This is a genomic window from Methylomonas koyamae (assembly GCF_001644025.1).
Lineage (GTDB): Bacteria > Pseudomonadota > Gammaproteobacteria > Methylococcales > Methylomonadaceae > Methylomonas > Methylomonas koyamae_A.
Genome location: NZ_LUUK01000002.1, coordinates 1 through 46,603, shown reverse-complemented (window position 1 = coordinate 46,603; position 46,603 = coordinate 1). Strand labels below are relative to the sequence as shown.

47 protein-coding genes are annotated in these 46,603 nt (G+C 56.3%); 23 read left to right on the top strand and 24 right to left on the bottom strand.

From position 1 onward, the window contains the following. Nucleotides 1-163: 163 nt before the first annotated feature. From A1355_RS00250 to A1355_RS00235, 4 genes are all read left to right on the top strand, one after another. Complete coding sequence (locus tag A1355_RS00250; RefSeq protein ID WP_157197679.1) at nucleotides 164-1,678, top strand: hypothetical protein; 1,515 nt, start codon at nucleotides 164-166, stop codon at nucleotides 1,676-1,678. A 63-nt stretch (nucleotides 1,679-1,741) separates the two neighbouring features. Then, nucleotides 1,742-1,933, top strand: a complete 192-nt coding sequence (locus A1355_RS00245; RefSeq protein ID WP_064023898.1) for a hypothetical protein — start codon at nucleotides 1,742-1,744, stop codon at nucleotides 1,931-1,933. 26 nt (nucleotides 1,934-1,959) lie between these two features. Next, the gene (locus A1355_RS00240) at nucleotides 1,960-3,216 is read left to right on the top strand and encodes a right-handed parallel beta-helix repeat-containing protein (RefSeq protein WP_064023897.1); all 1,257 of its coding nucleotides are present in this window, start codon (nucleotides 1,960-1,962) and stop codon (nucleotides 3,214-3,216) included. 6 nt (nucleotides 3,217-3,222) lie between these two features. Further along, complete coding sequence (locus A1355_RS00235) at nucleotides 3,223-3,744, top strand: AAA family ATPase (RefSeq protein ID WP_064023896.1); 522 nt, start codon at nucleotides 3,223-3,225, stop codon at nucleotides 3,742-3,744. 336 nt (nucleotides 3,745-4,080) lie between these two features. Here the strand turns inward: A1355_RS00235 and A1355_RS00230 are convergent, their stop codons facing one another. Beyond that, nucleotides 4,081-5,082, bottom strand: a complete 1,002-nt coding sequence (locus A1355_RS00230) for a helix-turn-helix domain-containing protein (RefSeq protein WP_064023895.1) — start codon at nucleotides 5,080-5,082, stop codon at nucleotides 4,081-4,083. Between the two features lie 394 nt (nucleotides 5,083-5,476). Here A1355_RS00230 and A1355_RS00225 point away from each other — a divergent pair, with 394 nt between their 5' ends. Together A1355_RS00225 and A1355_RS00220 are read left to right on the top strand one after the other, a co-directional pair. Continuing rightward, nucleotides 5,477-6,022 (top strand): flavodoxin, encoded by a 546-nt coding sequence (locus A1355_RS00225; protein ID WP_064023894.1) that lies wholly within the window; start codon nucleotides 5,477-5,479, stop codon nucleotides 6,020-6,022. Between the two features lie 129 nt (nucleotides 6,023-6,151). Beyond that, nucleotides 6,152-6,835 carry an FHA domain-containing protein gene (locus A1355_RS00220; RefSeq protein ID WP_064023893.1) on the top strand — a complete coding sequence of 228 codons (684 nt, stop codon included), beginning with the start codon at nucleotides 6,152-6,154 and terminating at the stop codon, nucleotides 6,833-6,835. 7 nt (nucleotides 6,836-6,842) lie between these two features. Here the strand turns inward: A1355_RS00220 and A1355_RS00215 are convergent, their stop codons facing one another. Further along, complete coding sequence (locus A1355_RS00215) at nucleotides 6,843-7,670, bottom strand: PP2C family protein-serine/threonine phosphatase (protein ID WP_197471664.1); 828 nt, start codon at nucleotides 7,668-7,670, stop codon at nucleotides 6,843-6,845. Nucleotides 7,671-7,896: 226 nt separating this feature from the next. Between A1355_RS00215 and A1355_RS00210 the strand changes: the two genes are divergently transcribed. The 4 genes from A1355_RS00210 to A1355_RS00195 all read left to right on the top strand — a co-directional run bounded on the left by A1355_RS00210 (nucleotide 7,897) and on the right by A1355_RS00195 (nucleotide 9,945). After that, on the top strand, nucleotides 7,897-8,379 hold the full coding sequence (locus A1355_RS00210; protein WP_064023891.1) for a VOC family protein: 483 nt from the start codon (nucleotides 7,897-7,899) through the stop codon (nucleotides 8,377-8,379). A 7-nt stretch (nucleotides 8,380-8,386) separates the two neighbouring features. Continuing rightward, nucleotides 8,387-8,860 carry a VOC family protein gene (locus A1355_RS00205; RefSeq protein WP_064023890.1) on the top strand — a complete coding sequence of 158 codons (474 nt, stop codon included), beginning with the start codon at nucleotides 8,387-8,389 and terminating at the stop codon, nucleotides 8,858-8,860. Nucleotides 8,861-8,946: 86 nt separating this feature from the next. Continuing rightward, complete coding sequence (locus A1355_RS00200; RefSeq protein ID WP_064023889.1) at nucleotides 8,947-9,447, top strand: SRPBCC family protein; 501 nt, start codon at nucleotides 8,947-8,949, stop codon at nucleotides 9,445-9,447. A gap of 96 nt (nucleotides 9,448-9,543) precedes the next feature. Further along, nucleotides 9,544-9,945: a VOC family protein gene (locus A1355_RS00195; RefSeq protein WP_064023888.1), complete on the top strand. Its 402-nt coding sequence runs from the start codon at nucleotides 9,544-9,546 to the stop codon at nucleotides 9,943-9,945. A gap of 242 nt (nucleotides 9,946-10,187) precedes the next feature. Here A1355_RS00195 and A1355_RS00190 read toward each other — a convergent pair whose 3' ends face one another. Continuing rightward, nucleotides 10,188-10,982, bottom strand: a complete 795-nt coding sequence (locus A1355_RS00190) for a hypothetical protein (RefSeq protein WP_157197678.1) — start codon at nucleotides 10,980-10,982, stop codon at nucleotides 10,188-10,190. A gap of 620 nt (nucleotides 10,983-11,602) precedes the next feature. Here A1355_RS00190 and A1355_RS00185 point away from each other — a divergent pair. Next, nucleotides 11,603-12,139, top strand: coding sequence for a J domain-containing protein (locus tag A1355_RS00185; protein ID WP_064023886.1), 537 nt, complete (start codon nucleotides 11,603-11,605; stop codon nucleotides 12,137-12,139). A 148-nt stretch (nucleotides 12,140-12,287) separates the two neighbouring features. Here the strand turns inward: A1355_RS00185 and A1355_RS00180 are convergent, their stop codons facing one another. Then, nucleotides 12,288-12,857 carry a hypothetical protein gene (locus A1355_RS00180; RefSeq protein WP_064023885.1) on the bottom strand — a complete coding sequence of 190 codons (570 nt, stop codon included), beginning with the start codon at nucleotides 12,855-12,857 and terminating at the stop codon, nucleotides 12,288-12,290. Between the two features lie 354 nt (nucleotides 12,858-13,211). Here A1355_RS00180 and A1355_RS00175 point away from each other — a divergent pair, with 354 nt between their 5' ends. Next, nucleotides 13,212-14,066 (top strand): ribonuclease T2 family protein, encoded by an 855-nt coding sequence (locus A1355_RS00175; RefSeq protein WP_064023884.1) that lies wholly within the window; start codon nucleotides 13,212-13,214, stop codon nucleotides 14,064-14,066. Nucleotides 14,067-14,280: 214 nt separating this feature from the next. Next, a complete protein-coding gene (locus tag A1355_RS00170) occupies nucleotides 14,281-15,261 on the top strand; it encodes a dienelactone hydrolase family protein (RefSeq protein WP_157197677.1) in 981 nt (326 codons plus the stop codon). Nucleotides 15,262-15,604: 343 nt separating this feature from the next. On the opposite strand, the gene A1355_RS00165 is transcribed toward A1355_RS00170, so the two are convergent. The 8 genes from A1355_RS00165 to A1355_RS00135 form a co-directional block, all read right to left on the bottom strand. Then, nucleotides 15,605-16,147: a flavin reductase family protein gene (locus A1355_RS00165; protein WP_064023882.1), complete on the bottom strand. Its 543-nt coding sequence runs from the start codon at nucleotides 16,145-16,147 to the stop codon at nucleotides 15,605-15,607. Between the two features lie 268 nt (nucleotides 16,148-16,415). After that, complete coding sequence (locus tag A1355_RS00160) at nucleotides 16,416-16,985, bottom strand: hypothetical protein (protein ID WP_064023881.1); 570 nt, start codon at nucleotides 16,983-16,985, stop codon at nucleotides 16,416-16,418. A gap of 196 nt (nucleotides 16,986-17,181) precedes the next feature. After that, nucleotides 17,182-18,114, bottom strand: a complete 933-nt coding sequence (locus A1355_RS00155; RefSeq protein WP_082885265.1) for a DUF4238 domain-containing protein — start codon at nucleotides 18,112-18,114, stop codon at nucleotides 17,182-17,184. Between the two features lie 192 nt (nucleotides 18,115-18,306). Next, entirely contained in the window at nucleotides 18,307-18,714 is a 408-nt protein-coding gene (locus A1355_RS24195; protein WP_197471663.1) for a hypothetical protein, read from the bottom strand. A gap of 534 nt (nucleotides 18,715-19,248) precedes the next feature. Then, nucleotides 19,249-22,353 carry an efflux RND transporter permease subunit gene (locus A1355_RS00150; RefSeq protein WP_064023879.1) on the bottom strand — a complete coding sequence of 1,035 codons (3,105 nt, stop codon included), beginning with the start codon at nucleotides 22,351-22,353 and terminating at the stop codon, nucleotides 19,249-19,251. Then, on the bottom strand, nucleotides 22,350-23,516 hold the full coding sequence (locus A1355_RS00145) for an efflux RND transporter periplasmic adaptor subunit (RefSeq protein WP_064023878.1): 1,167 nt from the start codon (nucleotides 23,514-23,516) through the stop codon (nucleotides 22,350-22,352). The genes A1355_RS00150 and A1355_RS00145 overlap by 4 nt, the downstream gene beginning before the upstream one ends. Further along, nucleotides 23,513-24,895, bottom strand: a complete 1,383-nt coding sequence (locus tag A1355_RS00140; RefSeq protein ID WP_331710090.1) for an efflux transporter outer membrane subunit — start codon at nucleotides 24,893-24,895, stop codon at nucleotides 23,513-23,515. Before A1355_RS00140 ends, A1355_RS00145 begins: the two co-directional genes overlap by 4 nt. 12 nt (nucleotides 24,896-24,907) lie before the next feature. Continuing rightward, nucleotides 24,908-26,104 (bottom strand): PepSY-associated TM helix domain-containing protein, encoded by a 1,197-nt coding sequence (locus A1355_RS00135; RefSeq protein WP_064023877.1) that lies wholly within the window; start codon nucleotides 26,102-26,104, stop codon nucleotides 24,908-24,910. Between the two features lie 517 nt (nucleotides 26,105-26,621). Between A1355_RS00135 and A1355_RS00130 the strand changes: the two genes are divergently transcribed. Both A1355_RS00130 and A1355_RS00125 read left to right on the top strand, forming a co-directional pair. Next, nucleotides 26,622-27,053 carry a putative toxin-antitoxin system toxin component, PIN family gene (locus A1355_RS00130; protein WP_064023876.1) on the top strand — a complete coding sequence of 144 codons (432 nt, stop codon included), beginning with the start codon at nucleotides 26,622-26,624 and terminating at the stop codon, nucleotides 27,051-27,053. Then, nucleotides 27,050-27,268, top strand: a complete 219-nt coding sequence (locus A1355_RS00125) for a ribbon-helix-helix protein, CopG family (protein WP_064023875.1) — start codon at nucleotides 27,050-27,052, stop codon at nucleotides 27,266-27,268. The genes A1355_RS00130 and A1355_RS00125 overlap by 4 nt, the downstream gene beginning before the upstream one ends. 497 nt (nucleotides 27,269-27,765) lie before the next feature. Here the strand turns inward: A1355_RS00125 and A1355_RS24885 are convergent, their stop codons facing one another. The 9 genes from A1355_RS24885 to A1355_RS00105 form a co-directional block, all read right to left on the bottom strand. Then, a complete protein-coding gene (locus tag A1355_RS24885; protein WP_157197676.1) occupies nucleotides 27,766-27,921 on the bottom strand; it encodes a hypothetical protein in 156 nt (51 codons plus the stop codon). A gap of 133 nt (nucleotides 27,922-28,054) precedes the next feature. Continuing rightward, on the bottom strand, nucleotides 28,055-28,879 hold the full coding sequence (locus A1355_RS00120; protein WP_064023874.1) for an S-4TM family putative pore-forming effector: 825 nt from the start codon (nucleotides 28,877-28,879) through the stop codon (nucleotides 28,055-28,057). After that, nucleotides 28,849-28,977, bottom strand: a complete 129-nt coding sequence (locus tag A1355_RS26520) for an S-4TM family putative pore-forming effector (protein ID WP_197471662.1) — start codon at nucleotides 28,975-28,977, stop codon at nucleotides 28,849-28,851. The genes A1355_RS00120 and A1355_RS26520 overlap by 31 nt, the downstream gene beginning before the upstream one ends. A gap of 9 nt (nucleotides 28,978-28,986) precedes the next feature. Further along, complete coding sequence (locus A1355_RS25930; protein ID WP_231883501.1) at nucleotides 28,987-29,316, bottom strand: hypothetical protein; 330 nt, start codon at nucleotides 29,314-29,316, stop codon at nucleotides 28,987-28,989. 114 nt (nucleotides 29,317-29,430) lie between these two features. Further along, nucleotides 29,431-29,985 carry a hypothetical protein gene (locus A1355_RS25925; protein WP_231883500.1) on the bottom strand — a complete coding sequence of 185 codons (555 nt, stop codon included), beginning with the start codon at nucleotides 29,983-29,985 and terminating at the stop codon, nucleotides 29,431-29,433. Between the two features lie 265 nt (nucleotides 29,986-30,250). Continuing rightward, on the bottom strand, nucleotides 30,251-30,454 hold the full coding sequence (locus A1355_RS00115) for a hypothetical protein (RefSeq protein WP_064023873.1): 204 nt from the start codon (nucleotides 30,452-30,454) through the stop codon (nucleotides 30,251-30,253). A 1,030-nt stretch (nucleotides 30,455-31,484) separates the two neighbouring features. Beyond that, on the bottom strand, nucleotides 31,485-31,658 hold the full coding sequence (locus A1355_RS25485) for a hypothetical protein (RefSeq protein WP_168028434.1): 174 nt from the start codon (nucleotides 31,656-31,658) through the stop codon (nucleotides 31,485-31,487). A 249-nt stretch (nucleotides 31,659-31,907) separates the two neighbouring features. Further along, nucleotides 31,908-34,394 (bottom strand): ABC transporter permease, encoded by a 2,487-nt coding sequence (locus tag A1355_RS00110; protein WP_064023872.1) that lies wholly within the window; start codon nucleotides 34,392-34,394, stop codon nucleotides 31,908-31,910. Further along, on the bottom strand, nucleotides 34,391-35,077 hold the full coding sequence (locus A1355_RS00105) for an ABC transporter ATP-binding protein (protein WP_064023871.1): 687 nt from the start codon (nucleotides 35,075-35,077) through the stop codon (nucleotides 34,391-34,393). The genes A1355_RS00110 and A1355_RS00105 overlap by 4 nt, the downstream gene beginning before the upstream one ends. Here A1355_RS00105 and A1355_RS00100 point away from each other — a divergent pair. Further along, entirely contained in the window at nucleotides 35,076-35,678 is a 603-nt protein-coding gene (locus A1355_RS00100) for an arylesterase (protein ID WP_064023870.1), read from the top strand. The two genes, A1355_RS00105 and A1355_RS00100, sit on opposite strands and share 2 nt — an antisense overlap. A gap of 6 nt (nucleotides 35,679-35,684) precedes the next feature. Here A1355_RS00100 and A1355_RS00095 read toward each other — a convergent pair whose 3' ends face one another. The 3 genes from A1355_RS00095 to A1355_RS00085 all read right to left on the bottom strand — a co-directional run bounded on the left by A1355_RS00095 (nucleotide 35,685) and on the right by A1355_RS00085 (nucleotide 38,411). Further along, the gene (locus A1355_RS00095) at nucleotides 35,685-36,707 is read right to left on the bottom strand and encodes a glycosyltransferase (protein ID WP_064023869.1); all 1,023 of its coding nucleotides are present in this window, start codon (nucleotides 36,705-36,707) and stop codon (nucleotides 35,685-35,687) included. A 45-nt stretch (nucleotides 36,708-36,752) separates the two neighbouring features. Continuing rightward, on the bottom strand, nucleotides 36,753-37,841 hold the full coding sequence (locus A1355_RS00090) for a GNAT family N-acetyltransferase (RefSeq protein WP_064023868.1): 1,089 nt from the start codon (nucleotides 37,839-37,841) through the stop codon (nucleotides 36,753-36,755). Between the two features lie 126 nt (nucleotides 37,842-37,967). Further along, complete coding sequence (locus A1355_RS00085) at nucleotides 37,968-38,411, bottom strand: hypothetical protein (RefSeq protein ID WP_064023867.1); 444 nt, start codon at nucleotides 38,409-38,411, stop codon at nucleotides 37,968-37,970. 404 nt (nucleotides 38,412-38,815) lie between these two features. On the opposite strand from A1355_RS00085, the gene A1355_RS00075 reads away from it, so the two are divergent. From A1355_RS00075 to A1355_RS00045, 7 genes are all read left to right on the top strand, one after another. Further along, nucleotides 38,816-40,234, top strand: coding sequence for an acetyl-CoA carboxylase biotin carboxylase subunit (locus tag A1355_RS00075; protein WP_064023865.1), 1,419 nt, complete (start codon nucleotides 38,816-38,818; stop codon nucleotides 40,232-40,234). Nucleotides 40,235-40,249: 15 nt separating this feature from the next. Then, complete coding sequence (gene oadA / locus A1355_RS00070; RefSeq protein ID WP_064023864.1) at nucleotides 40,250-42,073, top strand: sodium-extruding oxaloacetate decarboxylase subunit alpha; 1,824 nt, start codon at nucleotides 40,250-40,252, stop codon at nucleotides 42,071-42,073. 134 nt (nucleotides 42,074-42,207) lie between these two features. Next, nucleotides 42,208-43,176: an L-threonylcarbamoyladenylate synthase gene (locus A1355_RS00065; protein ID WP_064023863.1), complete on the top strand. Its 969-nt coding sequence runs from the start codon at nucleotides 42,208-42,210 to the stop codon at nucleotides 43,174-43,176. Between the two features lies 1 nt (nucleotide 43,177). Further along, nucleotides 43,178-43,627, top strand: a complete 450-nt coding sequence (gene tadA / locus A1355_RS00060; RefSeq protein ID WP_064023862.1) for a tRNA adenosine(34) deaminase TadA — start codon at nucleotides 43,178-43,180, stop codon at nucleotides 43,625-43,627. 149 nt (nucleotides 43,628-43,776) lie between these two features. Beyond that, nucleotides 43,777-44,328 (top strand): pyridoxamine 5'-phosphate oxidase family protein, encoded by a 552-nt coding sequence (locus tag A1355_RS00055; RefSeq protein WP_064023861.1) that lies wholly within the window; start codon nucleotides 43,777-43,779, stop codon nucleotides 44,326-44,328. Between the two features lie 327 nt (nucleotides 44,329-44,655). Then, nucleotides 44,656-44,952, top strand: a complete 297-nt coding sequence (locus A1355_RS00050) for an antibiotic biosynthesis monooxygenase (RefSeq protein WP_064023860.1) — start codon at nucleotides 44,656-44,658, stop codon at nucleotides 44,950-44,952. 2 nt (nucleotides 44,953-44,954) lie between these two features. Further along, nucleotides 44,955-46,151: an iron-containing alcohol dehydrogenase gene (locus tag A1355_RS00045; RefSeq protein WP_064023859.1), complete on the top strand. Its 1,197-nt coding sequence runs from the start codon at nucleotides 44,955-44,957 to the stop codon at nucleotides 46,149-46,151. Nucleotides 46,152-46,603: the final 452 nt, after the last annotated feature.

Here is a 46,603-nt window from a genome sequence, read left to right as displayed (position 1 = left end):
CTGAATGTCTAAAGTTGAGTTAAATAGTAACGAACGGGAACAACTGAATTTTTTGGAGGCGTCTTCAGACGAGGGGTTGATCGCCGGAATTTTTAATGTAGCATCGCAGGTCGCTTCCTTCACAAAGAATCCGAGCGTAAATAGTTTTTCGATTCTGGACAGTGTGTTCTCCACGGCAGCCGCATACGACAAGGCATCGTCCGAGTTGGCAGGTATTAAGGCCGGCTACGACCGTAGAGCTCAGGAATGGGCTCACCAACTGGCAACGGCACAGCAAGATCAGGCCATTAGCCTGAACCAGGTTAATTTGGCAAAGGATCGATTCGAGATCGTGAAAATGAATAAGGAGATTGCCGAAAGTCAACAAGAGCATGCGCGTCAGATGGTGAATTTCCTTAATCAAAAATTTACCGGCGTAGAACTCTACCGGTGGATGGCTCAAGTTTTACAACGGGTGTACGCATATTTTCTGCAACAAGCTACCGCGACCGCGCGGTTAGCCGAAACTCAGTTGCGCTTCGAGCGGCAGCAAGCGTTGCCGGTATTTATTCAAACCGATTACTGGCAATTGTCAGGCGACGGCGGTAACAGTCAGTCCGGCGACCAGCGCGGTATGACCGGTTCGGTTCGGTTGTTACAGGATATTACCGAACTCGACCAATATGCCTTCCTGAGCAACAGCCGTAAATTGCAAATGAGCAAAACGTTTTCGCTGGCTGCCCTTTCCCCGATCGAGTTTCAACGTTTCAAGGATAGCGGCGTTATGCGCTTCAATACCGCGATGGCGTTGTTCGATCGGGATTTCCCCGGCCACTATTTGCGTCTGATCCGTCAAGTTCGCACCAGCGTGGTGGCGCTGATCCCGCCGATGACGGGTATTCACGCTACGTTAACCAATCTGGGTGTTTCCCGCATTGTTGTCGATGACGGCGGATTTCGGCCGATAGAAGTGCATCACGGGATGCAGTCGGTAGCGCTGACCGGCGCGGTTAATGCGACCGGGGTATTCGAACTCAATCAACAGCCGGAATTTTTGATGCCGTTCGAATCGGTTGGCGTCGATACCTTTTGGGAACTGCGCATGCCCAAGGCGGCTAACCCCTTCGATTTCACCACCATCGGCGACGTGTTGGTCACGTTGGATTACACCGCGTTGGATAGCTGGCAATACCGCAAGCAGGTCATTCAAAGCCTGCCTACCGATTTCGGTGCCGACCGTTCGTTCGGCTTGCGCGATCAATTCCCGGACCTTTGGTACGACTTGAATCGTGCCGATCAGGCAGCGACACCCAATATCGTGCAGTGGGATATCGCAAAAAGTGATTTTCCGGCGAACGCGCTGGACGTGTCGATATCGCAGCTGGTGCTGTACTTCGTGGGTAAGGATGGCTTGGTCTTGCCGGAACTGCCGATCAAATTTCTTGGCCTTGATAACGGCAATGCCGAATCGGTCGGCGGTGCGGCGACGGCGGTTGCCGGTATCGCCAGCAGCCGGCGCGGCAATGCCGCGAGTTGGTTGGCGTTGCAGGGTAAGTCGCCGGTCGGACGTTGGCATTTGGATCTTAGCGATCGGCTGGCGGACGGGCGTTTAGTCAGTCAGTTGATAGCCGACGAGTCCATCGCCGATATCTTGTTTGTCGTCAGCTACACGGCCCGTTACCCCGCATGGCCCGCGTAACTGAAGACCGGCGCTAAGCATTCGAACCATCGACTAGAAACCCTGTTATACGAGGTCCCGCTAATGTTAATAACCCCTTATTTTTCTTTATCTAAAACCGCTAACCAGGCCAATACCATTTACAAGCAGGCCAGCCCGTCGGTATTGGTGCATTTGTTTGCCGAAGCGAGTAAAGCGGCCGGACCGGTGGTGTATATTCCGGCGGGCCGATACCCCTTGACCGCACCGCTGGTCATCGAAGGAATAGACGATTAAACGTCATCGCCGAGCCCGGTAGTCTGTTGGATTATTCCGCCTATTCCGCCGACACTAGCCGGGTCGGCAACGAGACCGTCATCGGCAATCAAGCGGCCCGTAGTGCGTTGTACTTTAAAAACTGCGCGCGGCTCAAAGTCGTAGGATTAAGCACTACGGGCGATTCGACGAATTTCGTCGTCGAGGAAAATATTGGCGCCGGCATTTATTTACACGGGTGCGGCAATGCGAGAATCTCCCATTGCCAAAATTTTTACGGCGGTGCGTTGTTTATGCAGGATGCCGCGCCCGGCGATTTCGGCGCGGTTTTGGAAAATTGCTATTCGTTCGGTGCCAGGAACGCAACCACTCCGGGGCCTGGCACCACATTTTCGGGCTGTGTGTGGGAATTGCCGACCGATACCGCCTATGACCGTATCGGACCGCTGGGTTCCAGTGCCGCTTGTTACGCATGGGCCGGTCGCAGCCATTGTAAATGGCAGGGTTGTACCTTTAAAAACATTCGTCAGGCGGCGATTAAGATCAGCGGCAGCCACGATAACGTCTTCAATTCGATCGTCGATGCCAATCATTTTTTGGATTGCGGCGCGGCGTTGGTATACGGCGGCGATCAGGCGGGCGACGCCGATCATTACGGCTTGTTATTTACCAACAACGCTTGTCACAATTGCGCCACCAACCGAGCAGGCTGGCATCAAGACGCCGCGGTGGTCGTGTTCGGCAGCGCCATGAGTAAAATCCTGAACAATACCTTCTTGTATACCCGCGACCATTTGGGGATGCTCAATGGCGATTCGCTGGCCTCCGCCACGCGCGGAATTTTAGTTTCCCGGTATAGCGCCGCCAGTCCGGAAGTGACCGGGGTCGAAATCGCCAATAATGCATTCCTGACCAAACTGCATAAAAATACCGCAAACAGCAACGACGAGTCGGCGAGCTCGCCGGGAAATGTCATTAATCAATGTATTTATGTCGAATCGGCTAGAGGCGTTTCCATTCACCATAATCATTTTCAAAATCAGCAAATCGGCATTTTTTCCAATAGCAATATTGGCTTGCTCGAGGAATCCAATCAAGCCGACAATACGATCATTTTCTCGCAAGGGTTTTCGAATATTACGCCGATTTATCGAAATAATTCTTTACTACCAGGACAATTTACATCGGAACACAGTCAATTGACTTCGCAGTCGGATAGTTATCCGACACTGGAGGACAACTACCAATTGCGTGAAACGGCGGGCCAAGGCGATAAAATTCCGATGACTCAAACACTCGTTTAAGCCAAAATGGCAAAGGTATCTTTAATAGAAGGTCCGGTGGGCGCTGGGAAATCGACATATTCCAAATCGCTGGCGGCCGAAACGAATGGTATTTATATTGCGCTGGACGAATGGTTCACGTTGCTGTTCGGTCCGGATAGACCGGACGCGGAAGTTGTAACCTGGTATCTCGAACGGAAAGACCGAGTATTGAATCTGATTTGGAAGCACGCTGGCGCCTTATTGGCTTCCGGCATCGACGTTGTGTTGGAGTTAGGTTTGATCCAGCGCGCCGACCGGCAAGCGTTTTATCGGCGCATTGTCGAAAACGGCTTTGATTTACGGGTGTTTGTACTGAGTACGCCGGAAAACATCCGACGCCGGCGAGTGCAACAGCGAAATGTCGAGAGAGGCGCCACCTTTTTCATGGTCGTCAGCGACGAGGTTTTCGATCTGGCCAACCGATTATGGGAGCCGCCAGACGAAAGGGAGACTAGCGAGTATTGCCTTGAGTTCGTAAGCTATCACAGCGCTGTGCCGGAAGTTTAACCGCGACCAATACTTTTGGCGAATTTAAAATTCGAGTGCTATTGTTATGGCGATAGCGAGTATTTCACTATTCACATACGCAAAATAATCGATGTCGCTTTCCAACGCTACATCGAAGTTCATGTAGCTATGGCGTTCGAACGTTTTGAGAGTTATGGCGTCGGAAAATAACTCGATAATATTGCAATTTTTCAATTGAAATTGGATGCGATTTAAACCATCCAGTCAGCCTTTCCTCGGAATCAGGTCACGCTGAATGGTGGATGTTCAATATCGCGTAGATATTGATCCAATATTTCAATTCAACGAAGATTTTATCAGCAAAGCCTATTAAATTTATCGGGGTTTATCGATTGATTTGCTTGGCGTCGCCTGAGTCCGAGATCGAAAATCGTTTGGCGTCTCGCCGAATCGGCGACGAAATTGACGGTAAAAATAGGAAACATCGTTAAATCCTGAGTGCAGCGCAATATCGGTTATACTCAGCTGGCGATAAATAGGCGAAGTTAACATTCTCGCGGCACATTCCAATCGGAGACGATTGAGAATTTGAGTGACGCTTTCATTGTTTTCGTTGAGTAAGGCATATAAATAGCGTTTGGATATTTTCAAGGCGGTAGCAATATCGGCCACCGACAAGCCGGGTTGCCGAAAATGTTTTTCGATGTAGTCCGTCACCGCAGCCTTACGGGCCGCTCGAACGCCGATCGAACCGTGATCATCCTGGCTGCAGCTACCGCACAAAAACGCCACGATGTCCAACACGTGTTCACCAACCAATCGATTGAGGTCGATGTCGCGTCCCAACTCTTGCAAATCAAGCATCCGGAGATAATTAACCAACAACGTGAGTACTTCCCTGTTTTCGAACGGCCGCATGAGCAGACTTTCCGCTTTCGGGACTCGGCACAAAAACTCGCTCCGGGGTAGGCACAAACTCATTTGGAATTGATGGTCTCCGGGCGCGGCGGGAGCCAATTCGCCATTCAGAGGCTGACCGAAATCCACTAAAGCAGCCCTGTCCTGATGCAATAACATTCGGGTCTTACCTTGGCTTATTTCCAGTTTTCCGTTCACGCAGAGCGGCAACGCGAAGCCATCCAATCCGTCGTGCGCGATATTTTGTTGGTTTCTATCGAAAAGCATCGCGGTACTGAGGTTAGTAGCCAAGCTCACCGCGCCCAGTGCGCGAAAACTTGCCTTGGTATAGAACGGACGGACGTCGCAATGCCGCATGTCGAATCCGGCCATTTCCTTGGCAAAGGTTTCCCGCCACACGTCGAAGCGAGTGTTTTCGGGAAGTTCGGCACTGGAGTACAGGATTGCGTTATTGGTCATGGCGGCATGCGCGGCTTGCTCCGGGGATACTCTGAACGCCGGAGCTCGGTGTCGGGGGCGGATAGTTTACCGCCGGACGGAACACGATGAACACTAGATTTTCCTATGGTTCCTCTGCTTCCGAGTCTTTGAATGCGGTTATTTCTCGAAAGTTTGTCGCAAACGGAGCCCGCTGTCGGATCGATTGTTGTCAAAATGACCAGCAATCGCCTCATGCAGCACTTGCTTAGCGCAAATCGACGCTTTAGATATAGCGGCCGCCGGCTCCGCCAATCGCTTGATTCTAAAAGATCTCCGGGCTTAAACGTCTCCGGCGGGCGCGACTAGCCTTCCAAGACCGAGGCTGGTTTAAATTTTGCTTTGCTGAACGTAGACAGCTAATTGGGGTTTGAAGATGAACAAGATTGGAATTTTCTACGGGACCGAAAAAGGCATGACGGAGATGATGGCGCAAGTGATGTACCGTGTGCTGGGCGATGAGATTGCCAGCGAGCCGGTCAACGTTAATCGGGCAACGGTCGGGCAATTGCTCGGCTATAAGGCCTTGATCTTAGGCATGCCGAGTTATGGCGTCGGCGAAATCCCCGGCCGGACCACCGGCAGCGAGGAAGGCAACTGGGAAGAGTTTTTATACCGTTTGGATGAGGTCGATCTGTCCGGCAAGCGTGTCGCGCTATTCGGCCTGGGCAATCAGCAAAAGTACTATGCCCGCTTTGCCGGTTCCCTGATTCATTTGTATCACTACGTCGCGGGCTACGGTGCCGAAGTGGTCGGTGCCTGGAGCACGGAGGGCTATCAATTCACCCATTCCAACTCCGTGGTCAACGGTAAATTTGTCGGGTTGGTGTTGGACCACCATACCCAACCAGAAATGACCAAGAGCCGTATTCTGGATTGGCTGGATCAAATCAAGCCCGCCTTGCTGGAGAAGCTGAATTAGGGGGCCATGCACCAATAGTGTCTGCTCGCCAGAAACAAAGCATTAGGCAATACAAATAAAAACTGACTTTTCCGCGACTCCGGCCAATACTTGTGACGTTTGCGTCATTCAATCCGAGGAGTCGAAGGCATGAGTTTTGTCGAGATTTACTTTAACAGCTCGCTGCAAAACGTGGTCGAAATCGGCGATCAGGCTTGCAGCATCGGCCGGGCCAGCTATAACCACGTTTCGATTGGCAATAAGGGCGTTTCGCTGGTGCATGCCGCGATCTCCAAACAAGGCGACGCCTGGTGGTTGGAGGATATGAACAGCACCAACGGCACTTATTTGAACGGAAAAAAGATCGAAGGCCGGCAACGACTTCAATTCGGCGACGTCATCACCTTGGGCAAGCACGAATTAAAATTCGTGGCTCAACCCAACGCCGCCAACAGCGGTATTGGCCAGACGCAAGCCGACGATTTCGACCGAACCTTGCTGGTGAATCCCGCGTCCGGCGCGGCCGGCAATGCGCCAAGAACCGGCGATTACGCGTTGCTGATGCGCGGCGAGGCCCGCAACATCAATAAGCTGCTGTTAAACCGGGATTACTATTCGATCGGCAAGGGGACGCAATGCAACGTTCGGGTGGGCGGCTGGTTTACGCCCAAGTTGATCGCCGAAATCATCCGCCTCGGCGACCATTATTATTTGACCCCGGTCGTCAAAAAGCACATCCGGTTGAATGGCCGGGCGGTCGGGCATCAGGTCCGCTTGAGCAACGACGACAATATCGCGATCAAACAGGTGTTGTTGAAGTTCGTCGAGCAATGACGCACGCTCATTGGCACAGCAAAATTACTGAGATGTTGTCGGTTCCGCCGTTGGCGTTGGCGGCATCGATCAACGCACCGGCCTTGGCCGGCAGATTGTCGGGGGTTAATCCGCCCAATAGGTCCGCGATTTCGCCATCCTCCAGCATGCCGGTCAGACCGTCGGAACACAGCAGGAAGCTGTCGCCGGCGGCAAACTCCACCAGTTGCACATCCGGGACTATCGCCGGCTTGGGGCCGATGGCCTGATAAAGCCGGTTGGCGGGCGGCGCTTCGCCGGTCCGGCCGGTGTCCTGCCACTGCCGGTACAGCGAGTGGTCCTTGGTCAATGCTTGCAAAGCGTTGCCGCGCAGCCGATACAAGCGGCTATCGCCGACGTGAAAAACCTGCATTTTCGCCGACCCGCGCGTCAACCGGCAACCGACCAGCGTGGTGCCTATCCCGCAGCCCTCCGCCGCGCCTCGGGCCTGATTGTCGCGATATAAGGTCCGATTGGCTTCCCTAATTATGTCCGCCAGCAAATCCAGTTGCCGTTCCAGGCTATCCCGATCCGCTCCGTCGCGGCGCTTGAACCAACGCTCAAACCAGCTCGGCGCGAATGGCTCGGCGGCGGCCGGCAAATAGCGGCCGATCAAATCGTTGACGCTGGCGACCACTTGCCGGCTGGCGACATCGCCCTGACCGTGCCCGCCCATGCCGTCGGCCAGCAAGCACAAGCCGGCGGCGGCATTTATCGAGATCGCATCCTCGTTCGCCGCCCGCGCCAGACCGGGGTCGCTGAGTCCGTAGGCGTAATAACTTTCCAACAAGCGCGTCACCGTCATTAGGGTTTCCATCGTTAAATTACCGGGCGAGATAGCAGTCGCGTTAGAGTATGGCGTAAAGTGCATCTCGATATTGAAAAGTGGCCGCAACCCACCGACTTGTCAAGCCTTGGAGCGCCAGCCTGGCTTACAGGTCGGACACGAGCCGTTCGCAAATTTTTTCCGGGTGTTGTCGATTTCCGTCAAGCGGGTTCGACTAGTCAACGCAAACCCTTTTATCCCAACCAGGAGTCATACGATGAGCAAGCCAGTCAACCCCATTCCCGACGGTTACCAAAGCGTCACGCCCTATCTGACCGTCGAAGACGCCGCGGCGGCGTTGACGTTTTACCAACAAGCCTTCGGCGCGCTGGAATTCATGCGGCTGACGATGCCGGGCGGCAAAATCGGCCATGCCGAGTTCACGATCGGCATCTCGCATTTCATGATTTCCGACGAATATCCGAACGCCGGTTCGACGTCTCCAACGAAATTGGGCGGTACGGCGGTCAAGCTGCATTTGTACGTTGACGATGTCGATGCCAGCTTCGCCCAGGCCGTCGCGGCCGGCGCCGTCCCGGCCATGCCGCCGGCCGATCAGTTCTGGGGCGACCGGATGGGCGTGCTGATCGATCCGTTTGGCCATCAGTGGATGTTGGCGACCCACGTCGAAGACGTCGAGGCTAGCGAATTCCAGTCGCGCATGGACGCGATGTTCGCCGGCCACGGCGATTGTGAGTGAAACGACGATGGCTACGATCACACCGTTTTTATGGTTCGACGATCAAGCCGAACAGGCGATGAATTTCTACTTGTCCGTGTTTGCAGAGGCCAGGGTGCTGAATGTCAACCGCTACCCTGCCGGGGCGCCGTTGCCGGAAGGTACGCTGATGACCGCCAGCTTCGAGCTGAACGGTCTGGCTTTCGTCGCGTTGAACGGCGGGCCGATGTTCTCGTTCAATCAGGCGATCTCCTTCGTCATTAACTGCGAATCCCAACAGGAAGTCGATGACTACTGGGAAAAACTGTCAGCGGAAGGTCAGCCCGGCCAATGCGGTTGGTTGACCGACCGGTTCGGCGTACCTTGGCAAATCGCGCCAACCGCGCTCGGCCGCTTGCTTAGCGACCCCGATTCGGGCAAAGCCGCCAGAGTCATGCAGGCCATGCTGCGGATGAGCAAAATCGACATCGCCACGCTGGAGCGCGCCGCCGCGGATGCTTGAAGCGTCGGAGATCCGTGACTGAGAGACCGCCAGCCCAGTTCGGCCGGCGTGCCTCGCTTTTTAATATTTTTAATGGGAGAAACCCGATGACCGATTTAGATCCGCGACTCGACCTGACATTCGAACGCATCACCGACCTTCCTAAGGACAAAATCTGGCAAGCGTGGACCGTGCCCGCGCATGTGCTGCCCTGGTTTTGCCCGCTGCCGTGGAAAACCGTGGCCTGCGAAATCGATTTAAAGCCCGGCGGCGCGTTTCGGACCACGATGCGCTCGCCGGAGGGCGAGGAATTTCCGCATCTCGGTACTTATTTGGACATCGTCGAAAACCGCCGCTTGGTTTGGACCAATGCGTTGTTGCCCGGCTTTCGGCCGAAACGGTTCAGCGCCGGGGATGAGCCTGCGGCCTGCGGCGACTTTGCGATGACCGGCATTATCGAGCTCAGCGATCACCCGCAAGGCACGCTCTACAAAGCCACGGTGTTGCACGCCGATGTCGCCGGCCGCGATCAGCACGCCGCGATGGGTTTCGAGGACGGTTGGGGCAAGGCCTTCGAACAATTGGTGGCGTACATGAAAAGTGGCTGATGCGGGTTAGTTTTGCCGCTAGAATTTATCAGTGCCGAATGTTTCCGGCTCAGGCAGATTCAGCCTCCTTTTTCAAACATCATCCAGGAATCCAATATGAGCAATCCCACGTTACGTCACGGTACATTTAGCTGGTGCGAATTGTTAACCACCGATCCGGCAGCCGCGAAAGACTTTTATGCCAACTTGTTCGACTGGACGCTGGAGCCGGCGCCGAACGCACCGCCCGGCGTCGATTATTCGGTTGCCAAGCTCGACGGCGAACCGGTGGCCGGGATGATGGCCATTCCGCCCGGCGCGGCCGGCATGCCGCCGCATTGGGGGAGTTACATCACCGTGAACGATGTCGACGCCACCGTGGCGCGGGCTACCGCACTGGGTGCCAGCGTGTGCGTGCCGCCGCAGGATATTCCCAAGCTGGGCCGCTTCAGTATGTTGCAAGACCCGCAAGGCGCGGTGTTCGGCATTATCAGCTATTTGCCGACGCATTGCGGGTAAGCGCGGTCGGCATCAAGGTAGCCCGCCAATCAACAGCGTCGGTTTTCAAGGTATGCCGGAGCAGTCCGGCACCGTTCGATGGCTATCCACACGTAAAGCTTACGATGGCGTTGGGATATTCCATTCAGCCTCTTCGATCCATGTTGTACAGGTGGACTTCCAAGGCAGGGGCGGAATAACCCGGCTCGCCGGGATCGTAGCATCCAACGACACGGGCTAGGCGCTCCGGTAATCCAATCGATTTACGCGATGCGACGTCGGCTTAGCGAAGCACCGGCCAGGCCGATCAAGCCGGAAACAAAGGGCCATACCGCGGCGGGCAAAGGTACGCTGGGGACGTTGGTTGAACCGGCGATTGCCGCGCTGCTAGCCGCTTGGGCGTAAAAACTGTAGGTCTCGCCGTCGGCAACCACGACCGGCAGGTAGAGCGTACCGGTTTTTCGTTCGGAATGCGCAAGGCCACTCGGGGACGCCGGGAACAGTAACTCGTAGGCGAGATGGTTGCTGTTGCTGGATGCGGTGGCTTTAGCGGCGCCCAAGGTGGCGCTGGCGGTCGCGTTAGAGCTCGGTGAGTAGCCATCCGGGTAAAAGTCGATGGCTAACGAATACGTCACCGAAAACAGAATCAAGCCGTTGCCGGACACGGTGAATTCGCCGTGCCGAATCGCCGAGGCGGTCGCGCTGCTGCCGCCGGTCGGGTTCACGTCGCTGGCGTTGGCCGAAATGGCGTCCGCGGCGATTTCAGCCCATGCCTGAGTCGATGAGTCACCGGCGCTCGATAGCGAACCGGTCCCCCAGTCAGGCACAAAATCGGTTTGTGAAAGATCCGGCCCGGAGGTGATGGCCGAGGTACTGGCCGAATAACTGCTGTCTATCCAGGTCAGCATCGGCGTGCCGGCGCCCAGACTGATCGTGGAAACCGAAAACGTACTCCAGTCTAGCGACGCGCCGGCGGAGGCCGAGGCCGAGGCCGCGAGCGCGGTGTTTGACAGACATGGAATGGATAATGCCAAGATTAACCAATTAGCGTGGCGCATGATTTTCTCCTTAAATAACTGTGGGAATAACTTTTCGCGGATCAAGCCGATTTTGGATTTCACCGGCAATTGGCAAGCAATAATAAATCCGGTTGATGCCTGACTTGCAGGCGGCTGTTTTATAAAGAATTTTTCCTATCGATAACTCCCTTTAAAAAACTACTGTAAAAAAAATCGACGTATATTTGCCGCTGTGCACGTAATCCTAAAATCCCATTCGAAGGACTCCCGTTTGGCGATTTATTATTAAGGGAAAGCGGAGGACACCAACGGTAATCCGCCGAATATTCAGTGGCGCCGTAAACTCGGTTCCGAGTCTTATGCCGCGAGTTTTTTGACGGCCGATCAATTTCGCCCATTGTGCCGTTGGCTAAGCGGTGCCGACGCCAGGAATTCGCTCCAGCCGTTTGCCTCGGCAACCGGCTTGTTTCAAAACCCACAGTCTGTCGGCATTTCGGTGCCGGATAGGCGGCTAAGTACGGAATGCCGAAACCGGCGAATTGGCGTTAAAACGCCGTCAAGCCAGGTTTGGCGGGCATCCAGCGAAGGTCAATCGGCTTGGTATTTATCTTGCAGCTTTACCGAAACATTCTTGTTAATTCGCCAATCAGGTAAAGACCATGCATCAAAATCCGTGGCCGGAGGAAGAAGAACTTTGGGTGATTTGGAATGGCTCGCTCGGCATCGTGGATACCGTGACCATCGGCCAAGTCGAAGCCGGTCCGCTGGGTAAGAGCGCTTGGCTGGAGGAACCGTACGACATGGTCGGTCCGTTTGATCTTGACTGGTTGGAGGCCAACGGCTGGATAGACTTCGAAGCCTGTACGGTAATGTCCCGGCAAAAATGGCGGGAGGATCAAGTGGCGCTGCGCCGGGAATCGTTAAAGCTGCGCCGCGCGGCTCAGGAAAGACTGTACGAGTACCAGGCCCGTCACAATCAGAGCCGTTTTCGATATCCGGGGCAGGACCGTACGCTCGGTGACCAGCGGCATCGGGAGACCCTGAACCTGCCGCTCGAAGGTGTGCTGGAGGCCGCGCAAATTAAAGCCGCGTTTCGCCGGCTCGCCCAAAAGACCCATCCCGATGTCGGCGGCAGCCACGAACAATTCATTCGTATTACCGAAGCACGTAACGCCTTGCTGGAACGCGCTTCGTGAACCAATCCAATGCGGATGATAAAAACGCGGGCCGCGTTCGCCTAACCGGCTTAACCCGGCAGGCTATCGAGATACGGTTCGCGGCTAAAACATCTTCAAGACTGAAGTTTGCCGAGGGTAGCGCCGCCGTTACTATTAAAAGCGTAGCTTAGCCATGGGTACTGAAACGGCTGGAATGTTCTTCGTCGTCAAAAATCGGCTCGCCTCTGCCCATCAGCGACTTTTTGCCCAGCGCGACGAAATTGATCAGGCGCACGGCCGTCTCATCGGCGATTTTCAATTGCTCCAGCGTTGCTTGCAGTAGCTCCAAAGCCACGTCGTAAACGTCGTCCACCGGCTGCAATCGCAGAAAGTGAGAATGCGCCGGGCAAAGCAAGGTCAAGCGCGGCGTGCCGTCGTCGTCGCCGACGATATTGCCGTTCATCAGCGCGCCTAGAAACGCGAAATCGCGATTGTTGACTAAACTCGGTTTGGCGTTGCCTCGGGCAAAGGCCGCGGTAAACGCCTCGTCCGCCAGCCTGGACAAGGTTGCCGGATCGACGGTCTGGTTTGCCAGCAATGCGCGCATCAGGTTCTTCAACGACGCGATCTGGTCGGCGATCGGCCGGTCGTAAAAATAACGGTTAATGCGGAAATCGTCGCGCATTTTGGCGAACCAGACTTCGACCAATTCGGCCAGTATGTGGTCGTCCAAATTAAATTTTAAAGAGTTACTCATGTTCTCCCCCTATCGGCTGAAAAAACTACCAAGGCACTCCGCAGCCATTCTCATGGCCGAGCTGAAGTGTAACGCTAGCCGGTGTTAAAGGCTAACCGCCCGTTTCGCGTCGTCTAACCCGGCTAGCGAACGGTAACTTTCCCGCGATGGCCCGGCCTGGGGTCTAAACTGACAGCGGCTAGTATGCCGCGAGATTTTGATTTGGATAGAACGCCGACCGCTCGCGCCGGGCCGATCCGCCGATTGGTGGGTTAAAGTCTTCATTTTGTCACAGTATTCGCGGCATAATCAGTCTAGCGCGCGTCGTCCCGTGCGCGCCGGCTTAACCCTGATAACGCCCCCTGAGGAGTGTCCATGTCCCTAACCAAATTGTTTGCCGCGGTTTGCCTGGCGCTGGTCGCCGTCCTCGCCCATGCCGACTGCGTCGATCCGAAAGATACTTACGAGTCTTACAATGTGGTCGCCGATCCAACCCAAGACCGGCCGTCGGAGTTCTATGTTTTGTCTTATTCCTGGGCCCCGAGCTATTGTGCCCAGAAGGGAGGGCAACGCCGTCCGGGCCAAAAAGACTATCTGCAATGCGGCGGCAAGGCCCACTTCGGCTACATCCTGCACGGACTCTGGCCACAAGGCAGCGTGGTCAAACCCAATGACTACCCGCGCGCCTGCGGCGGCGACCAGCCCAAAATCGACCGGGCGCTGCTGGCGAAATATTTCTGCATGACGCCCAGCGTGTGGTTGTTGCAGCACGAATTCGAGAACCACGGCACCTGCATGATCGATCAACATCTGCGCACGCCGGAGGCCTATTTCGATAAAGCCCTGACGCTGCATAACGCATTGCATCTGCCGAGTCGGCAAATGACCAACGAAGCTCAGGGCAAGGCTTGGTTCGTGCTACACAATCCGCAACTGCCCGAGGACAGCGTTTACTTCGACCGCGAGGCCAAGGAATGGCGGATTTGCTACGACCGCGACTTCGCCCCGTTTGCCTGTCCCAGGCCCGGCGAGCAACCGGGAGGCCAGTCCGGCAACGGCGATGCCAACGCCTGCCCGGTCAAGGGCAATATCTCGGCCAAGCATCGCAAACTCTACTTCGAACCCAGCCATCCGACCTATGCCAGCGTGGTCATCGACTTCAGCAAAGGCGAACGCTGCTTCGATAACGTCGAACAGGCGCTTGCGGCGGGCTGGAAAAAGGCGCCGTGATTTTTTCTAGGCTTTCAACCAGCGCCTATCGAACGGAACATCTTGAGGGTTAACAAATTGCGCAGTCCATGAAAAACGTGTGCAAATTTCACGTGCCATTCTCGAGTGTCTTACTATTTGGTCACTAAACTTGGTGAATGGGCGATTATTGCTATACTCGATTGCGAATTAGGTTGACGCCTAGTCATCGGTCTGAGTTTTAGCCGATAATTTATTGAAAATCCAATTTCAAGTGAGGACCACAATGAGGAAATATCTGCACATTTTATTGGCTGGCATTGTTTTGTTGAGTATTACCAGCGCTGCTCTGGCTGATAACGACGCGCGTTGTGGCGAGGACGGCAAGCCACGAATCGAGTTTGTTGAATTGGAATCCATCAAATTGGCATTTAATCCCAGCATACCGGGCGGAGTTGTCGATCAAGGACCGCTTACCGTAAAAGGTAAGCTGATGCTACCGGCCGAGCAACGCTGCCGTTCAAAAAAACACCGGTTTCCCGCTGTCGTGATCCTTCACGGGTCTAGCGGCATTGATTCGCGTGGCGATTTTTACGCTACCGAACTTAATGAAGGCGGTATTGCTACGTTGGAAATTGACATGTGGGAAGCCCGTGGAGTCTCATCGGCGGCTAATCGTCCAGCATTGCCCATTCTGACCTACCCTGACGCGTTTGCCGCGTTAGAGTTCTTGAGTCAGCTGCCCTATATAGATCCAGATCGCATTGGTGTGTTGGGCTTTTCCTGGGGAGGGGTTATGACCATGGCTAGCGCTACTGAGGTGGTTTCTCAAAGATATGGTGCTGACCTTAGATTTGCAGCTCATGTAGCAAACTATCCCGTATGTTATGGCTATAACAACCCAAGCCTTCCGTATTTCAGTTTTGGTGGACAAGCCGGTAATCCTCTAACCGGAGCCCCAATAATGATTCAAATTGGAGAGATGGACGGCTACGACGAAAGTCCGGCACCCTGCGAAACACTGAAAGCCAGTTTAACCAACGACGAACAAGCGATCATCAATGTGGTCAGTTATCCTGGCTCCGAACACGCTTGGGATAGACTTATGGTGCCGATCACTGTGTCCGATAGCTTTGCCCATCTTGGGCTGGGCGGCGTGGTTAATTTGACGCCGAATGTTGAACAAGCTTATATAGCCCGACAAAAAACGGTTCGTTTTTTCCAACGAAACCTATAGGTCCGAACCTGCCAAGGCCGCGAGTTGACCATACTTCGCCAAGTCATTTAGCCCTTGTGAGAAATATCGCCGTCAATTTTTACTCCGAAAGCCGTTGAGCGCTATCCGGAGGTGCCAATGTTGGAAAGCTCTCGGTCGCCGCTAAAGCCTCTGCTACGCGCAGTTTTTTCATTCTCCGGGACGAAACTCATCTGTCGGTAACTCTGAACGTCACTCCGGGAGCAAGGCCTTCGTCGAGACGAAGGCCTTGCTCCCACCGAATGCTCTGCATGGGCCAGGGCGAGGACACCTTTGCGGGCCGGCAGAGAGGCTTACTGAAGCTCATAGCCGCCCGGATGGGCGATCAGATACCTTCGGGCAATTTCGCCGCCATCATTTCCCGCCGATCCAGTTTTATGCCGTCGGCAACGAAACTGCCGTCGCCGACTGCGTGCAGGGTGCGGCGTTCCGCGCGTTCGTCGTCCAGGTAAGCGGCCAGCCCTTCCAGCACGACGATGTTATGGCGTTCGACGATGTCGATCACCCGGCATTCGATGTTCGCTAAGCATTCTTGGATTAAAGGCGCCGCGACGAGCTGGCCGCGTAGGGCGGTCAAACCGAATTTGGCGAATTTGTCGGTATCGCTGCCCGAGCAAATGCCTATGCCGACCACCCGGTCGAGCAAGTCCAGCGTCGGAATCGCCAGCACACAGGCCTTGGTGTCGCGAAGCGCTTGATAGGAATGGTTCCACGGCCCGGTCGCGATTGCAAATTTGGGCGAGAAGTCCAGCACCATGGTCCAGGAAACAGTCATCACGTTGTCGCGCCGGCCGTCGTTGGTCGTCACCCACACCACCGGGCCGGGTTCGATCAACGTGAAGGCTTGGTTGAGGGGCAGGGTTTTCATCCGGCTAGACTCCGAAAGGGGCGCCGGTAAAGCCGTCACAGCTTCACAAGCGGTCGTGATGCATCGCGTACCACGGGTACCGGCATAAGCTTATCACCGTAGCGAAGCCGGAAACAACGCGGTAGGTTCGTACTGGTTGGTATTGCGTAGCCTCGATGCAGTGTTAGCGGAATCGAGGGTGTCGGCGGTTCTGTCACGAGACTAACATCGGCGACTTGCAGGGGGGATGTCTTCGAATCCTCGATTCCATCGAGGCTATTTTCTTGGCTTATTCAGACAACAGTTTTCGGTATTCTTCCAGGGATTTTTGTTCTAAAACAAAAATTGCGATTTTTTCGTCCTTATCTTGCAATTTGGTTTTATAAGGAAAACTTACTCGAATGGCTTGTGGAAAAGTCGGTACTGAACGAAATTTTATTTCCCGATTATTTGTTTCTAATGGTATGGGTTGAGCATTCACACGAAGTGTGCCTACATAAAATGGGGAATAAGTCATGCCGCCATTCTGTTTTTCCCAACCCGGAACTCGACGATTATCGATCCAGTGAACCCATCGGTCGTTGATTTTAAGCTCGATATCGCAAAAAGGATCGAAACCTTTGTGCGGTGGAGTCGTTGCGTCATATTTGGGAGGCAAGAATATTGGGTTTTTGCCTTTGTTTGAGACCTCAAATGAGTATACAACAAGTTTGTCCCTCGGGTAATACTTCATATTGATGACTACGCCAATCTCGTCATTGTCAATCTCGTTTATTTCATTAAGATATACGTTAGCATTTGCGGCATATAGAAAACAAAAAAATAGCGCAATCGCTAAGGGAAATTGAAGCGCTCGCATAATTGATCTCCTAAGTTGGAAAGGTCGTAAGGCGTAATCGTAGGGCGTCAATAGGCGAAGCCGTATTGCGCCGCATGTTGGCTTTTAATCATTCGGCGCATTACGCTATCGCTAATGCGCCGTACGCGGGCTTAGGGTGTCTGCGGTAGCGGGTCGGGGGTTGAGCGAGGGGTTAGGCGTCACCGTAAATCGCTTCCTACTCTCGAGTGGGATCGTAGGTGACTTGGACGCGTCCGTTCACCATGTGCCGGCCGATGTTTTTTGGTGCGGGTTTGCCGAAATTGGCTGCTATGAATCCCGTTGGAGGTGCTTGTCTCGTGAAGACAAATCGTCTTGCAATGCCCAGCATTATCCGATTTTGGCGAGATACGCCCTGATTGGTAGATTCTCCAACCAATGCGCGATGCAGCGTGTCAATGTGAGGTATTGGGAAGACCTGAATGGCTATGTCTGGCGTCAAGGGCGCGTGAATGTCAAATGGAATTCCGGACTCAGTAAGCCAGGGCTCTTGAATGGAAAGGCCGCCATCGGCGTAAATGTACTCGTTCGTCCCAACTCGTTTGGTAATCATGAGTTCGGCTCGGCTGATGGCGTTTGTGTAGGTTTCGTAGATCGTAAGCATGTTGGCTAACGCTCGCTCACGAACGAGGCGGGTGTCGGAGTCGGCTTGGGCATGGAAGCGCTGTAGCTTTCCCAGATACTGCGGGTGGCGAACGAGCAGGGCTGCCAGGTACCTTGCAGTTAACGTTCGTATCTCTTGCGGTAAGACGATTTCCTCAAAGTAGTCGTTGACGCGAAATCCAAGCTCGCGTGTCGTTTTTGCTTTGGCGGGATCTCCTCGAAATGGCCGTCGTCGCGTGTTGTCTGGGTCCAAAAAGTGCTCGATGATTCTTGTGGATGGGCCATCGATTTCTTTTGCAAACCACTCTTCAATTGCAGTGTCTTTTTGCCCATCCTCGTCGAAGCGAGTATACAGCTCCGACTCAACGGCTATGTTCACTGGACTAGCTTTGAAAGTTGTACCATCGCGACGTGTGATGTGAACAAGGCCTTTTGTATCAGTCCAATGTCTTGACTGCGACATAGGCCACCAGTGGTGTCGTTTTGGTTTTGATTCGCCGGTACTCATGAGCTTGTTCTAAGGCCGTAAGGCGTAATCGTAGGGCGTCAATAGGCGAAGCCGTATTGCGCCGCATGTTGGCTTTTAATTATTCGGCGCATTACGCTATCGCTAATGCGCCCTACGCGGGCTTTAGCCATAAAATGGAGCGTAGCGGAATGGCGAAAATGCAACTTAAAAACCATCAGTTTGATTACTTTGTTAGCTATTTTTTGGAACTTCATATTCAATATTTAGCATTCTAGCGTCAGATGCAATTAGGTCATAACGAGCTACAAATGTATGGATTTTCTTTCGGTCTTTATCGTATGTTAAACACCACGCGCCACATGCATTACCAATAACTTTAATCAGTGAATATAAATTGTAATAACCAGTGTTCGTTTGATCCAGCTTTACGTCTGGGTGAAGTTCACCAACATAGGCAACCAAGGCGCGCGTTTTTCCGGAAGCCACCCTTCTTGACTTCAAGTTACTCATATGAAGCAATGAGTTTCTGTGCTCCCACAACTCTTCTGCTGTGACTCCTAGAGATTGAATGTCTGAATATTCTTTGAGCCACTTTATAAACGTATTTTCTGGAATTTCGCCATATTCAATATGGCTCATGGAGTCAATTGCGACTACCAGCAACTTCGAGGCCGAAACGTAATGCTTTGCGTTGAATAGTATTCTCACAGGCTGAAAAAATCGTCATTTAGCAGTCGAGTAAAATCAAAACCTTGATCACTAAAATACTTGCCAAAATAATCAACAGACACTCTCGCTCCTGCCATAGCTAACTAGTTATTAGATAGTTTCCATATATCCACTAAAACCGATCCACGAAACGATAGTTTATTGATAAGCATGGGAGTTTTCGTTCCGTACATCATTGAAACCAAGTAAATAGGTTAGGTCTACATCCAATGTCGTTGGATTGACCGTTCGTCCTGAGCCTGTAGAAGGGCGAATGCTTAAGCCGTTCATGGTATGACAAGCTCTCGGCAACTGCTCTTGCGTTGCTCCACCTCCCGCATCCATGCTGTCGACCACGAACGGCTTAACTTAACTGGATTGGGTCTACATCAACTTGCCGGCATTGAATCAAATTGAACAATAGGCTGCAACCGCGCGTAGTGTCGGTTCGTAGCGCCCCCCAACTCACCTCTCCCCCAACAACGCATAACACGCCGGGGTCAAAATCAAGCTGGCGGCCATGCCGATCAGCAGGCCGGCGGACAGCGACAGCGTCATCGGGATCAGGAATTGGGCTTGGGGGCTGGTTTCCAGCAGGGTGGGCAGGAAGCCGGCGAAGTTGGTCAGGAAGGCTAGCAAAATGGGTCGGAAGCGGGAGCAGCAGGCTTCTGCGATCAACACGTCCACCGGCCGCTGGTCGCCGTCGTGCTGGCGCAGATAGTCCAGCAACACCAGGCTGTCGTTAACGACCACGCCGCTCGCGGCGATCATGCCGACCAAGGATTCCATCGATAGCGGCAGGCCGGCCGCCCAGTGGGCCAGCACCGCGCCGCACCAGGCCACCGGCGCCGCCAGCAGAAAGATCAGCGGTTTGGCGTAGGAGCGAAACGGCACCGCGATCAACGCGTAGATCACCAACAGCGCGATCAGCGTGTTTTTGCCGAATGCGGCCAGCAACTCTTTCTGCTCTTGGCGTTGCTGGCCGATTTTAACGTTCAGGCCGGGAAAGCGGTTTTCCAGCGTCGGGAAGACGTCGCGTTCCAGCACCGCGTAGACTTCGTTGGCGTCGGCCACGGTCGGATCGACCCTGGCCTGGACTTTCAGTACTCGTTGCCGGTCCTCGCGAATGATGCGGGCGTAGCCTTGCAGCACTTCGACGTCGGCCAAGCTCGCCAGCGGCGCGCTGGCACCGTTGGGCAGCCGTACCGGTTGGGCTTGTAGTTGCTCCAGCGAGCGGCGCTCGCGCAACGGAAAACGCACCATCACCTTGACTTCCTTGCGGCCGCGCATGAAGCGATGCACTTCCTCGCCGTAATAGCCGTTGCGGACCTGCTCGGCCAGTTGTTCCAGGCGCATGCCCAGCCGTTCGGCCTCGGGCTTTAGCGTTAAGTGAATTTCCGGCTTGCCGGGCTCGCCGGAATCGATTACGTCGTACGCGCCGCGAAAGCCCTTGATTTGTTGCTTGAGTTGTTCGACCGCCGGGCCGAGTTGGGCCGGATTGTCGGCACCGACGGTCAGTTCCAGGTCGTAGGGTTCGTCGCCTTCCTTGAAAATGAAATCCACCTGGCCGATTTGAATGTCGCCGATGCGCTTGCGCCAGTCGCGGATGAAGTCCTCGACCTTGATGCGCTGGCGGCCCGCCGCCGACAATTCCAACCACAGTCCGCCGCCGTGTTCCCAGACGATGGTTTCGACGCCGACGATCACGCTATGCTCGGGATCGTGACCGCGTTTGCCGGCCGTGGGCGGCACGCCGTCCAGTTCGTCGCGCAATTCAAACAAGGCGTTTTCGACGCGGGTGGCCAGGGCTTGCGCCTCGCTGTAGGGCGCGCTTTGCGGCAGCCGGATCGAGACCCAAAAGCTGTCCTTGGACACGTCCGGATTGATCGATTGGCGGACCCGGTCGCTGGCGACCAAACCCCAGCAAATAATCAGCAGGGCCGCGAACAGCGCGACGGTCAGATAGCGCCAGCGCAAGGCCGCCGCCAGTAGCGGCCGGTACACCCGCTCGACCAAACGGTCCAGGCCGCCGTTCAGCCGCGCGCGCAGCCGGTGCAAGGCGTTGCCCGTGGTCGGCGCCTGTACCGGCGCGACCAGATGCGAGGGCAGAATCAGCAGCGCCTCGATCAGCGAAAACACCAGCGTCAGGATCATGATCAGACAGATCGGCCGCATCATTTGCCCGGCCCAACCCGGCAAATACAAGCCCGGCAGAAACGCGACCAACACGATCAACACCGACAGGGTCACCGGCAGCGCCACCGCGCGCACGCCGTTGACGGCGGCTTGCAGCGGGGTTTCGCCGCCTTCGATCTGGCGGCTGTGCACGCTTTCGCCGATGATGATCGCATCGTCGACCAACACGCCCATCGCCAGCAAAAAACCGAACAAGGACAGCATGTTCAGCGAAATATCCAGCGCCGGCATCAGCCAGAACGCGCCCAGTACCGACGTGAAAATACCGACGCCCGCCCACAAGGCTACCCGCACCCTTAGGAACAGCGTCAACACCAAACACACCAGCAAAAAGCCGCTCAGGCCGTCTTCGAGCAAGGTGCCGATGCGCTCGTCGTAGGCCTGGGAATCGTCCCACCAGCTAATCAGCCGTAAACCTTCCGGCAGACCGGCGCGGATGGCCTCGATTTCAGCCTTGACCTTGCGCGCCACCGCCACGCTGTCGCGCTCGGTGTGGATTTCCCAGCCCTGCGCGGTTTCGCCGTTGTGGCGCCAGTCGTACAAGCGTTCCTCCAGGCCGTCGCGGATCGTGGCAATCTGGTCCAGCCGCAGCCGGTTGCCGTCAGGCAGGGTCTTGACGATCAGCGCGCCGACCGCGTCGGCATCCTTGGCCCGACCAGCCACCCGCAACAACAATTCGCCGTCCGGATTGCGGATCAGGCCGCCGGGCAGATCGACCGACGCCGCCCGCACCGCTTGGGTGACTTCGTCCAGCGTCAATTGATATTTGCGCATTTGTTCCGGCGAGACTTCGATGCCGATTTCGTAAGCCCGTTCGCCGTAATTGCGCACCCGGCTGACGCCGGGGATGGTCGACAGCTGTTGCTGAATCCGGTCGCCGAACTGTTGCAATTTGAAGGCATCGGTGTCGCCGTGCAGCGCCACCCAGATCACGCCGTCGTCGTCCTTGCGGTCGGCCGGCAGTACGTCGATTTTTTCCAGTTGCTTGGGCAGACGCGGAATGGCTTGCACCCTGGCGCGCAACAAGGCCATCATTTGTTCGCGATCCCGGTCGGGGCGGATTTCGACCGACACCAGACAGGTATCGCCCTGGATTTCGCCGTGCAAATGCTTGATACCGGGCAAGTCCTGAATCGCTTCCTCGATCGGGATGCACACCGATTCCTCGACTTCGGACGGTCCCGCGCCGGGGAAGGTGGTGGCGATCTCGATCTGATGCGGACTGAAGCGGGGAAACACTTCCTTGTCGACGTCCAGCATGCCGATCACCCCGCCGGCCAGAATCAGCAGCATCAGCAGATTGGCCGCGACCGGGTTGCCGGCAAACCAGGCCAAGACCCCGCCCCGGCGGGCCGCGCCGTGCGAGCGGCTCATGGCCGTTCTGCCGAGACTTCGACCCGCATGCCGGCCACCGGCATCGGCATGTCCGAAACCACGATACGCTCGCCGGCGTTCAGGCCGGATTTGACGATGACCCGGCCGGGCTCGCCGCGCAGAAGCTCCACGTCGCGGAAGGTCAGGCGTTGTTCGGCATCGACCAGCTTGACTTGGCCCAGATTGTTCAAGGCGTTGCGCGGCACGGCGTACAGTCCGGCCCGAGCTACGCCTTCGATGTCGGCTTGCACGAACAAGCCGCTCAGCAGCGGCGCGGCGCCGTCGCGGCTGTTATCGGGTTGTTCGACCTGCGCGACTAGAAACAATTGGCCGCTGCTGCTGTCCAGTTCGGCTTCGCCGCGAACGATGCGCCCCCGCCAGGTTTGCGGCTGGCCAGCCACCTCGGCGCTCAAGGTCACCGCCGGCCATTGCCCGGTCCGGCCGGATAGGCCCAGCGGCAAATCCAGAAACGCGAGCTCGTTGATGCCGACCGGTAGCCGGATTTCGGCGATGTCGTTGGCGTAAATCCGGGCGATCGTCGCGCCGGCCGGCAGAAATTGGCCGCGGCCGACTTGCTTGTTCAGCACCCGGCCGGAAAACGGCGCGCGGATTTCGCAGCGGCTACGGTCCAGCTTGGCCTTGGCCAGATCGGCTTCGGCGGCCTGCAATTTGGCCTCGGCTTCGGCCAGCTGCGGTTTGCGCAAGGCCAGGTCGCTGGCTTCGCCCTCACCCAGCGCCTGCCATTCGCTACGGGCTTGCTCGGCCTGGGCGCGTTCGTTGATCAACACCCGTTTGGCTTCGGCGATCTTGGCTTGGGTCGCGACGATGGCGTAATCGTAGTCGCGCGGATCGATGCTCGCCAGCAGCTCGTCGGCCTTGAAGAAGCCGCCGGACACCAGGGCCTGGTGCATCTTCTCCACCTTGCCGGCGACTTGGGCGATCAAGTCGATGGCTTCGCGCGGCGCGACCACGCCTTGCGAATGCACGTTCAATTTCAAGGTTTGCGGCTCGGCTTTGATGACCTCGACACGCGGCACCGGCGGCTCGGCCGGCGCCGGCAGACTGCCGGGTCGCAACGCGATCATCGCCCAGGCCGCGCCGACCGCGGCGGTCAGCACCACGGCCGGCAAAATCAGTGGTAACCATCGGGATTTTTCGTTCACACCGGGCCGCCCAAGGCCAAATACAAGTTAATGCGATTGGTTAATAACTGCCGCCGCACCGCCAAATGCGCGCTTTGCGCGTTCAAAGTGCTGCGGTAGCTGTCCAACAAGGTCAGAATTTCGATCAAACCTTGCTGATAGGAATATACCGCCAACTTGCGGCTGGCTTCGGTTTGCTCGACCGCCTCGCGCAGCGCGCGTTCCTGGTCGCGCAGCCTGGCCTCGGCGGCCAATGCCTGTTCGACTTCGCGAAACGCGTTCAGCGCCACGCTTTGGTATTGCTGGTAGGCGTCGCGGACGCGGGCTTCGTTCAGGCGGATGTCGGCCTGCAAGCGGTCGCCGGTGAACAAGGGTTGGGCCAGACCGGCCGCCAAATTCCAGGCCGCCGAGCGTGGATCGACGATGTCGGCCAGGGCCGGCGTACTGGTGCCGCCGCTGCCGGTCAGCGTCACGCGCGGCAGCAAGGCTTTTTGCGCGCTTTCCAGCCGGGCGTCGGCGGCCGCCAAGCGTCGAAACGCGGCGGCGATATCGGGGCGGCGTGTCAGCAATTCCGCCGGCAGGCCGACCGCCAAGGCCTGGGGCGTTTCCGGCAAGGCCCGGCGGCCGGCCAATTCGCCGTCGGGGTAGCGGGCGATCAGACTCTGCAAGCGCTTGGCCAGAATCTGCACGCCGTTAAGCGCGCTGGCCGATTGCGCTTCGGCGTTGGCCAGATCGGTCAGGGCCAGACGCAAGTCCAAGCCGCGGGTCAGGCCGCGATTGAAGCGGCCGCGAATCAAATCGACGATCACTCTGCGATCCTTAACCGACTGGGCGGCGACTTCGGCTTGCCATTGCGCTTCCAGCCATTCGAAGTAGGTCTGGGCGATCGCGGCGGCCAGCGACAGGCGGGCGGCGGCGTAATCGGCGCCGGTCGCGTCGGCCTCGCGCTCCTGGCCGGTTTGGGCGGCCTTGATGCGGCCCCAGACGTCCAGCTCCCAGCTGGCGCTGAACAGCGCGCTGAAAGCGCCGGACTCCACCGATTGGCGGCCGTCGGCGTCGCCGCGCTGGTAGCCGGGAACGAAGGACAGTTGCGGCCAGCGACCGGAGCCGGCGATCACGGCTTGTTCGCGCGCGGCATCGACCCGCGCGGCGGCGGACAGCAGGTCGAAGTTCTCGGCCAGCCCCACCCGGATCAGCGCGTTCAGTTGCTCGTCGCCGAAACCGGCCAGCCATCCGGCTACCGGTTCCTGCACGCTCGCCGCTTCTCGCCATTGCGCGGGCACGGCCAAGGTCAACGCGGCCGGATCGCGTTCCGGCGCGGTTTCGCAAGCGCTTAGCACGCCGGCCAGACTGCCGACCAGCGCCGCGCGGCGGACATTGAATTTCGGTATTCGAATCAAGCGATGAGCGATTTAATGGGTTTTAGGACGGCACTTTTTCAACCAGATGACCACGCCGGTGACCGACAGCATCACAATGGTCAAACCCAGCAGGCACACGAAGATCCGGTAGGGCATGCCGAACACGTTGGCCATGTGCAAGGCCGCCAGCCAAGCGGTAATGGTATTGCCATTGTATTGGCCGCTGGGCAACAGCAGCATTTTTGGCGCACCGCTGACCGCGTCGATCACCACCCGCAATTGGCCGCCCTTGTCTTGGAAATCCAGGTCGCTACGCGCGCTGTATACGTAAAAGCCTCGGCCGGCGTTATACCAGATCGCCGCGGGTTGCAATACCGCGAAGCCTTGCTCGGCCCCGGCCTTGCGCGCGGCGGCATCCGCCAACTCAAAGGCCTCGCCGATCACGACCGGCGGGTTTTGCAAGGGTTGCGGCAATTCGGGAATGTCGGTCCAGGGCTGCCGGAAATCGCTGACCGTCTGCATCACCTTGGCGTAAACCGTATCGCCCAAGTTCATGTACACACTGGACCAGGCGAAAGCCAATAACGCGATCCACACCCACAAACCGCCGGCGCGGTGCAAGTCGTAATTGATGCGGAACGGCGAGCCGCGCCATTTCACGGCCCAGGCCGGCCGCCAGCGCCGCCAAAACGACGGGCCCGCCGCGCGAGCCGTTAGTGGCTTGGCCGGCAAGGTCAGATAAAAACCGACGAAACAATCCAGGGTCCACACCAGCGCGGTGATGCCCAATGTCCAGGCGCCGATGTCGTCCAGGGCCAAGTTGTAATGCAGTTTATAGATAAAGGGCATCAAGTTGTTTATGCCTTCGGTAATCGAGCCCCAGTGCCGTCGGCCCAGTTCCGCGCCGGTGTAGGGGTCCAGTATCACTTGATCGAAATCCAATGCCAACGGTTGGCCGGTTTGGGCGTCGTTGTTGGGCGAAACGCCGATATCGACGTGGCGCGGCGACAGCCACAAGGAGGCTACCCGCGCGCGGCTGCCCAAGGCGTGTTCGGCGCTATCGAGTAACTGCGGAATCGGCAAAGTTTGCCGCCCGGCGGGTTCGGCGTATAGGTGCGGGCTGACCAGGCCGTCCAATTCCTCGTAGAAGGCCAACAGACTGCCGGTCAAACCGACCACGATCAAAAACGCGGTCATCGCCAAGCCGGCATAACGATGCACCAGCACCCAAAACGGGCGAATTTTCATAAGCTCTCCTTTTCGATTCGGACTTACCAGCCGTTAGTTTGGCACTCAATCTAATAAGACGACTGAGACCGCAAAATCCCCACCAAAACAGCCGATTATTTGGATTGATGGATGAAGATGGGAAATTTGCCTGGGTGTTTGCGGCATTCGAACCGGAGGCGATCGGCGCAATGCCGGCCGATTCACTGGTCTGGGCGCTAGGTTGACGCCGTTAGCGAAGACTGGGACGAAATTGGCGGCATGTCGCGATAACCCGGCTGAACAGGCTCGCCCGAATCTTCGCGTTACGCGTTCTCGGCTGAAAATTACTGTTCGAAGCGCCGCGGGGGGGGCATTCCCCCCACGTCCGAAAATCGCGCCGATTTATTGCTCTCTGCGCTGGTATGTCCAATTAGGGTTATATTTTTCAGGCGACGCGAGGGGCTGGGTGTTCGCATTGAATGCGGGATCGAAAATCTTTCCAAAATTTAGGCATATGCTAGGATAGGAGTGTGTGCATATATGCTGGCAATTTTGCATGGCAATTAGAGTGGTTGTAGATACAAATGTCCTGGTTGCCGGCTTGATCGGCGGTAAAGGACCGAATCGAGAAGTTCTTCGCCGTTGCCTCCAAGGCGATTTACAGCCCTTTGTCGGCAACGCACTTTACCTTGAATATCAAGACCTTCTTAATCGGCCGAAGATTCAGGCTCTTTGCAACCAAACTTCGGTGGCTTTGCAGGAATTTCTTGATGGTTTTGCACAGGTTTGTACCGCAATCGACGCCCGCTACCTATGGCGGCCCAATTTAAAGGACGAAGCGGATAATCATTTGGTGGAACTGGCGATTGCCGCTCGTGCCGCTTACATCATCACCAACAATGTGTCGGACTTTGCCCATGCCGAGCTTAAACGGTTGGGTTACGAAGTCGTGACACCGGAGCAAATATTGAGGTTATTAAAATCATGACAACCTTATCCATTCGATTGCCCGACGATATGGCCGAAAGGCTGAAAAACATAGCCAAGGTCCGCGACATCAGCCTCAACAAGCTGATGTTCGAATTATCCATCCAAGCCTTGGCGGAAGAGGATGCCAAACAACGCTTTCTAGCCGCCCAACTGCGAGGCGACCCTAAGCGGGCTTTACGGTTGTTGGACGAATTGGATGAGCTGGGGCTTTAAGAAGCCTGTAATTTGTAGGGTACATTAGCGGCAGCGTAATGCGTCGCATGATTAAAGGCCAACATGCGGCGCAATACGGCTACGCTTATTGACGCCCTACTATTACGTCTTACGGCCTTGAGCAGACACGCCTGGATCTTCGCGTTACGCGTTCTCGGCGGAAAATGAATGTGCGAAGCGCTGCGGGGTGGTGGGCGTTCCTTGTTCGTTCCTATTAGGGGCTCGCGCTGTTTATACTCTCCGCAGATACGTTCAGTTGCTACGATTGACCGTAGCCGCTGATTACATTTGTAAACCGGCTAATTAATTTGTTAGGCTTTTGGGGCGACGAGATTGCTTGAGCAAATGGGGGTGACGCAATTCGACCCTAAGGCGACATAGACTTACACAATACCTGTGACAGGAATTAGGCATTAAGCGGACGTTCAAATATTAATGCATGATTACAAGACCTGACCCCGTTTCGTTCCTAAAGGAATAGCCTTTTTATAGTACCCTTAGGCAGATTGGTTGCCAACCGCCCCATGTATCGCCAAAGATGCCGCCACAACAATTGCCGATTTCAAGAATTTTTTCTTGATTGTTTTGTTGAGGTTTTGGTCAAGTCTTCTTTTGGTTTCTTTGCGAGGTATTTGTTTCGTTACTTTCTTCATAGCTATCTCCTTTGTACTAAATTTAGATGAAAATTGACTTTGGATATTTGCTCGGAATTTAGCGGCAACATCTACCGACGACACAACAGGATGCTGAATCGAACAGCTATATCTACCCATCTGCCTAAAGGCACTAGCTTTTATTATATTTATCGATCATTTGATTAACATTATAATACATTGCATGCTCATACTTATTTTTTAGTCTATCATAGATTTCGTCAAAAAAGAGCTGATTGTCTTTTCTGTTTTTGTAAATTTCGTCTTGAATTCTCCTGGCAAAAACATCGTTTTCCATTGAATCTTTATTTTCCAGCAACTCCTGCCAGTAAGAGTTCATGTCTTGTTTAAGTTTTTCAAGATTTCCAATGGAATCCTTGTTTTCTCTGTATTGCTCTATACAAAAGGTTAGAATAGGTAGTAATGGCGTTGCAATATTTAGTACAAAATTATTAAATGTTATATCAGACAGCAAACCAAAAACAGAGATTACCACGCCAAAAATAACAGAAAATTTAAAAATGAGTTTTATATACTCTTTTCTTAGGCCAACATTCCAAACAAGATTAGATCTTTGACAAAGAAACCTTGCAACGTAAAAAGGTACATTAGCCACTGAAGTAGCATACCAATCTTTTAACTCGGAGTAATTCTTTTTCTCTTTAAATTTTTCAGCATAAAGCTTTATATCTTCGTTATCTGGTCGATCTCCAACATTCACATCATTCCAATCAAAAGACAAGACGTTTGTGTCAAACTTTTCTTGTATTTTTGCAGCTAACTCTTTTTTGTTTTTTATTACTGGTACAAATACCAGTGTATTCACCAGGGTTACAACAATACTAAAAAATGCAAGATGAGCAGATAAATCATATTTAAACCACAAAAAATCGCTGTTAGTTAAATAAGCGATTATGGAAAATATAGCTATAAAAATGACATTAAAAAAACCTGCCATTTCATATAGAGCTTGGCATTGCTGTACAAATAGCGCATGGCTGCCAAGCAATCAAGGTTTTCCACTCTATTTTGCGTAAGAATTATTTCATTATCCATATTTATTAGTTATCCATAAGTCGGGAACTCTGAGCCAAAAATATCTCTCCATTTATTTATCGATTCTTTATGTTTACCTTGTTCTTCCAAATTTCTTGCTTCAAGTGATCTATTGTAATCAAGGTTTGCTCTATCCCATATTTTTGACTTTTCATCGAGCGTTAGAATATTTATATTTCCTTGTATTCCCTTTGGGTCTTGAACAGAATTATAAATATTGTCTCTTATGTAAAGAAAGCAATTAGGAAGCTCAATATCTACAAATTGAGTAGCTGAAGTAGTGTTTTCGTATCTATTAAGAATCATGTTTTCTATAAGATATGAAGACATTGTCGGCATCGTTGGTCTCTTATTCCAATATTTCATTGTTCTTATAACATTAAGAACATTACCGTTATTTCTTTGATTTATTGTTGAAACTCTATTTTTATCAATTCTTGGGTCTGTTTTTTTTCAATTCCCGCCACCATCAGGTATTAGATAAAATGTTTTCCCATAGTAATCTTCTTTTGTAAAAAAGCAAGGGACTATATCAAAACTCCAATCATAGCTGGTTAAATTTAAGACTGCTGCCTCTTGGTTTCTTTTTATATCAGAATTCCTATATTGCGGCACGCCTTTTAAAGAGCTAACAAACTTATTAACTACTTTTACCGAGTTTAATGTATTAGTAAATGTGTTACACAAATCTTTTAAATTTTTTACATCTGAATCTACTGTTATTTCAACCCTATCAGGGTACTCGTAATATGATCCGCCCCTAGCATTTAGGCAAATCATCATATCAATATCATCAAGAGGTCTTTTTTTTGTATTTCTTGCAAATGAACCGAAATTTATATCCATTTCAGAATATAGAGCAGGGAAACTCGAATCATGTAATGGAAAAGCATGTATTTTACCAGTCAGCCAAGTTCTGCTACTTCTTGCCGACTTCACATCTTCGGCATCCAAATTAACTGTATTCTTCAAAAATTCATTAAATGCCGCTATTACGGTGGTTGCCATAAATTCCTTGACTTAGTTGATAAAAATTAGCGTCTTCCTACTCTGCTTGCCATTCCCTGCTTTTTCATGACAATATCGAACATCATTCCCAAGACATCTTTTTTGAATTCTTGATTGTCAGCAAAATCCTTGTATTGGTCCGTAAAATCAAAAATCAAGTCTTGGAACTTTTTTTTTCCATCCTTTTGTTAACAGACTGTTGAACAAGTGGGGGGCAGCTCTTGCAATCAAGTATCTTCAGCTAAACTGACAGGTAGGTAATCATTCAACTGCGGTCACTGACAGTCGAAATGTAGCTGACCACTAATGGCCGTAAGCCGTCACTAAATTTTAGCGACACTCGACCACAGCACGGGTTCAGGTCTTGCTTCAGCAGGTCATTGGCGCCGATCAGGTCTTCGGGGCTTTGATAGTTCGACATCAAGGCGTCGAGCAGGTCAGTCGGGATGGTTTTCGATGATACGGTCATGGCTTCCTCCTTATCGGAATCGGTAGTCTCCTACCTCAGGACCGTTTACACAAAAATTCTTACACTCTCCACTGCGCCCGAGTAATCAAGGCTCCGAGCCTTGCCCGTAACTCTAAAAGCCTGACGCGCAACACTCCGAGTAATAAACACAAGGCTCCGAGTCTTGCCCGCAACTCTAAAAGCTTTGCGCGCAATTCTCCGAGTAACAAACGCAAGGCTCCGAGCCTTGCTCGCAACTCTAAAAGTCTTGCGCGCAACACTCCGAGTAATAAACGCAAGGTTCCGAGCCTTGCCCGCAACTCTAAAAGCCTTGCGCGCAACATTCCGAGTAATAAACACAAGGCTCCGAGCCTTGCCCGCAACTCTAAAAGTCTCGCGCGCAACACGCCGAGTAATAAACCTAAGGCTCCGAGCCTTGCTCGCGATTTTAAAAGCCTAGTCAGCTATTCCCGCTGCGCGACGCGCTTATTTACGCCGAATACGGGATTGGTCGGTAGGCATATTCCTGCCGGTAGTTGCTAAAAATGCGGCCCTATTGATCAGGGGAATTCCGTCGGGCCGAGTTCGTTGAAGCCCCGGCTGGTGCGCCCTTCGACAAGCGCGCGGAATTTAAGGGCCGGGCAATAACGAGCCGGAACGGACTTTTCCCGGCGTGGACAAAAAATAGGCGCATACCGATCAGGTGTTGCGGATCGCGGTTAAATCCGTTTCCGCATCGGTTTGTTTGATGCGCCGGGGACAACGTCCTGTCATGCTCGTTGGGGTAAACGGAGCATCAAACGGCTCTACGAACCTGCGTTGGCCGGTAGGCGCGGCTGGCGTTTTCGGTGGGTTGGCGGCGGATTCCGGCCGAAAACGCCGACGCAAAAAAAGCCCCCGATCCGGTCCCGGACGGGGGCTGTGGAAGTACAGAGCACTTAACAACGGGAGGTACTACGAACTTACAGCAACGTCGGAAAACTCGGTCTAGCCGTTTCCGACGTTCGCGCGTCCGTGCGCTCCGAAGATGCCGGCTCGACCGGCACCCGAGCTAAAACCGGGACATCGCTCGCGCGGGTTTGGCGGGTTGCAGATTGCTGGCTAAAGCGGCGGCGCCGAACAAGGCCATGGATAACAGCCATTGCTCCAACACCAATCCAAAAATGCCGGCTGAAAAGAACGCGCCGGTCGCGATATCTCTGTATAAAGAGTCGGCCTTTTTCATTTCTGCTCCTAGACTGCATCGAGTCGGTTAGTGAAGTTGGTTTCACTTTAGGCCTGAGCGGATTTATTTACAATACGCATTTTTACAGATTTAAAATTTCCAAATAAGAAACAAAATTCTTCCCACAAGGACAGTCGCTCTTGTTAATATCTTTAGGATTGGCTGGAAACCGTCATTAACTTGTAAAGACGGCCGGGAATGGCGTCACCGGCTGGGAGACGACAAGTACGCTTAGGCCTCGTTCTCGCGTCAATCCATGCGTCGCAAAACCGTCAGCGGCGCTTGCCGCACCACGCCGCGCACGCCCCAGAATCCCGCCAAACCCACGCCCAGCATGCCGATCAACGGCAATGCCAGCCACAGCGTAAAGTTGGGCCGGTATTCGATCTGCATCACTCGGTTATACAAAGCAAACAACACCGCTTCCGACGCGATCACCGCCAGCACGCCGGCTGCTCCGCCCAACACCGCGAACTCAATCCAATGGCCGCGCCGCAAGAAGCCGCGGCCGGCACCGAGCGTGCGCAACAAGGCGCTCTCGCGGATGCGCCGGTCCAGGCTGGCGTAAACCGCCGCGAACAATACGGTAAACCCGGCGGCCAACGCGAAGTACAGCAAGACGTCGATGGCGCGGGTCAGTTGGGTCAGGATGGTTTTGAACTGCTTCAACAACAGATCGACTTCCAGGATCGTCGTCGCCGGAAAGCGCTTGACCAAACCGGTCAACAGAGATTTTTGCGATTCGTCCAGATAAAAGCTGGTCATGTAGGTGGCCGGGAAGCCGGTCAACGTGCCGGGCGAGAAAATCATGTAAAAATTCGGCTGCATCGTATCCCAACGCACGCTGCGCAGATTGGCGACCGTCGCGGTCAAGCGCTCGCTGCCGACCGTGAAACTCAATCGGTCGCCGGGATGAATACCCAGATTGTCGGCCAGCTTTTGTTCGACCGATACTAGGCCGGGCGCCAAGCCCCGCCAGGCGTCGCCGGCGACGACGCGGTTATCCTCGGGCAATTGCTCGGCCCAGGTCAGGCTCAGTTCGCGTTGGGTCGCCGCTTCGCCGGTGCTGTCCTTACTAACCCGGCGCTGCACCGCTTCTTGATTGATCTCGATTAGACGTCCCCGCACCACCGGGTAGAACGGGCTGGCGGCGATGCCGAGGCCGGCGATGTCCCCACTAAAACCGCCGACCTGGTCCGGCAGAATGTTAAGCGCAAAGTGGTTGGGCGCCTGGTCCGGCAATTGCTTTTGCCACTCGGCGATCAAATCGGACCGTACGGTAAAGCTCAAGGCCATCGCGGCTAGGGTCACGCCGAAAGCCAGGATTTGACCGATGCCGGCTGGGCCGTGACTGATCAGGCCGCGCAAGGCCATGCGCCAGCCCAGATTCATGGCCGGCAGCGCGCGGCGGGCGGCGCGCAACAAGCCGTAGAGCAACAAGCCCAGCAGCGCCAAGGTCAGCGCGCCGATGCCGAGTATCGTCGCGGTCATTTTCCAATCGCCGGTATAGCGCCAGATCAACGCGCCCACCACGCTCAGCGCCAAACCGTAAATCAGCCAGCCGCTGGCCGGCATCGGTTCCAGATCGCGGCGCAATACCCGCAGCGGCGCGACCCGGCGCAGCCGCAGCAGCGGCGGCAATGCAAAACCCAGCAGAATCGCCAGCCCGGTGGCGAAGCCGAAACCGACCGCCAGCCAGCCGGGGTCGGCAACCCGCGCCGGCAATAAATCGCGCAGCATCAGGAATAAGCCGTGCTGGGCCAGCCAGCCCAGCAGCGCGCCGCTGCCGCTGGTAACGATACCCAACATTAAAAATTGCCCCAAGTACAGCGCCACGATTTCACCCTGCTTGCAGCCCAGGCAACGTAACAGCGCGGTAGCGTTGAAATGCCGCTCGGTATAGCGGCCGGCGGCCATCGCGATCGCGACGCCGGCGATTAAAATCACCACGACGCTGGACAGCCCCAGATAGCGCTCGGCCCGGCTCAACGCCGAATCCAGTTCCGGCCTGTCGTTACGCACGTCCAGCAGGCGTTGCGACGGGTTCAATTGCGGCTTCAGCCAGTCGCGGTAAGCGTTCAGCGCCGTTTCGTCGCCACTGAATTGATACGCGAAGCGCACCCGGCTGCCCGGTTGAACCACACCGGTCGCGGCCAGATCGGCCAGCGCCATCATCACTCGCGGCGAGAAACTGTACAGATCGCCGCGCCGATCCGGCTCGTAACCCAACACTCGAGTCACGGTCAGCACGGCCTCGCCGACTGTCAGCCGGGCGCCCGGTTCCAGTTTCAAAGCTTGCAGCACCCGCTTGTCGACCCAAACGGTGCCGGGTTCCGGACCGGCGTGGACTTCGCTCAAATGATCGAACGCGCCGTCGCCGGTTTTCAGGTAGCCACGCAACGGATAACCGCCGCCGGTCGCCTTGATCGAGGCCAACAACATCTCGCCGTTCTCCAGCAACATGCTCGGAAACTCGACCGTTTGCGATTGAGCCAAGCCCAGTTCGCCGGCCTTGCCCAGCCAGGCCGGATCGATCGCGGCCGGGCCGGCGACGGCTAGGTCGCCGGCCAGAAATTCGGCGGCCTGCAGCGTCATCGTGCGCTGCAGTCGGTCGGCGAACAGCGCAATCGCGGTCGAACTGGTCACCGCGATCAGCAAGGCCATCACCAACAGGGTCAATTCCCCGGAACGGCCGTCGCGCCACAGCATTTTCATCGCCAAGCGAAAGCGCTTCATACGATGCTCCCGGCTTCCAGCCGTATCGTGCGCTGGCAACGCGCCGCCAAGCTCATGTCGTGGGTTACCAGAATCAGGGTCGTGTGTAATTCCTGGTTCAATTCGAATAATAATTCGACGATGTGCGCGCCGGTGTTGCTGTCCAGATTGCCGGTCGGCTCGTCGGCGAACAAAATCGCCGGCCGGCCGACGAAGGCTCGCGCCAACGCAACGCGTTGCTGTTCGCCGCCGGACAGTTGCCGAGGCGTATGTTGCAGCCGCTTACCTAGGCCGACCCGCTCCAGCAAGGTTCGGGCGGCCGGTTCGGCGTTCGCGTTCCCGGCCAGCTCCAACGGCAGCATGACGTTTTCCAGCGCGGTCAAGGCCGGCAGCAATTGGAAGGACTGGAACACGAATCCGACCAACTCGTTGCGCAGCGCGGCCCGGCCGTCTTCGTTCATTTGGGTCAAATCGCGGCCGGCAACGATCACCGAGCCGCTACTCGGGGTGTCCAGCCCGGCCAGCAGACTCAACAGCGTGGACTTGCCCGATCCGGATTCGCCGACGATCGCGATGCTTTCGCCCGGCTTGATGATTAAATTCACCGATGCCAAGATATGCAAATCCCCATCCGAGGTGGGAACGGTTTTGCCGAGACCTTCGGCGACAATGACAGGTAGAGCGGCTGTGCGATTAATTGACATGACTGGAATGGTCCTTGCGATGGTATTAAGTGTGGCACCCGCCGGGGCCGCGGCTAAGACGATCGTGGTGTTGGGAGACAGTATTAGTGCCGGTTACGGCATCGAAGTTCAGCTCGGCTGGGTCGCGCTGCTGCAAAAAAAACTGGTCGACGCCGGCAGTCCCCATGCGGTATTCAACGAGAGTATCAGCGGCGACACGTCGGCCGGCGGCTTGGCGCGTTTGGAGTCGATCTTGGCGCGTCACAAGCCCGATGTCGTGGTGCTGGAGTTGGGTGCCAACGATGGCTTGCGCGGCCTGTCGCCGCAAGAAATGAAGCGTAATCTGACCGAAATCGTCAACCGCTCGCGACACATCGGCGCTGAAGTGTTGTTGCTGGCGATGAAGATTCCCCCCAATTACGGCAAACGCTATATCGAGATGTTTTACGAAGTTTACCCGCAATTAGCCGGCGAGCTACGGTTGGCATGGGTGCCGTTCATTTTGGAAGACATTGCGCTGAAACCGGAACTGATGCAGGCCGACGGCCTGCATCCCAACGCCGACGCCCAACCGGCGCTGGTCGAGAAAATTTGGCCGTCCTTGCTTCCTCTGCTGAAATAGCCGCCGTCAACCGGCGATGAACGGCGACTTCCAATCGCCGGAACGGTAGCGTTCCAGATTGTCGCGAAATACCCCGGCGCCGCGGTATTCCCAATAGCCGGACAATTGGCCGAGGTTGTTGCAAAAACTGCGGACCATGACGATGACCGGCACGTAAAACCAATAGCTCGGCCGCAAGTCGGGGTTGTTGCGCTTTAAGGTGGTGATGACCGGATTGACCAGCGTGAAAAACATGAAGCTCAGTACCGCCATCGCGATCAACCAAAAACCGAAGAAACCGAAGCCCAGCAGCAGCGCCAGCATCCAGATCACGTGGTTGCGCAAGTGATAGAACACCGTTTTCAAGTCGGTTTGGCCAATCCGCCCGGTCCCCTTGCCGTACAAATAATATTGCTTGGCGAGTTTTTTCAGATTCGGTCGTGGGCGCCAGGAAATCACCGCTTCCGGCGCTACCGCCACCTTGCAGCCCAAGGCCTTGGCGCGCTGGGCGAATAAGGTGTCTTCGGCGGTGTACAGCCATTCCGGATAACCGCCGGCCGCCAGCCAGACGCTTTTGCGGAATGCCGAATTCCGGCCGTGAAACACCCGTTCCTCCTCGTTGGCGGCGTTGCCCGACGTGGATAGTTTGCCGGCGAAGAACTCGAAGTCGTTGATGCTTTCGACATTCCTGACCCCGGTCACGGCGCCGTAGTTCGGGTCGTTCAGCAAGGGTTGCACCAGCGCGGCCAGCCAGCCGTCCACCGGCCGGCAACCGCCGTCGGTGACGGCGACAATATCGCAATGGCTGCGGGCGATCGCGATATTGCGGCCCTGGGCAATATTGACGCCCGGCTCGACAAAGAACTTAACGTTGCGATGTTCGGCCGCGTAAGCGTTCAGCACGTCCAATGTACCGTCGCTGGAGCCGCCGTCGACGATGACGATTTCATCGGCGCGCAAGCTTTGCCGCAAGAAAGCGTCCAGCAATTGCCGAATGCTTTCGCGTTCGTTTAACACCGTGGAAATGATGGCTATAGTTGGTCTTTGCATGGGCTGCACACTTACCTTTTGGGGTTGATCGGAGCGACTCCGCCGCTACAAAGGATTGTCGAAATAGTCGCCGTCGAGTCCGCTACGATACCAAGCTTCCGTTACGGCGGCGGGTAACGGCGGCTCGCTAAAAACATGGTAACGATTGCCCTGCGACGGCAGGGCCTCGTAACCCAGGTCGCGAAACACCGACGTCAGCCAGGGCGCCGCGACCTCCAGGTTGATCCAGGTCATACCGATTTCCCGCCAGTAGGCATATAGGCGATACAGCAAGGCCGGCAGGGCTTCGCTGTCGTCGAGCCGGTAAAACACATCGCGCAACACCGCCATGTCGATCCCGTCGCCGAAGGCTTGCCGGTGCCAGACGGCGTAAGCTCTCAATCGCCCGCTAGCGTCGCGCAAACCCATTAGTTTCAACGGACAAGTCGGAAAATCGAATATACGCCAATTCAAATACCGGCTGCTTCTTTCCAGACAGGAGACATAGCCGCCGCGTGCCTGGTTCCACAATACGTCGTACTCGTCGCCGCAACGGGTTTCCTCGGTCAGATTGAAGCCGGCGCGGCGCAGTTTGGCATCGCGAAGCAACAGACTCAAATCGAACAGCGAGCCGATGATTCGGCCGGCCGAAGTGCCGACCCGTTTTTGCCACGAGGCCTTGAAGCTGCTCCGCAAGCGGAAAAAATCGTTGCTGTCGCCGCCGATCGCCGCGTACCCGAGTTTCCGGTAAGCTTTTTGGGTAACGACGCCGGCCGAGGTACTGCTGGTCATAGCCGCGAAATGTCGGCATTGATCGATCAGCTCGGTCCCTATACCGCGACCGCGATAGGTCGAATCGACACTGGTGTTGGCGGCGAAGGCGATAACGGTCGATTGGCCGTCCAGCCACCACGGCTGGGCGAAGATGGCCCGAAACCCGATCAGTTTGCCCTGGTCCCGGACGCCGACGCCGATGCCTGGAAAAGCGGCCTGCCACGGGTTGTTGAGAATTCGGCGCTCCAACCAATCGCCGACGCATTCCGGCGTTTGCTGAAACTCGGTAAAACTGTTCAATACCACCTGAATGCAGTCCGGAATATCGGCCGGACCGATGAATGAATAGCTGAAATTGTCTGCCTGATCGGGCTTGGACATGGAGATTCTCTAAAACTGGACGGAAAACGCGGCGGCCCAAGGCTCGCGCGCTACCCGGCAATCATAGTAGAAGCCCGGCGGCTTTGCCAGCGCCGGCGCCGCCAGTCCTTAAGTCCGGCTATCCATTCAAGCTCGCGCTAATCGCTTGCCGACGGCCGCCCGTTTTTGTAAGCCCAGTAAAGTCAGCATGCCGCTTAGAAACAGCCAGGCGGCCGACGGCAACGCGCCTTTTAGATCGATAGATCGGGTCTCGTCGACGATGGGTTGAAACACGCTATTCAGTAACAGGGGAAAGTCGATGTCGATACTGCTAGTACTGACGCTACCGATTGCCGTGATCGCGCCGCCCAAGGTTTGCTCGGCTTCGAATCGAACTTGTTCGAAAACCGCTTCCGCTAAATCCCGAGCGGCGCCGACGCTAAGCGGCGCGGCGTCGGCGGCAAGCGCGGCGCCGCCTAAACCGATGCTCTCGTTACCGTTGGCCGGCGTGAGATTGGCCGCTAAACCCGCGTCCGCCCATAATGGACAGACTAACAAAATAACAGTCGAAAACCGCGTGATGCTCTCCATATAAACTCCCTATCAATATTCCAAAACCGATGGCTCGTGTGTTTCCCCTTCGAACCCGCGCGATCGGCCGCTTCAACAAGCCGGACTCAGGCGACCGCCATCCCGATCAGTAGTTTAGCAACTAACACGCCAGATGCCAGTCTCGATGGCCCATTTTTTTCAGGCTTACCGTGGCTTCCGGCGAACTGGTTCCAGGAATCGCCGTGACGAATGCTGGATTGCCGACAAATATTGCCTGGCACTTGTTGCACATACAACAATTCGGTCGGCGCCGACATTGATCGCCGCGAAGGTCCGCCCCGCCACGTCCCGAATCTCAGGGAAATCCCTCAGGGAAATACGGTTGAAAGATCGGCGCAACTTGCTACAGTAGCCGGCAGGTCGCCAACTCAAGGACTCCCGCCATGCTACGCAAAATCCTGATCGCCAATCGCGGCGAAATCGCGGTGCGGATCATTCGCGCCTGCGCCGAAATGGGTATCCGCTCGGCGGCGGTCTATACCGAGGCCGACCGGTTTGCATTGCACGTCAAGAAGGCCGACGAGTCGTATTGCATCGGCAGCGAGCCGGTCGCCGGCTATCTCAATATCTACGGTTTGGTCGATCTGGCGCTACGCACCGGTTGCGATGCCATCCATCCCGGCTACGGATTTCTGTCGGAAAACGCGCTGTTCGCGACCGCCTGCCAGGAACGCGGCCTGGTCTTCATCGGCCCGTCCGCCGAAGTGATCCGCAAGATGGGCGACAAGACCGAAGCTCGCGCGGAGATGCGGGCCGCCGGCCTGCCGGTCACGCCCGGCAGCGACGGCAACGTGGCCGATGTGGAACAGGCGCTGCAAGTGGCGGACGCGATCGGTTATCCGGTGATGCTGAAAGCCACTTCCGGCGGCGGCGGGCGCGGCATCCGCCGCTGTGACCATGCCGACGAACTGCGTCAGCAGTATCCGCGGGTGATTTCCGAAGCCGGCAAGGCCTTCGGCAGCGCCGAAGTGTTTTTGGAAAAATGCATCGTCGATCCGCTGCATATCGAGGTGCAAGTCCTGGCCGACCAATTCGGCAATACCATCCATCTCTACGAGCGCGATTGCTCGATTCAGCGCCGCAACCAGAAGCTGATCGAAATCGCCCCGTCGCCGCAACTCGACGAAGCCCAGCGCCAGTATCTGGGCGGTCTGGCGGTGATGGCGGCCAAGGCGGTCGGCTATACCAACGCCGGCACCGTCGAATTTTTGCTGGATCGCGACGGCCGCTTCTACTTCATGGAAATGAATACCCGCGTCCAGGTCGAACACACCATCACCGAGACCATCACCGGCGTCGATATCGTCGAAGAGCAGATTCGCGTCGCCGCCGGTTTGCCGTTGCGCTTTCGCCAGGAGGAAATCGTTCGGCGCGGCTATGCGATTCAATTTCGGGTGAACGCCGAAGACCCGCAGAACAGCTTTCTGCCCAGCTTCGGCCATATTTCCCGCTACTATGCGCCGGGCGGGCCGGGCGTGCGTACCGACACCGCGATTTATACCGGTTACGAAGTGCCGCCGTTTTTCGATTCGATGCTGGCCAAGGTCATCGTCAGTGCCATGACCTGGGAAGACGCGCTCAATCGCGGCGAACGGGCGTTGCGCGACATGGGTTTGTTCGGCATCAAGACCACGATCCCTTATTACCTGGAAATCCTGCGTCATCCGGATTTTCGGCGCGGCCGCTTCAATACCGGTTTCGTCGAGGCGCATCCGGAATTGGTCAACTACTCCAACAAACCCCGCCCGGAAATTCTCGCCAGCGTGCTGGCGGCGGTGGTTGCGTCCCACACCGGCTTGTAAGCCGAGGAGCTAGCGATGAAAAAAGTCTATGTTACCGACGTGATTTTGCGCGACGCTCATCAATCGCTGATCGCCACCCGCTTGCGTACCGAAGACATGTTGCCGGCCTGCGCGCTGCTGGACGACATCGGCTATTGGTCGCTGGAATGCTGGGGCGGCGCGACCTTCGACGCTTGTTTGCGTTTTCTGAAGGAAGATCCGTGGGAACGTCTCGCCAAACTGAAAACCGCGCTGCCCAATACGCGTTTACAAATGCTGCTGCGCGGCCAGAACTTGCTCGGTTACCGGCATTATTCCGACGACGTGGTGCGTAAATTCGTCGAAACCGCTGCCCAAAACGGCATAGACGTATTCCGGGTTTTCGATGCGCTGAACGACATCCGCAATCTGGAAACCGCCGTCGCGGCCGCCAAGACCGCCGGCAAGCATGCCCAGGGCACGATTTGCTACACCACCAGCCCGGTCCACGATATCGCCAGTTTCATCGCGCTGGGCAAGGGCTTGGCCGATCTCGGCTGCGACTCGATCGCGATCAAGGACATGGCCGGCCTGTTGACCCCCTACCGCGCCGAGGCATTGGTCAAGGCCTTGAAAGATGCGGTCGATCTGCCGCTGCATCTGCATGGTCACGCCACGGCCGGATTGGCCGAAATGTGCCAACTCAAGGCCATCGAAGCCGGCTGCGAGCACGTGGATACCGCATTGTCGTCCTGGGCCGGCGGCACCAGCCATCCGCCGACCGAAAGCCTGGTCACCGCGTTGCGGGGTAGCGAATACGACACCGGCCTGGATTTGGACAAACTACAGGCGGTTAACCAATACTTCGCCGAAGTACGCAAGAAATACCGGCGCTACGAAAGCGAATTCACCGGCATCGACACCCGCGTTCACATTTTTCAGGTGCCGGGCGGGATGATTTCGAACCTAGCCAATCAACTGAAGGAACGCAACGCGCTGGACCGAATCGGCGAGGTGTACCGGGAGATTCCGGCGGTGCGCAAGGACCTTGGCTATCCGCCGCTGGTGACGCCGACTTCGCAAATCGTCGGCACCCAGGCGGTCTTGAACGTGTTGACCGGCAAGCGCTACGAGACCATCAGCAACGAGGTCAAACGCTACCTGCACGGCGGTTACGGCAAGGCGCCGGCGCCGGTCGATCCGGAACTGCTGAAGAAAGCGGTTGGTAAGGAAGAGCCGATCGACTGCCGGCCGGCCGATCTGTTGAAGCCGGAGTTTTTGCATCTGCGCGGCGAGATCGGCCATCTGGCCTTGAACGACGAAGACGTACTCAGTTACGCGATGTTTCCGGAAATCGGCAAGCAATTTTTGGAATTGCGTTCGACCGGCAATTTGGTCCCGGAACCTCTGGAACTGGAGGCCCCGCCGGAGGCTGTGGACAACAAGAAAGCGCCGACCGAATTCAACGTCGCGCTACACGGCGAGTCCTATCACGTCAAAGTCACCGGCGCCGGCCCCAAAAACCAGAGCCTGCGGCATTTTTACTTCACCGTGGACGGCATGCCGGAAGAAATCGTCATCGAAACCCTGGACGAAATCGTGCTGGATGGCGGCGCCCAGGGTGCGGTGAAAAGCGCGATCGCCAGCAAGCGGCGCCGGCCGGCCGCGCCAGGCGACGTGGTCACCAGCATGCCTTGCAACATCATCGACGTATTGATCCGCGAAGGCCAAAAAGTCATGGCCGGCCAGGCCTTGCTGGTGACCGAAGCGATGAAAATGGAGACCGAAATCACCGCCCCGCTGGCCGGCACCGTCAAGGCGATTTTCGTTGCCAAGGGTGATGCGGTGAATCCGGACGAGGTGTTGATCGAAATAATTTAACACCCAACCGCCGGCTCGGAAGGTAAAATAGGCCGTTTGCTATCGAGACCGGCATCCTCCAAACACAACCAGCCGCGCGCGGCCGGGAGGAGCATCCGGCTCCAGTCTCATCGTTTATCTAGCCGGCAAAGACATTGACCCCGACTCCCGTCACCGAACAATCGATTAATCAGGCCGCCGATTTGTTGCGGCGCGGCGAATTGGTCGCCTTTCCGACCGAAACCGTCTACGGCCTGGGCGGCGATGCCGCTAACCCGGCCGCGGTCGCCAAAATTTTCGCGGCCAAAGGCCGGCCGGCCGACCATCCGCTGATCGTGCACATCGCCTCGGCCGAGCAACTGACCGAATGGGCCGTCGAGATTCCGGACGCGGCGCTGAAACTGGCCGCGCAGTTCTGGCCAGGCCCGCTGACGATGATTTTGAACAAGCGCCCGGACGTGCCGGACGCCGTGACCGGCGGCCAAACCACGATTGCGGTGCGGGTGCCGTCCAACCCGGTCGCGTTGCAGTTATTGCAAGCCTTCGGCGGCGGGATCGCTGCCCCCTCGGCCAACCGCTTCGGCCGGATCAGCCCGACCCAGGCCGGCCATGTCGCCGAGGAATTGGGCGATCGCGTCGCTTGTATTCTGGACGGCGGCGCCTGCTCGGTCGGAGTGGAATCGACGATCATCGATCTCAGCGACGGCCAGCCGGCCATCCTGCGGCCGGGCCGGATCACCCGCAGCCAGCTCAAGGCCGCGCTGGGTACCGAAGTCCGCCTGTCGCCGCAGAGCAAAATCCGCGCGCCCGGCATGCTGGCGGTGCATTACGCGCCGAATACGATGGCCTTGCTGTGTCCGGCCGATACCTTGATCGCGATGACCGACGAGCTGTGCGGCCAGGGTAAGCGCATCGGCATTCTGGCCTTCACGCCGGCCATCGCCGGGATTCCCTGCCCGAACCTGATCAAATTGCCCGAGCAAGCCGAACATTACGAAAGCGCGCTGTACAGCGCCTTGCGCGAATTGGATAGCCGGCAACTGGACACGATTTTGATCGAGCAACCGCCGGACAGCGAAGCCTGGGCCGCCGTCAACGACCGTTTGAGCAAAGCCACGGTGTGAGATGACCGACGCCGAATGGATGCGCCACGCCATCCGCCTGGCGCAACGCGCCGAAGCGCAAGGCGAAGTGCCGGTCGGCGCGCTGTTGGTGCTGAACGAGCGCTGCATCGCCGAAGGCTGGAACCAGCCGATACAAAGCGACGATCCTACCGCCCACGCCGAAATCGTCACGCTGCGCAAGGCCGGCCGGGCGCTGCATAACTACCGCTTGATCGACACCACCTTGTACGTGACGCTGGAACCCTGCGTGATGTGCATGGGGGCGATCGCCCACGCCAGGGTCAAGCGCCTGGTGTTCGGCGCTTACGACCCCAAGCGCGGCGCGGTCTGTCATGCCCTGCAACTCAGCGACGCGCCGTTTTTGAATCATCGGGTGGAATGGAGCGGCGGCGTGCTGGAGGCCGACTGCGCCGAACTACTCAGCGATTTTTTCCGAGCCCGGCGCCGCTGAACGATTAGCGATCGATCCAATGCCGAAGCAAGCCGCGAACGCCGAGCTTAGAGGAGTTCGTCAACTCGCCGGGAAGCCGGCGCGGGCAAGGCGGCCGGGGTTGCATAGCGCCTCGGTCATTTCTGGAACCAGCCAATAGAGAGCAAGCGATGGGAAAGCGTTACACCGAATTGTCCGATAAACACATTCAATTCATCCGCGAACAAAAGCTGTTTTTCGTCGGTACCGCCACGGCCGACAGCCGGGTCAATCTTTCGCCCAAGGGCATGGACTCGTTCAAGGTGCTGAGGCCGGCGCGGGTGGCCTGGCTCAACGTCACCGGCAGCGGCAACGAAACCGCCGCCCACGTGCGAATCGCCCCGCGGATGACGATCATGTTTTGCGCCTTCGTCGGCGCGCCGTTGATCTTGCGCTTGTACGGCAACGCCCGCGTCGTGCATCCGGGCGATGCCGACTGGCCGGACTTGTTCGGCAAATTCCGGCCGCTACCCGGCGCCCGGCAAATCTTCGACCTCGACGTCGATCTGGTGCAGACTTCCTGCGGCATGGCGGTGCCGTTTTTCGATTACGCCGGCGAACGCGAACAGTTGTCCGATTGGGCCGCTGATCAAGGCGAGGCCGGCATCCGTCGTTATTGGCACGACAAAAACCAGCTCAGCATCGACGGCCTGCCGACCTATATCGTCGAAAAAAGCGGTTGAAATCGCCGAGTACAAACCGAGGTTTGCATGCCAACCCGCCACGTCGCGGAGTACAAACCTAGGTTTGTATTCCAATCATCGGTGAATCGGCCTTTGGCGCGGCTTAGATGCTACCCGGTTTCGTTGTCTTCAAGCATTGCTCCCCCGCGTTGGCGATAACGCCAGACCGCCAAGCCACGGAGTACAAACCTAGGTTTGTACTTCTACGGGCGCCAAAACGAGATTGGCCCGGCTTAAAGCTTATCCAGTGAACAGACCGCTCTCTTTGCCATCGCCGCCGGTTTTCGCCTATGCTAAGCGGCTGATTCCACTCAATGGCTCGTTACCATGCACGTTACCCTCGTTCACGTCCACGTCAAACCCGAACATGTCGACGAATTCATCGCCGCCACCCGTTTAAACCACTTGGCCTCGGTGCAAGAGGCCGGCAACCGCCGTTTCGACGTCCTGCAAACGCCGGACGACCCCAGCCAATTTATCTTGTACGAAGTCTATGCCTCAGCCGAAGACGCGGCCGCGCACAAGCAGACCGAACATTACCTGGTCTGGCGCGACACGGTCGCAGACTGGATGGCCGAACCGCGCCGGGGCGTGCCGTATAAAGCCTTGTTTCCGGAGACGTGAGCATGCAGACTTTCAAGCCGTTTTACATTGCCCGATTGCCGCGCATCTTGTTCGGTCGTGGCCGCCTGAACGAAGCGCCGGCCTTGATCGCCGGATACGGCCGCAAAGCCTTGCTGGTCACCGGCAAGCAGTCGTTTTGCGGCACGCCGGGCTGGCAAAGCTTTGTCGACGCGTTGGCCGGGCAAGGTGTGGCATGGCAACATTGCACGGTGTCCGGCGAACCCTCGCCGCAATTGATCGACGACACGGTGAGCCGATTTCGCGAGCAGAACATCGAAGTCGTGGTCGCGATCGGCGGCGGTAGTGTGCTCGACGCCGCCAAGGCCATCGCCGGCCTGCTGCCCAGCGGCGATTCGGTGATGGATTATCTGGAAGGCGTCGGCCGTAACCAAACCTATCGCGGTCCCAGCACGCCGTTCATTGCCGTACCGACCACCGCCGGCACCGGCAGCGAAGCCACCAAAAACGCAGTGCTCAGCGTGCAAGGCCCGGACGGCTTCAAAAAATCGTTTCGCGACGAATGTCTGGTGCCGGAATACGCCATCCTCGATCCGGACTTGCTGGCTACCTGCTCGCCGGCATTGATCGCCGCCGACGGCATGGACGCGTTGACCCAATTGCTGGAATCCTACGTGTCGGCCAAGGCCAATCCGTTCACCGACGCGCTGGCCTGGAGCGGCATGCAAGCGGTCAAGTCCGGATTCTTCGCGGCCTGGCGCGGCGTGGAACCGGACGCCGGCGACGGCCGCGCGGCAATGGCCTATGCGGCGCTGTTGTCCGGCATTACCTTGGCGCAAGTCGGCCTGGGTTCGGTACACGGCTTGGCGTCGCCGCTGGGCGCTTTCTTCCCGATCCCGCACGGCGTTGTGTGCGGCACGTTGGTCGCCGCCGCGACCGAGGTCAACATCCGCGCGCTGCAAGCCCGCGAACCGGCCAATCCGGCCTTGCTTAAGTATGCCCAAGTCGGTCGGCTATTGGCCGGCGACGATGCGCTGGACGACCAACAAGCCCGCGACGCATTGATCGCGCTGCTGGCCGACTGGAGCGACTCCTTGCAATTGGATCGCCTCGGCGCCTACGGCATCGCCGAAGCCGACTTCCCGCTGATCGTCGCCAACGCGCGCGGCAGCAGCATGCAGACCAATCCCATCGTATTGACCGACGAAGAGATTGGGGAGATTCTGGCGCGGCGGATTTGAGTCGAATGAGCCGTCCGGAATGGCGACGCCCCTGTATTGTCTCGGGATTCAATGAGCGCGAAGCGATGGATTTCGCCTTCGAGTTTTAAATTCCCTTGGGCTCCGCTCAGCGAGCGAACGACACGTTCTGCGGTACAGCGGTGAGTTCCCTGAATGGATTTCGCCTGTGAATTTTAAATTCCCTTCGGCTCCGCTCAGGGAACGAACGACAGGTTCTCCGGCGCAGCGGTGAATTCCCTAGATGGATTTCGCCTTCGAGTTTTAAATTCCCTTGGGTTCCGCTAAGGGACCGAGCGACACGTTCTGCGGTACAGCGGTGAGTTCCCTGGATGGATTTCGCCTTCGAGTTTTAAATTCCCTTGGGTTCCGCTCAGGGAACGAACGACAGGTTCTCCGGTACAGCGTGCGTTCTACGGCACACCGCGCGTTCCCTGAGCGGAGCCGAAGGGAAC

Coding starts and splice junctions, on each gene's coding strand:
- A1355_RS00095 (WP_064023869.1), bottom strand. CDS start 36,707: ATGCAAAGACCAACTATAGCCATCATTTCCACGGTGTTAAACGAACGC.
- A1355_RS25485 (WP_168028434.1), bottom strand. CDS start 31,658: ATGAAAAAGGCCGACTCTTTATACAGAGATATCGCGACCGGCGCGTTC.
- A1355_RS00175 (WP_064023884.1), top strand. CDS start 13,212: ATGTCCCTAACCAAATTGTTTGCCGCGGTTTGCCTGGCGCTGGTCGCC.
- A1355_RS00185 (WP_064023886.1), top strand. CDS start 11,603: ATGCATCAAAATCCGTGGCCGGAGGAAGAAGAACTTTGGGTGATTTGG.
- A1355_RS25925 (WP_231883500.1), bottom strand. CDS start 29,985: ATGGCAACCACCGTAATAGCGGCATTTAATGAATTTTTGAAGAATACA.
- A1355_RS00165 (WP_064023882.1), bottom strand. CDS start 16,147: ATGAAAACCCTGCCCCTCAACCAAGCCTTCACGTTGATCGAACCCGGC.
- A1355_RS00150 (WP_064023879.1), bottom strand. CDS start 22,353: ATGAGCCGCTCGCACGGCGCGGCCCGCCGGGGCGGGGTCTTGGCCTGG.
- A1355_RS00125 (WP_064023875.1), top strand. CDS start 27,050: ATGACAACCTTATCCATTCGATTGCCCGACGATATGGCCGAAAGGCTG.
- A1355_RS00105 (WP_064023871.1), bottom strand. CDS start 35,077: ATGTCAATTAATCGCACAGCCGCTCTACCTGTCATTGTCGCCGAAGGT.
- A1355_RS00230 (WP_064023895.1), bottom strand. CDS start 5,082: ATGACCAATAACGCAATCCTGTACTCCAGTGCCGAACTTCCCGAAAAC.
- A1355_RS00115 (WP_064023873.1), bottom strand. CDS start 30,454: ATGACCGTATCATCGAAAACCATCCCGACTGACCTGCTCGACGCCTTG.
- A1355_RS25930 (WP_231883501.1), bottom strand. CDS start 29,316: ATGCCGACAATGTCTTCATATCTTATAGAAAACATGATTCTTAATAGA.
- A1355_RS00085 (WP_064023867.1), bottom strand. CDS start 38,411: ATGGAGAGCATCACGCGGTTTTCGACTGTTATTTTGTTAGTCTGTCCA.
- tadA (WP_064023862.1), top strand. CDS start 43,178: ATGACCGACGCCGAATGGATGCGCCACGCCATCCGCCTGGCGCAACGC.
- A1355_RS26520 (WP_197471662.1), bottom strand. CDS start 28,977: ATGGATAATGAAATAATTCTTACGCAAAATAGAGTGGAAAACCTTGAT.
- A1355_RS00045 (WP_064023859.1), top strand. CDS start 44,955: ATGCAGACTTTCAAGCCGTTTTACATTGCCCGATTGCCGCGCATCTTG.
- A1355_RS00210 (WP_064023891.1), top strand. CDS start 7,897: ATGAGCAAGCCAGTCAACCCCATTCCCGACGGTTACCAAAGCGTCACG.
- oadA (WP_064023864.1), top strand. CDS start 40,250: ATGAAAAAAGTCTATGTTACCGACGTGATTTTGCGCGACGCTCATCAA.
- A1355_RS00100 (WP_064023870.1), top strand. CDS start 35,076: ATGACTGGAATGGTCCTTGCGATGGTATTAAGTGTGGCACCCGCCGGG.
- A1355_RS00055 (WP_064023861.1), top strand. CDS start 43,777: ATGGGAAAGCGTTACACCGAATTGTCCGATAAACACATTCAATTCATC.
- A1355_RS00220 (WP_064023893.1), top strand. CDS start 6,152: ATGAGTTTTGTCGAGATTTACTTTAACAGCTCGCTGCAAAACGTGGTC.
- A1355_RS00135 (WP_064023877.1), bottom strand. CDS start 26,104: ATGAAAATTCGCCCGTTTTGGGTGCTGGTGCATCGTTATGCCGGCTTG.
- A1355_RS00160 (WP_064023881.1), bottom strand. CDS start 16,985: ATGCGAGCGCTTCAATTTCCCTTAGCGATTGCGCTATTTTTTTGTTTT.
- A1355_RS00225 (WP_064023894.1), top strand. CDS start 5,477: ATGAACAAGATTGGAATTTTCTACGGGACCGAAAAAGGCATGACGGAG.
- A1355_RS00215 (WP_197471664.1), bottom strand. CDS start 7,670: ATGGAAACCCTAATGACGGTGACGCGCTTGTTGGAAAGTTATTACGCC.
- A1355_RS00190 (WP_157197678.1), bottom strand. CDS start 10,982: ATGCGCCACGCTAATTGGTTAATCTTGGCATTATCCATTCCATGTCTG.
- A1355_RS00195 (WP_064023888.1), top strand. CDS start 9,544: ATGAGCAATCCCACGTTACGTCACGGTACATTTAGCTGGTGCGAATTG.
- A1355_RS00180 (WP_064023885.1), bottom strand. CDS start 12,857: ATGAGTAACTCTTTAAAATTTAATTTGGACGACCACATACTGGCCGAA.
- A1355_RS00205 (WP_064023890.1), top strand. CDS start 8,387: ATGGCTACGATCACACCGTTTTTATGGTTCGACGATCAAGCCGAACAG.
- A1355_RS00155 (WP_082885265.1), bottom strand. CDS start 18,114: ATGAGTACCGGCGAATCAAAACCAAAACGACACCACTGGTGGCCTATG.
- A1355_RS00120 (WP_064023874.1), bottom strand. CDS start 28,879: ATGGCAGGTTTTTTTAATGTCATTTTTATAGCTATATTTTCCATAATC.
- A1355_RS24885 (WP_157197676.1), bottom strand. CDS start 27,921: ATGAAGAAAGTAACGAAACAAATACCTCGCAAAGAAACCAAAAGAAGA.
- A1355_RS24195 (WP_197471663.1), bottom strand. CDS start 18,714: ATGAGCCATATTGAATATGGCGAAATTCCAGAAAATACGTTTATAAAG.
- A1355_RS00235 (WP_064023896.1), top strand. CDS start 3,223: ATGGCAAAGGTATCTTTAATAGAAGGTCCGGTGGGCGCTGGGAAATCG.
- A1355_RS00130 (WP_064023876.1), top strand. CDS start 26,622: ATGGCAATTAGAGTGGTTGTAGATACAAATGTCCTGGTTGCCGGCTTG.
- A1355_RS00075 (WP_064023865.1), top strand. CDS start 38,816: ATGCTACGCAAAATCCTGATCGCCAATCGCGGCGAAATCGCGGTGCGG.
- A1355_RS00245 (WP_064023898.1), top strand. CDS start 1,742: ATGTTAATAACCCCTTATTTTTCTTTATCTAAAACCGCTAACCAGGCC.
- A1355_RS00090 (WP_064023868.1), bottom strand. CDS start 37,841: ATGTCCAAGCCCGATCAGGCAGACAATTTCAGCTATTCATTCATCGGT.
- A1355_RS00200 (WP_064023889.1), top strand. CDS start 8,947: ATGACCGATTTAGATCCGCGACTCGACCTGACATTCGAACGCATCACC.
- A1355_RS00110 (WP_064023872.1), bottom strand. CDS start 34,394: ATGAAGCGCTTTCGCTTGGCGATGAAAATGCTGTGGCGCGACGGCCGT.
- A1355_RS00050 (WP_064023860.1), top strand. CDS start 44,656: ATGCACGTTACCCTCGTTCACGTCCACGTCAAACCCGAACATGTCGAC.